General features: G+C 50.6%; 47 protein-coding genes, 3 tRNA genes and 1 riboswitch (1 of these 51 running past the window's edge). Of the genes, 27 read left to right on the top strand and 23 right to left on the bottom strand.

The genetic code is table 11. The features are described 5' to 3' along the window. From ACO0LH_RS11485 to ACO0LH_RS11475, 3 genes are all read right to left on the bottom strand, one after another. On the bottom strand, positions 1–1,453 hold the 5' portion of the coding sequence (locus ACO0LH_RS11485) for a pseudouridine synthase (RefSeq protein ID WP_422941596.1). 209 nt of this gene lie to the left of the window's left edge; the window shows 1,453 of its 1,662 coding nt (coding positions 1–1,453); its start codon is at positions 1,451–1,453; the stop codon falls past the left edge of the window. A gap of 109 nt (positions 1,454–1,562) precedes the next feature. Next, positions 1,563–2,615, bottom strand: coding sequence for an SMC-Scp complex subunit ScpB (gene scpB, locus ACO0LH_RS11480; protein ID WP_422941222.1), 1,053 nt, complete (start codon positions 2,613–2,615; stop codon positions 1,563–1,565). 548 nt (positions 2,616–3,163) lie between these two features. Further along, positions 3,164–4,171 carry a diguanylate cyclase gene (locus tag ACO0LH_RS11475; protein ID WP_422941221.1) on the bottom strand — a complete coding sequence of 336 codons (1,008 nt, stop codon included), beginning with the start codon at positions 4,169–4,171 and terminating at the stop codon, positions 3,164–3,166. A gap of 458 nt (positions 4,172–4,629) precedes the next feature. Between ACO0LH_RS11475 and ACO0LH_RS11470 the strand changes: the two genes are divergently transcribed. From ACO0LH_RS11470 to ACO0LH_RS11460, 3 genes are all read left to right on the top strand, one after another. Beyond that, positions 4,630–6,324 carry a thiamine pyrophosphate-binding protein gene (locus ACO0LH_RS11470; protein WP_422941220.1) on the top strand — a complete coding sequence of 565 codons (1,695 nt, stop codon included), beginning with the start codon at positions 4,630–4,632 and terminating at the stop codon, positions 6,322–6,324. Between the two features lie 10 nt (positions 6,325–6,334). Further along, entirely contained in the window at positions 6,335–7,414 is a 1,080-nt protein-coding gene (locus tag ACO0LH_RS11465) for an alpha/beta hydrolase family esterase (protein ID WP_422941219.1), read from the top strand. A gap of 340 nt (positions 7,415–7,754) precedes the next feature. Next, complete coding sequence (locus tag ACO0LH_RS11460) at positions 7,755–8,129, top strand: VOC family protein (protein WP_422941218.1); 375 nt, start codon at positions 7,755–7,757, stop codon at positions 8,127–8,129. Between the two features lie 285 nt (positions 8,130–8,414). Here the strand turns inward: ACO0LH_RS11460 and ACO0LH_RS11455 are convergent. Then, positions 8,415–8,491 (bottom strand) — tRNA-Met (locus ACO0LH_RS11455). Between the two features lie 127 nt (positions 8,492–8,618). On the opposite strand from ACO0LH_RS11455, the gene ACO0LH_RS11450 reads away from it, so the two are divergent. From ACO0LH_RS11450 to ACO0LH_RS11425, 6 genes are all read left to right on the top strand, one after another. Then, complete coding sequence (locus tag ACO0LH_RS11450) at positions 8,619–9,188, top strand: NUDIX hydrolase (RefSeq protein ID WP_422941217.1); 570 nt, start codon at positions 8,619–8,621, stop codon at positions 9,186–9,188. Between the two features lie 46 nt (positions 9,189–9,234). Then, entirely contained in the window at positions 9,235–9,951 is a 717-nt protein-coding gene (aat, locus tag ACO0LH_RS11445) for a leucyl/phenylalanyl-tRNA--protein transferase (RefSeq protein ID WP_422941216.1), read from the top strand. Continuing rightward, on the top strand, positions 9,948–10,682 hold the full coding sequence (locus tag ACO0LH_RS11440; protein ID WP_422941215.1) for an arginyltransferase: 735 nt from the start codon (positions 9,948–9,950) through the stop codon (positions 10,680–10,682). The genes aat and ACO0LH_RS11440 overlap by 4 nt, the downstream gene beginning before the upstream one ends. Before the next feature lie 101 nt (positions 10,683–10,783). Then, positions 10,784–11,827 (top strand): quinone-dependent dihydroorotate dehydrogenase, encoded by a 1,044-nt coding sequence (locus ACO0LH_RS11435; RefSeq protein WP_422941214.1) that lies wholly within the window; start codon positions 10,784–10,786, stop codon positions 11,825–11,827. 21 nt (positions 11,828–11,848) lie between these two features. After that, the gene (locus ACO0LH_RS11430; protein WP_422941213.1) at positions 11,849–12,892 is read left to right on the top strand and encodes an aldo/keto reductase; all 1,044 of its coding nucleotides are present in this window, start codon (positions 11,849–11,851) and stop codon (positions 12,890–12,892) included. Between the two features lie 139 nt (positions 12,893–13,031). Next, positions 13,032–13,436, top strand: a complete 405-nt coding sequence (locus tag ACO0LH_RS11425) for a hypothetical protein (protein ID WP_422941212.1) — start codon at positions 13,032–13,034, stop codon at positions 13,434–13,436. A gap of 68 nt (positions 13,437–13,504) precedes the next feature. On the opposite strand, the gene ACO0LH_RS11420 is transcribed toward ACO0LH_RS11425, so the two are convergent. Further along, positions 13,505–14,458 (bottom strand): peptidylprolyl isomerase, encoded by a 954-nt coding sequence (locus ACO0LH_RS11420; protein WP_422941211.1) that lies wholly within the window; start codon positions 14,456–14,458, stop codon positions 13,505–13,507. Between the two features lie 222 nt (positions 14,459–14,680). Here ACO0LH_RS11420 and yiaA point away from each other — a divergent pair, with 222 nt between their 5' ends. Next, positions 14,681–15,121, top strand: coding sequence for an inner membrane protein YiaA (gene yiaA, locus ACO0LH_RS11415; protein ID WP_422941210.1), 441 nt, complete (start codon positions 14,681–14,683; stop codon positions 15,119–15,121). A 32-nt stretch (positions 15,122–15,153) separates the two neighbouring features. Then, positions 15,154–15,654, top strand: a complete 501-nt coding sequence (locus ACO0LH_RS11410; protein ID WP_422941209.1) for a hypothetical protein — start codon at positions 15,154–15,156, stop codon at positions 15,652–15,654. Positions 15,655–15,717: 63 nt separating this feature from the next. Here ACO0LH_RS11410 and ACO0LH_RS11405 read toward each other — a convergent pair whose 3' ends face one another. Together ACO0LH_RS11405 and ribB are read right to left on the bottom strand one after the other, a co-directional pair. After that, on the bottom strand, positions 15,718–16,641 hold the full coding sequence (locus ACO0LH_RS11405) for a methyltransferase domain-containing protein (protein ID WP_422941208.1): 924 nt from the start codon (positions 16,639–16,641) through the stop codon (positions 15,718–15,720). A gap of 645 nt (positions 16,642–17,286) precedes the next feature. Beyond that, positions 17,287–17,976 carry a 3,4-dihydroxy-2-butanone-4-phosphate synthase gene (gene ribB / locus ACO0LH_RS11400; RefSeq protein ID WP_422941207.1) on the bottom strand — a complete coding sequence of 230 codons (690 nt, stop codon included), beginning with the start codon at positions 17,974–17,976 and terminating at the stop codon, positions 17,287–17,289. Positions 17,977–18,082: 106 nt separating this feature from the next. Further along, positions 18,083–18,273: riboswitch (FMN riboswitch) on the bottom strand. Positions 18,274–18,713: 440 nt separating this feature from the next. On the opposite strand from ribB, the gene ACO0LH_RS11395 reads away from it, so the two are divergent. The 7 genes from ACO0LH_RS11395 to cobA all read left to right on the top strand — a co-directional run bounded on the left by ACO0LH_RS11395 (position 18,714) and on the right by cobA (position 25,513). Further along, positions 18,714–19,487, top strand: coding sequence for a sulfite exporter TauE/SafE family protein (locus tag ACO0LH_RS11395; protein WP_422941206.1), 774 nt, complete (start codon positions 18,714–18,716; stop codon positions 19,485–19,487). A gap of 73 nt (positions 19,488–19,560) precedes the next feature. Continuing rightward, on the top strand, positions 19,561–21,267 hold the full coding sequence (locus ACO0LH_RS11390; RefSeq protein ID WP_422941205.1) for a nitrite/sulfite reductase: 1,707 nt from the start codon (positions 19,561–19,563) through the stop codon (positions 21,265–21,267). Between the two features lie 29 nt (positions 21,268–21,296). Beyond that, complete coding sequence (locus tag ACO0LH_RS11385) at positions 21,297–21,818, top strand: DUF934 domain-containing protein (RefSeq protein WP_422941204.1); 522 nt, start codon at positions 21,297–21,299, stop codon at positions 21,816–21,818. After that, a complete protein-coding gene (locus ACO0LH_RS11380; RefSeq protein WP_422941203.1) occupies positions 21,815–22,528 on the top strand; it encodes a phosphoadenylyl-sulfate reductase in 714 nt (237 codons plus the stop codon). The genes ACO0LH_RS11385 and ACO0LH_RS11380 overlap by 4 nt, the downstream gene beginning before the upstream one ends. A gap of 12 nt (positions 22,529–22,540) precedes the next feature. Further along, positions 22,541–23,476 (top strand): sulfate adenylyltransferase subunit CysD, encoded by a 936-nt coding sequence (cysD, locus tag ACO0LH_RS11375; protein WP_422941202.1) that lies wholly within the window; start codon positions 22,541–22,543, stop codon positions 23,474–23,476. Next, on the top strand, positions 23,476–24,792 hold the full coding sequence (locus ACO0LH_RS11370; protein ID WP_422941201.1) for a sulfate adenylyltransferase subunit 1: 1,317 nt from the start codon (positions 23,476–23,478) through the stop codon (positions 24,790–24,792). Before cysD ends, ACO0LH_RS11370 begins: the two co-directional genes overlap by 1 nt. Further along, on the top strand, positions 24,785–25,513 hold the full coding sequence (cobA, locus tag ACO0LH_RS11365; RefSeq protein WP_422941200.1) for a uroporphyrinogen-III C-methyltransferase: 729 nt from the start codon (positions 24,785–24,787) through the stop codon (positions 25,511–25,513). The genes ACO0LH_RS11370 and cobA overlap by 8 nt, the downstream gene beginning before the upstream one ends. A gap of 4 nt (positions 25,514–25,517) precedes the next feature. Here cobA and ACO0LH_RS11360 read toward each other — a convergent pair whose 3' ends face one another. From ACO0LH_RS11360 to lptF, 4 genes are all read right to left on the bottom strand, one after another. Then, positions 25,518–26,270 carry a substrate-binding periplasmic protein gene (locus tag ACO0LH_RS11360; RefSeq protein ID WP_422941199.1) on the bottom strand — a complete coding sequence of 251 codons (753 nt, stop codon included), beginning with the start codon at positions 26,268–26,270 and terminating at the stop codon, positions 25,518–25,520. Positions 26,271–26,346: 76 nt separating this feature from the next. Then, entirely contained in the window at positions 26,347–26,718 is a 372-nt protein-coding gene (locus ACO0LH_RS11355; protein WP_422941198.1) for a sirohydrochlorin chelatase, read from the bottom strand. After that, positions 26,718–27,851 carry an LPS export ABC transporter permease LptG gene (gene lptG, locus ACO0LH_RS11350; RefSeq protein ID WP_422941197.1) on the bottom strand — a complete coding sequence of 378 codons (1,134 nt, stop codon included), beginning with the start codon at positions 27,849–27,851 and terminating at the stop codon, positions 26,718–26,720. Before lptG ends, ACO0LH_RS11355 begins: the two co-directional genes overlap by 1 nt. Next, positions 27,848–28,981: an LPS export ABC transporter permease LptF gene (gene lptF, locus ACO0LH_RS11345; RefSeq protein WP_422941196.1), complete on the bottom strand. Its 1,134-nt coding sequence runs from the start codon at positions 28,979–28,981 to the stop codon at positions 27,848–27,850. The genes lptG and lptF overlap by 4 nt, the downstream gene beginning before the upstream one ends. Before the next feature lie 50 nt (positions 28,982–29,031). On the opposite strand from lptF, the gene ACO0LH_RS11340 reads away from it, so the two are divergent. After that, complete coding sequence (locus ACO0LH_RS11340; protein WP_422941195.1) at positions 29,032–30,540, top strand: leucyl aminopeptidase; 1,509 nt, start codon at positions 29,032–29,034, stop codon at positions 30,538–30,540. A gap of 93 nt (positions 30,541–30,633) precedes the next feature. On the opposite strand, the gene ACO0LH_RS11335 is transcribed toward ACO0LH_RS11340, so the two are convergent. Beyond that, the gene (locus ACO0LH_RS11335; RefSeq protein ID WP_422941194.1) at positions 30,634–31,494 is read right to left on the bottom strand and encodes a hypothetical protein; all 861 of its coding nucleotides are present in this window, start codon (positions 31,492–31,494) and stop codon (positions 30,634–30,636) included. A 347-nt stretch (positions 31,495–31,841) separates the two neighbouring features. Here ACO0LH_RS11335 and xth point away from each other — a divergent pair, with 347 nt between their 5' ends. Then, complete coding sequence (gene xth, locus ACO0LH_RS11330) at positions 31,842–32,606, top strand: exodeoxyribonuclease III (protein ID WP_422941193.1); 765 nt, start codon at positions 31,842–31,844, stop codon at positions 32,604–32,606. Positions 32,607–32,635: 29 nt separating this feature from the next. On the opposite strand, the gene ACO0LH_RS11325 is transcribed toward xth, so the two are convergent. Further along, positions 32,636–34,516, bottom strand: coding sequence for a methyl-accepting chemotaxis protein (locus ACO0LH_RS11325; RefSeq protein ID WP_422941192.1), 1,881 nt, complete (start codon positions 34,514–34,516; stop codon positions 32,636–32,638). Between the two features lie 310 nt (positions 34,517–34,826). Between ACO0LH_RS11325 and ACO0LH_RS11320 the strand changes: the two genes are divergently transcribed. After that, the gene (locus tag ACO0LH_RS11320; protein WP_422941191.1) at positions 34,827–35,339 is read left to right on the top strand and encodes a GNAT family N-acetyltransferase; all 513 of its coding nucleotides are present in this window, start codon (positions 34,827–34,829) and stop codon (positions 35,337–35,339) included. Positions 35,340–35,362: 23 nt separating this feature from the next. Here ACO0LH_RS11320 and ACO0LH_RS11315 read toward each other — a convergent pair whose 3' ends face one another. Further along, positions 35,363–35,833, bottom strand: coding sequence for a DUF1854 domain-containing protein (locus ACO0LH_RS11315; protein ID WP_422941190.1), 471 nt, complete (start codon positions 35,831–35,833; stop codon positions 35,363–35,365). Positions 35,834–35,837: 4 nt separating this feature from the next. Then, on the bottom strand, positions 35,838–38,102 hold the full coding sequence (locus ACO0LH_RS11310) for an ABC transporter ATP-binding protein (RefSeq protein WP_422941189.1): 2,265 nt from the start codon (positions 38,100–38,102) through the stop codon (positions 35,838–35,840). A gap of 371 nt (positions 38,103–38,473) precedes the next feature. Here ACO0LH_RS11310 and cphA (ACO0LH_RS11305) point away from each other — a divergent pair, with 371 nt between their 5' ends. Further along, entirely contained in the window at positions 38,474–40,651 is a 2,178-nt protein-coding gene (cphA, locus tag ACO0LH_RS11305) for a cyanophycin synthetase (RefSeq protein ID WP_422941188.1), read from the top strand. Positions 40,652–40,798: 147 nt separating this feature from the next. Further along, positions 40,799–43,369 (top strand): cyanophycin synthetase, encoded by a 2,571-nt coding sequence (cphA, locus tag ACO0LH_RS11300; RefSeq protein ID WP_422941187.1) that lies wholly within the window; start codon positions 40,799–40,801, stop codon positions 43,367–43,369. Between the two features lie 66 nt (positions 43,370–43,435). Here the strand turns inward: cphA (ACO0LH_RS11300) and ACO0LH_RS11295 are convergent, their stop codons facing one another. From ACO0LH_RS11295 to ACO0LH_RS11275, 5 genes are all read right to left on the bottom strand, one after another. Then, positions 43,436–44,212 (bottom strand): SDR family NAD(P)-dependent oxidoreductase, encoded by a 777-nt coding sequence (locus ACO0LH_RS11295; protein WP_422941186.1) that lies wholly within the window; start codon positions 44,210–44,212, stop codon positions 43,436–43,438. Positions 44,213–44,273: 61 nt separating this feature from the next. After that, complete coding sequence (locus ACO0LH_RS11290; RefSeq protein WP_422941185.1) at positions 44,274–44,858, bottom strand: TetR/AcrR family transcriptional regulator; 585 nt, start codon at positions 44,856–44,858, stop codon at positions 44,274–44,276. Further along, entirely contained in the window at positions 44,855–45,541 is a 687-nt protein-coding gene (locus ACO0LH_RS11285) for a cupin domain-containing protein (protein WP_422941184.1), read from the bottom strand. Before ACO0LH_RS11285 ends, ACO0LH_RS11290 begins: the two co-directional genes overlap by 4 nt. Before the next feature lie 159 nt (positions 45,542–45,700). Further along, on the bottom strand, positions 45,701–46,045 hold the full coding sequence (locus ACO0LH_RS11280; RefSeq protein ID WP_422941183.1) for a ribbon-helix-helix domain-containing protein: 345 nt from the start codon (positions 46,043–46,045) through the stop codon (positions 45,701–45,703). Between the two features lie 84 nt (positions 46,046–46,129). Continuing rightward, the gene (locus ACO0LH_RS11275; RefSeq protein WP_422941182.1) at positions 46,130–46,711 is read right to left on the bottom strand and encodes a DJ-1/PfpI family protein; all 582 of its coding nucleotides are present in this window, start codon (positions 46,709–46,711) and stop codon (positions 46,130–46,132) included. 324 nt (positions 46,712–47,035) lie between these two features. Here ACO0LH_RS11275 and ACO0LH_RS11270 point away from each other — a divergent pair, with 324 nt between their 5' ends. Then, the gene (locus tag ACO0LH_RS11270) at positions 47,036–48,349 is read left to right on the top strand and encodes a diguanylate cyclase (protein WP_422941181.1); all 1,314 of its coding nucleotides are present in this window, start codon (positions 47,036–47,038) and stop codon (positions 48,347–48,349) included. 172 nt (positions 48,350–48,521) lie between these two features. Here the strand turns inward: ACO0LH_RS11270 and uvrB are convergent, their stop codons facing one another. Then, entirely contained in the window at positions 48,522–50,618 is a 2,097-nt protein-coding gene (uvrB, locus tag ACO0LH_RS11265) for an excinuclease ABC subunit UvrB (protein WP_422941180.1), read from the bottom strand. Between the two features lie 98 nt (positions 50,619–50,716). Here uvrB and ACO0LH_RS11260 point away from each other — a divergent pair, with 98 nt between their 5' ends. The 3 genes from ACO0LH_RS11260 to ACO0LH_RS11250 all read left to right on the top strand — a co-directional run bounded on the left by ACO0LH_RS11260 (position 50,717) and on the right by ACO0LH_RS11250 (position 52,218). Further along, positions 50,717–51,931 (top strand): aromatic amino acid transaminase, encoded by a 1,215-nt coding sequence (locus ACO0LH_RS11260; protein WP_422941179.1) that lies wholly within the window; start codon positions 50,717–50,719, stop codon positions 51,929–51,931. Positions 51,932–51,990: 59 nt separating this feature from the next. Next, positions 51,991–52,066, top strand: a tRNA-Asn gene (locus ACO0LH_RS11255). Between the two features lie 76 nt (positions 52,067–52,142). Beyond that, positions 52,143–52,218 (top strand) — tRNA-Asn (locus ACO0LH_RS11250). A gap of 321 nt (positions 52,219–52,539) precedes the next feature. Here ACO0LH_RS11250 and ACO0LH_RS11245 read toward each other — a convergent pair. Next, positions 52,540–53,118, bottom strand: coding sequence for a hypothetical protein (locus tag ACO0LH_RS11245; RefSeq protein ID WP_422941178.1), 579 nt, complete (start codon positions 53,116–53,118; stop codon positions 52,540–52,542). 489 nt (positions 53,119–53,607) lie between these two features. After that, positions 53,608–57,671 (bottom strand): beta strand repeat-containing protein (locus ACO0LH_RS11240; protein WP_422941177.1); only part of this gene is annotated, 4,064 nt, incomplete at its 5' end.

Raw genomic sequence — 57,671 nt, 5'->3', positions numbered from 1 at the left:
TACCACCACGACCCGCACCGTATTCACCACGGCTATTCTCACCACGTCCGCTGGACATAGGGAAACCCACTTGCTTTTGGGTAAATGGGCCAGAACCAAAACCTGGCGCCTTGCCACCAAAAGGCTTACCACTTTTAGGTGCGGGCTTGTCGCCACCGGCTTTTTCCAGGCCACTGATTTTCAACAGACTGCGCACTGCATCTTCTTCCAACTCTTCCCAGCGACCGCGCTTGAGGTTCGCTGGCAAAGTCATGACGCCATAACGGGTACGGATCAGACGGGAAACGGTCAGACCAACAGCTTCAAACATGCGGCGCACTTCGCGGTTACGGCCTTCGCCAATCACCACGCGATACCACTTGTTAACGCCCTCACCACCACCATCAGTAATCTTGGAGAACTGCGCCAGACCATCATCCAGTTGCACACCCGCCAACAAACTTTGACGCATGCCCTCTTCCAGATCGCCCAGGGTACGCACTGCATATTCACGCTCAATGCCGTAACGCGGGTGCATCAGGCGGTTTGCCAGATCACCGGAAGTGGTAAACAGCAACAGGCCTTCTGTGTTGTAATCCAGGCGACCGACTGCCAGCCATTTGCCGACCTTCATCGCTGGCAAGCTGTCAAATACAGAGGTGCGGCCCTCTGGGTCATTGGTACTGACAATCTCGCCAGCCGGTTTATGATAGACCAGAACACGTGGCGGTTTTTTACTGACCTTGCGCATGATGGGCTTGCCATTGATACGCACTTGATCCGTTGGCAGAATTCTTTGACCGATGTGTGCAGGTTCGCCATTGACGGATACGCGACCGGCAACAATCAGGTCTTCCATGTCGCGGCGTGAACCGAGACCGGCCTCAGCCAATACCTTGTGTAATTTTGGCGCATCGTCGTCTGCAGTCAAATCACGGCGAACAGGCTTACCACGCCCCTTGCCAGCCTTGGCATCATCCAGGTCGGCAACATCAAAGGCATCAGAGGTCACAAAGGAAAATACATCATCAGCAGCATTTGCCGGGCGCGCACCACGTGTTTGCTGTGGTCGCTTGGATTTATTACCAGCGCCAGCCTGTCCAGTATTTTGACGCGGGCCACGGTCGTTACGGTCGCCGCGATCAGTTCTCGGAGGACGCTCACCACGATCAGCACGGGGTGGGCGCTCGCCACGCGGCGCCCGTTCAGGCCGCTCACCACGTTCTACATTTTCCACAGGAGCAAGGGCTTGCGCATGCTCAACTGCTTCAGGGACGAATACTTCTTGCTGTACGGCATCTATTTTGGCGACCTTGGGAGCCTTAGGCTCTTTCGGTACTCGCGGCGCTCTTGGTGCACGGGCTTTCTTTACCGGCGCATCGGCCACAACTTCGATACTTGCTGCGACATCCACATTGGCAGCATCGGCTGATGCCTCTGCATTTTCTGGCTTGACCCGGGGAGAGCGACGCATATTGCGCGGCCCACGCACACCGCGCTTGGCCGGTTTTGCTTCATCAGCACCAGTCGGGTCAGTATCATTCGCGCCCGCACCACCATCTGCTTGGTCAGCATTCACATCTTCAGGATTCATTGGATTCATTCTTTAGTTCTAATGGAGGCAACTGACTGTCTGCAGCACCCGGTAAACTATCTGGCGCCACTTGCTCAAGCACCTGATCACTCAATTGTGTGACGTTTTGAGATTCACCCCCAACATCACTAAACGCTACTTTTACTTCTTGCTCTGTTACTTCTGTCTGATTCAATGCCTGCGCCTGCAACACAACAGGCGTAACAAGCTGCGACTCTGCAATCTCGGGGGCAGACGGCACAAGGTCGATCACCTCTGACTCTGCATGCCCGGATTCCGATATAACTTCCGCAGTTTCCATAGATTCTGTAGCAACTATCTCTTCGGCAAGAGGCAGCTCTGGCGGGGCTGAGGCAACTTCAACAGGCACATCTTCAACGAGCGCCGCATTGATGGCCTCAGACCCTGTCTGGATATCCTGTCCCGCCGACGCAGCCTCAAGCAATTCAACAGCAAACATGCCGCCATCCATTGCTGCCAGCTCAGGTGCAATTTCATCGACCACATCTTTTTTAACTTGTTGCAAGGGCGGCAATTGATCCAGCGACGATAAACCCAGATCATCAAGAAACTGCCTGGTAGTGGCAAACAAAGATGGCCGTCCAGGCACATCGCGATGACCTATGGTTTCTATCCAGCCCCTGTCTTCGAGCGTTTTGATCATTTGCGAAGCTACGGTTACACCACGAATTTCTTCAATATCGCCACGTGTCACCGGCTGCCTGTAAGCAATGATAGCCAGGGTTTCGAGGGTAGCTCTTGAATATTTCGGTGGCTTTTCCGGGTTTAATCTGTCTATATAGGCCCGCATTTCAGGTTTGCTCTGAAAACGCCAGCCAGTGGACAAGGCCACCAGCTCTATACCCTTGTCGGACCAGTCAGTACGCAAACCTTCCAGCATCAGCTTGATGGTATCTGCGCCGACCACTTCACCTTGATCATCCGCTTCCTGGAACAGCTTTTTCATGGTATTGACTGTCAGCGGCTCAGGCGCGCATAACAAGGCTGTTTCGAGGACTCGCTTTGCCTCAGCAGTATTCATGCAAATCTTAAGTACACGGGTTTATTTAGTTGATGTCATGCAGCACAGCAACTGACAAGTCAGCGGCCATTCCCATACTCACACCAGTTTTGTATTAAATTATGTTGCCACCAATCTGGCAGCAACGCCCATCATGCGGGCGGCTAGGGATTGTATTGATCGCGCACAGAACCTGGTGGCGCACAATCCCTAAAATTAGTAGACACTGGATTGTAGTCCAGAATTTCAGCGACAATCAAAAAATCGTCATCGAACAATAAAAAAGCCACGCTAATACGTGGCTTTTTAACTTAATTCTGTCTGCGGAGGCACGCAAAGACCATCGTAGCCAGCTTGCGCTGCAACCAGACATACTGTCTGGCTTTTCTACTTAACCCCGGAAAGCTGACCACAAGCCTCCCAACTACATTTACATTTTACTGCAAGGGCGCGAGATTAGCATGCCTTAACAAAGTTTGCACGGGGAAAATAAAGAAAACCGGCAATATACAGTCGCCAACGCCTTGCCAAATAAACAAAAAGCATGCCTATTTGGCACGCAAGTCCGGTCACGCATCCAGATCAACTGCCACCACCCGATTACGCCCGCTGTTTTTTGCTTCATACAACGCGCTATCTGCTGCGCGCAAAAGTTCGGCCGGACTTACCTTCGTCAACGCTGCCGTAGTAGCCGCGCCTATACTGACCGTCAGCGGCGCGCCGTCGGCACTTCCTGTTGCAATATGCAACTGCTCGACAGAATGGCGAATACGCTGCCCCAGAGTGATGGCACCTTCCCAATCACCATCCGGTAATATTACGGCAAATTCCTCACCACCATAGCGGGCCACCAGATCGCTGGGCCGCAATGCCGATTTTGCCATGACGCCAGCAACACTTCTAAGACAATCATCGCCCGCCTGATGACCAAAGTGATCGTTATAGTGTTTGAAATGATCGACATCTACCATTAACAAGGCCATCGGCTTTACTTCACGGATAGCCCGGCGCCACTCATTTTGCAGGGTTTCATCAAAACAGCGGCGATTGGCAATTCCTGTCAAGCCATCCCTGCTAGCCAACTGCTCGAGTGCCATTTGCGCTTCCCTCTGTATGGTCATGTCGCGCAAAGTTTCCACTACGGCAATCAGCTCGCCAGTATCGTCATAAATAGGTCCTGCATCAATTGCCAGGTAACAACGATGACCTATGCGCGGCATCAGGCACCAGTTTTCTGCATACAGGCTTTTTTGCTTTTCTTCGACATTTTCATGCTGGGCATACAGCTCATGAATTTCACTGGCACGCCCCTGCGCAACCAAATCCGCCAGACAGGGCCGGGGAACATCATAGAAACCACGCCAATGCTCCGTGGTGCCGATCACCTCTGCTGCTGGCACGCCCGTCAGGCGCTCACAGGCAATATTCCAGATCAGGACCCGGCATTGCGGATCCAGCACAAAAGTAGGCACAACCAGGTGCTTCATCAAATTGATGGCAAAAGTAAGCTCGGTATTCTTTTTATATGGCTCACCCGAAGTCAGACGCTGCGATTGCTGCGATTCAAGCTTAGGCATATTGTCTCCGCTGATTTTCAAATCATGCTTAAAAGCAGATATAGACCTATTCTCAAATTTGGTCAAGATTACAAAAAATTTCCGAACGGTAATTTATTAAAATTAACCAGTATTAACATAAATAGCGCACTCGCTACCCTCATAAAAAATGGAATCCAGATTTTTGCAAATATTTTGCAAACACTGTGTAAATCAATAATTATTTCAACCAAGGGCTGGGATTTGCATTATTTACATTAATGACGCAATCGGCATGACCCAGACTCATCATGAATTGCGAGGGGGCGCGTGGCAAAACAAGCAGCACCATTCGCTTCTTGCGTGCGTTAGCGCATAGAAACACACGGCACACCTCAGTAGCATGAAGCCTTTATAGACATTTCGCTTCAATGGGCTGCACTCACAAAACATTCGGCACACTTGACCGCATCGCACCGCTTTCGAAAAGGAAAATCACCATGCAACAAACCGTCGCTGAGTTTCTGGTTGCCACTTTGCATGAAATTGGTGTCCGCCATATTTTTGGCGTCGTGGGTGACGCACTCAATCCCTTTACCGACGCTATACGCCGTCATAAAGGCATACAGTGGATAGGGGTAAGACATGAAGAAGGTGCGGCACTTGCAGCCGCCGGTCAGGCCAAGCTGACTGGTCAACTCGCCGTCTGCTGCGGCACTACCGGTCCCGGTGCCAATCACCTTATTGCGGGTTTGTATGAGGCATACAAAGACCATGCACCAGTACTGGCCATATCTGGGGGAGTGCCCGCTGCGCAACGTGGCAATGACTATCTGCAAGAAAACACACCGGACTTGTTGTTTCGCGACGTCGCGGTCTATACACAAACGCTAACCAATGCCAGCCAGGCTGCGCATGTTTTCCATCAGGCCATCGCGCATGCTTATGGCATGCATGGGGTTGCGCATTTGAATATTCCCCCAGACGTATTTGCCGCAAAAACAGAGGCCAATATAAGCAGTCTCGCGACATTACGGTCATCACCAGAAATGTCTGCCGCTTCCGCCGACATCAGCGAAGCTGCTCACCTGATCAGCCAGGCTACAAAAATTGCAATTTTTGCTGGTGCCGGTTGTCGCTCGGCGATACCACAGGTATTGCAACTCGCAGAGCGATTGCAGGCCCCTGTCATGCATACCTTTCGCGCCAAGGATATGGTGGCCTACACGCACCCACACTGGGTAGGAGGGGTAGGTTTGATAGGTGGAGCACCGGGTGTGGATGCACTACAAAATGCGGACGTGGTACTGATGCTGGGGTCTGATTATCCTTACACCGAATACCTTCCCAAAAATGGCAAGGTCATTCAAATCGACTTGCGTTCGGAAGTCCTTGGGCGGCGTACTGGTGTGCAATTGGGCATAGTCGGGGCAGTCAAACCAAGCATTCTGCAATTGCTGGAACAGCTGCCACAGAGGGAGAATCAGGATTTTTTGCTAAGTGTGAGCGAGGCACGAAAAAAATGGGACCACATGCTGGACAAAAAAGCCATGCTGAAGGAAAGCCTGGAGCACATTAACCCCCAGGCCCTGGCTCGCGGCATCAGCCTGCATGCACAAAGTGACGCCGCCATCATCGTCGACACAGGCGTCGTGACACTGTGGTGTGGCAATTGGCTACAGCAATCCGGCCAGCAAAGAATTATTGCTTCTTTCAATAATGCCGCGGTAGGGACCAGTCTGGGGCAGGCAAATGGCATACAGGCACTAAATCGCGAAAGACAAGTTATCGTGGCCATAGGTGACGGCGGCTTTACCATGCTGCCAGGCGAATTCATGACCAGTGTCGAGCACCAACTACCAGTGAAAGTGATCGTCTTCAATAACCAGCAATGGGGCCTGGTTCATCTTGAAATGGAAGAAGCCGGACTTCCTGCACATAAAGGCAGTACATTTCCCAATATGGATTTTGCCGCTTTTGCTCAGGCCTGCGGCGCATCAGGTTTTACAGTGCGCAAATCAAGCGAGCTCGAACATGGCTTGCAGCAGTTATTCGCCACAACCGGGCCGGCGATCTTGAATGTTTTTATTGATCCTGCTGAATTACCTTCCATGCCGCATATTCATATTGATCAAATATGGCGCTTTGGACTGGCGCGCATTAAGGAGACTCTACTTTCGCTACGCGGCGGGTGAACGAAAGCTCATGACAAAACGTATGGCGAAAACGCTATGGAATACCCCATTCAAACGCATCTTAAGCAAGATTACCAAGACAGCGACAAGTAAAGGGGCAAAAGCCATTACAAAGTTACTGAAGGGCACGCCAAAGAAAGGCAAGCCTGCGCCAGTCAAACCGCGACCAACTCTGAAAGCAAACTGGGAGCCAGGAATCACTTTCGGCATGACGGGCGCACGACGCTATCGCCTTTACCGGCCAGCAAGTCTCAGACGCAACGAACGCCTTCCATTGATGGTGATGCTTCATGGCTGCGGACAGGATGCCGAGGCACTGGCAGCGAGTAGCAAAATGAATCAGATAGCGACACGCGAGCGCTTTCTGGTTGTTTACCCGGAACAAGAACGTCTCGCGAATGCCCAGGCTTGCTGGAATTGGTACGACACCCGGTCAGGCCGGGCACAACGCGAAGCAAGTTCCATAGAAGCAGTGATCGATCAAGTCTGCCAGTTACAGCCTGTCGACTCTGATCGTATAGTGCTGTGCGGCTTGTCGGCTGGGGCGAGCATGGCGGCCCTTATCGCAACAAGCCGACCCGAACGCTTTCGCGTGATTGCCATGCATTCTGGCATTACCACAGGAGTAGCGCATTCAACGGCGACTGCCTTGATGGCCATGCGTGGGCGCAAGCTTGCTGCCAAACCTCTGTCTACTGACATGCAATTACCAGCTCTACTGGTCATCCAGGGCGACAAAGACCGCGTCGTCGCACCCACCAATGGTGCCCAGGCAGCGCAGCAATGGGCTACCCAGTGCGGCGCAAAACCCGGCAAGTCACGCATTGTCCAGCGCGGCGCACGTTATGCGACAAGCATTACCGATTATCGAATCCGGGGCAAACTTGTCGTCACATTTTGCGAAGTGCAGGGACTTGATCATGCCTGGAGTGGCGGCGCAGCGGGCCATGCGTACAGTGACCCCAAAGGGCCAGATGCATCAGGCATGATCTGGGCTTTTGCAAAGAAGCAATTTGCGTCAGGCGTGCGCAGTGATTTAACGCCAGCAAAGGCAGAAATCTCAACAAAAACCTTAACGAAAAAAATTTAAAACGATGCCTACGCAATTCACGGTCCTTTAAGAATTTCAAAGCCCTGATTGCTTGGTTGCCCGGGCGGGATTTGAACCTACTACATACAGATTAAACGCACAAACCTGTCGGGAAAATATATCCTATGAAATCAAAGCGCTTTCCAGGTTGAGATGTTGCAGATGACGACGGACTTAGGGCCTCCAAATACAGCAAATTGAGAAACGGAAAATGCCACCTCAATTTTTCTCCAAGAGAGGCTCAAAAAATTGCTTCGTTTGAATTTTTTTGATAACTTACCGGCTAGCATTTATAAACTGGTTTACGCTCATGCAAGCACATACGCTTAAAGGATAATCGATGTTTGATCACGTCAAATTTGGAGTCAGCGACTTTGAAGCCAGCAAAACCTTCTTTGGCAAAGCGCTGGAACCGCTAGGCGTCGCTATTATCGCTGAGGGAGTGCCAAGCTATGGTGTCGAGCTTAGCGCAGATGAAGAGGTTTCACTATGCCTGTACCAAACCGGGGAAAAGCCAGCGCATCTTCACCTGGCCTTCCGGGCCAGGAGCCGGCAGCAAGTCGACGATTTCTACCGTGCCGCACTTGCAGCGGGCGCCAAAGACAATGGTGCGCCTGGTTTTCGACCGCAATACCAGGGACGATACTATGCAGCTTTTGTAATTGGTCCGGATGGTCACAATATCGAAGCGGTTTTCCACGAACCTGAAGCCTGAACCGGCGATAAAAGCCAGGCGCTTCAGCTGCATTACGCTATTGGGATTAAGCTTGCCTGACAAACGTTAAAATGAAATTGATGCAAAGCGCCGCCTCATTCCATTCAAAAGATGGCAGCAAAACAGCTGGGGGAGTGAGTTTGATCAATGTGTCAAAGCACATTTTATGTGCAGGCCTGCCACTTATTCGCGCCTGTTCCGGGAAACACTGGCAGTATTAATGCTGAATAAAATAACGCCACCGAGCAACTATTACTAGCTTTTCGATGGCGTTATTTTTGAATCTGGTTGCGGGGGCAGGATTTGAACCTACGACCTTCGGGTTATGAGCCCGACGAGCTGCCAGACTGCTCCACCCCGCGTCTGAAGAATGAAACTATACATGATTTTGCTGCTCTGCGCAATCCTTTTCCGGAACCGCTACTATTACTGCACTTCAGCAGACAGGTGTTACACTCTGAGAATCCGCTAATTTTTTGTCTTTTGCCCATGAAATTCTGCTCTGAATGTGCGTCCCCAGTAGCCTTGCAAATTCCTGCCGACGATACGCGTGAACGTTTTGTCTGCACAGCTTGCGGCACTATTCATTATCAAAACCCAAAAATGGTGGTGGGCTCCATCCCCGTCTGGGAAGCGGATGGTGAGACAAAGATATTGTTATGCAAGCGTGCAATAGAACCGCGTCTGGGGTTCTGGACCTTGCCAGCGGGATTTATGGAAAACAAAGAAACCACAGCACAGGCGGCGCAAAGAGAAACTGAAGAAGAAGCCGGAGCCAATATTGCGTTGCATGAACTGTTTTCCATACTTAATGTGCCCCATGTACATCAGGTGCATTTGTTTTACCGGGCAACATTGCTTGATCTGAACTATGCAGCAGGTGTAGAAAGCCTGGAAGTGGGCTTGTTTTCAGAAGCGGAAATTCCATGGGATGAAATTGCTTTCCCTACCATCACACACACCTTGAAATTTTTCTTTGAAGACCTGGCGCGGGTAAGGCAAGGCGGGCATTTTGAAATGCATGAACACGATATCTTCAAACCTATGCGGCACGGTTAAAACGCATTTCATACTTTATTCCCGTCACTAATTTCATGGTCTTGAAATGATCCCCTGGCTGGAGCCCGATAGCCCCTTCCCTCACCCCAGTGCCGCCCTGACAGAAAAAGACGGGGCGGCCGGCCTGCTGGCAGCAGGGGCGGATCTGTCGGCAGAACGTTTGCTGTATGCGTATAAGAACGGAATATTCCCTTGGTTTTCTGAGGGGCAACCTATTTTGTGGTGGTCTACTGACCCGCGCATGGTATTGCAAGTGCAAGACTTCAAACTGGCAGACAGCCTGAAAAAGCGCTTGAAGCAAATCAGCAGGGACCAGCGTTGGGTCATTAAATTCGATACTGCCTTCGAGCAGGTAATGCGCGCCTGCGCGGCACCACGCAAAGGGCAGGCAGGGACCTGGATATCAGACGAGATTGTGGCTGGTTACTGTGATTTGCACACTCAAGGCTATGCGCATTCGTCAGAGGTGTGGCTGGATGGCGAACTGGTGGGCGGCGCCTATGGTGTGTGTATAGGGCGCATGTTTTATGGAGAATCGATGTTTGCCCGCGTCACGGATGCGTCCAAGATCGCTTTGTCGCACCTGGTATTTTTCTTGCGTGAACATGATGTGAAAATGATAGACTGCCAGCAAGAGACCGCACATCTGGCATCATTGGGAGCAAAACCCATCGCTCGCAGTGATTTTTTATCATGGGTAGAATATGCCAGTGCCTTGCCAGCAATTACTGATTGGACCTTTACCAAGAAGATCAATTTGTGACTCAGCTTAACGAATTACCATTTGCCAGCATACAGTTTTATGCGACGGCGCCCTACCCTTGCAGTTATCTGGAAGGCTTGCAGGCGCGTTCGCAGGTGGCAACACCTGCGCATCTGATTAATGCCGATGCCTATTCCGAGCTGGTAAAGAGCGGTTTTCGCCGTAGCGGCATTTTTATTTACCGGCCACATTGCGATGCTTGCCAGGCATGCACTCCAGTACGGGTACGCGTGAATGAATTCCAGCCCAATCGCAGCCAGCGCCGCGCCTGGAAGAAACATAGCAATTTGCAAGCCAGGGTGACCAGTCTGAGCTATGCACAGGAACATTACGAGCTGTATCAACGATACCAAGGGCAAAGACATGCAGGTGGCGGCATGGATCATGACAGCCGTGATCAATATGCACAATTTTTATTGCAAAGTCGCGTCAATACCCGCCTAGTTGAATTCAGGGATGAGCAAAATGTCTTGCGCATGGTCAGCATTATCGATGTACTGACGGACGGTTTATCGTCGGTATATACCTTTTACGACACCGACGATGAAACAGCATCCTACGGCACCTATAACGTGCTGTGGCAAATCGAACAGACGCGTGTGCTGGAACTGCCTTATGTCTATCTGGGCTACTGGATCGCTGCCAGCCCTAAAATGGCTTACAAAACCAACTTCAAACCGCTGGATGCCCTGATGCAGGGCCGCTGGCAAACATTGCAAGATGTGGACTGAGGGTGCGCTGTATCTAGTGTTAAACGCTACGCCCTCTTTATTATTCAAAAATTCAGACCCACCTCCCTGCGCTCATACAACGTTATTACAAAGCTTATTTCATGTCTGCAAAACTTCTTTATTCCCTTGCCCGCCCCCTGCTTTTTTCCATGGACCCGGAAAGTGCCCATCACCTGACCCTTCCAGCATTACAACAAGCATCCCGATTTGGCCTGACCGGCATGCTGGACAAACCGGCTGACGACATTCGCACCGTTATGGGTGTGCGCTTCCCCAATCCGGTGGGTCTGGCAGCAGGGCTTGACAAAGATGGTGCGTATATCGATGGACTGGCCGCACTTGGTTTTGGCTCCATAGAAATTGGCACAGTCACGCCACGCGCCCAGGCAGGCAATCCCAAGCCACGCATGTTTCGCTTGCCGCAGGCAGAGGCCATCATTAACCGCATGGGTTTTAATAATGGAGGTGTCGATGCCTTCGTCAAAAATGTCCAGGCGTCGCGTTTTTATCAGAACAAACAAGGTGTGTTGGGCCTGAACATAGGCAAGAATGCCGATACACCCATCGAAAGAGCGGCGGAAGACTACCTGCATTGCCTGGCGAAAGTGTACCCCTATGCCAGCTATGTAACGGTGAATATTTCCTCTCCCAATACCAAAAACCTGCGTCAGTTGCAGGGTGCCAGCGAGCTTGATGCCCTGCTTTCACAGCTCAAAGAAACGCAAAAAAGACTGGCAGATGAACACAAGCGTTATGTACCCGTCGCGCTGAAGATAGCGCCGGACATTGATGCCGAACAGATCAAGACCATCGCCGAAGCCCTGCTGCGCCATAAAATCGATGGCGTCATCGCCACTAATACGACCATCACCCGTGATGCCGTCCAGGGCTTGCCGCACGCAGAAGAAACCGGCGGCTTGTCTGGCAAGCCAGTGTTTGAAGCATCCAATCGTGTCATACGTGCATTGAAGGCTGAATTGGGCGACGAGCTGCCGATTATCGGTGTCGGCGGCATATTCTCTGGTGCAGATGCGGTGGCAAAAATGCAGGCAGGCGCATCTTTGGTACAGGTGTATTCCGGCTTGATCTATCAAGGCCCTGCCCTGGTCAGGGAGTGTGCAGATGCTTTGCGTTCGGTCAGATAAAAATCTTAATTATTCAAAATCATGAAAAAAACATTGCTAGGCAACAGCGGATTAAGCGTCACAAAAATCTGCCTGGGGACCATGACCTTTGGTGAACAAAATACGGAAGCGCAGGCCCATGAACAGCTTAATTATGCGCTGGAACGCGGCATCAATTTTATCGATACGGCAGAAATGTATCCCGTCATGCCACGCGCAGAAACCCAGGGCAGGACGGAACAATTTATCGGTAGCTGGTTGAAAAAATCCGGCAAGCGTAGTGATATCGTATTAGCGACCAAAGTAGCTGGCCCATCGCGTGGCATGGGCTGGATACGCAATGGCGAAAATGATTTGAATGAAAAGAATATCCGCGCGGCTGTAGAAACCAGTTTGCAACGCCTGCAATCCGATTATATTGACCTGTATCAGTTGCACTGGCCCAGCCGCAACGCCCCTATCTTTGGACAAAAGCAATTTGATCCTGCACTGGAAAGGCCGTGCACCGCCATTGCTGACACGGTTGCTGTGCTCAATGCACTGGTAACGGAAGGCAAGATACGCGCCTTTGGCGTATCCAATGAAAGCGCCTGGGGTGTGAGTGAATTTGTCAAGCAGGCAGAACTGCAAGGGGCCGCACGTATCTCTTCAATACAAAATGCCTACAACTTGGTTAACCGCGCTTTTGAGCAAGGGCTGGATGAAACCTGTTTCCGAGAAAATATAGGTTTGCTCGCATATAGTCCGCTAGCCTTTGGGCAGCTTAGCGCCAAATATATAGACGATGCCAAAGCCCCTGGCCGCCTGACTATTTTCCCACCGACCTGGAGCCCGCGTTATATGCGTGCCAGCGTATTTGCCGCCAGCAGACGCTATGCAGAACTGGCACGCGCGAATGGAATGACACCTGCGCAATTGGCGCTGGCATGGTGCTATTCGCGCTGGTTTATCGCCAGCACCATCATCGGCGCAACCAATTTGACACAGTTAAAAGAGAACATCGATGCGTTTGAAGTTCAACTATCGGATGAAGTGGTAAAGCAGGTCAATGCCATTCATGAAGAGTTAAATAATCCCGGGCAATAGGCTCGTCAACTGCGCCATCTTCAGACAATCACAAAAGGGACATCTCAAAATCTACAGCCCGGCAAAAAATTTTAATCTGGCATAAAATCAGCCTGCAATTGCAGCAAATGCCTATTGATCCTTTCACCGGAGAACCGAGATGTCCCAATTGCGAATCAACATCATCAAATCCCTCATCTGTTTCTTTGTCATATCCGCGCTACTCATCGTTTTTCTGCACAGTTTGGTCCCCCACATATCTCCCTTGCATGTTTTTCCTTATATTGCATTGGGAATGTTCGTCTTTGCCTGCGCCCTGTATTTGACGATCATCCTGCGTGGCGGTTTCAATCAATGGAGTATCAATAGAGGTGCCATAGACCCAGCCTGGCTGTGGTTTAACGCCAATCCACCAGGCCTGGAAGCAATCAAAAATGATGTCAATAGCGCGGCGACACCATTCACACCCGACAATACCTGTGTTAACGTCGATATGAGCATGGATTGCAACGTAACCCCAGCAAACTCATGCCCGGCGCCATGCGCCGACATCAACGACAATTAAGCATCAAAAAGTGATGAAGCCCTGCATTTGATATCAGGACATCATTCGTTTGAGTCTAGTCTAGGCGCTTATTTTTGCGCCCTGACAGGCAGCGGCACATTGCACAAATCAATATGCCCTGCTGGTACCTTGTACCAGTCGCCCCCACGGTTTCGCTGCGCTTCAACGATGGATTTAAAGGTGGCCGTGTCCGTACGTATTATTTCGAGCCTGCTGCGCTCAGCTTCCGGCACATCCGCTGCTACCTTCATTGCCTTGATCGGTGTGCGTTCTTCCGCTTTTTCATAGAAGCCCAAAGGACCGGTGCCACGTGGCAAAGTGGTCAGCAATTCCATACCCTGCATGACACGTCCCACCACGGTAATGTTTCTGTCAAGCTGGCGTGGCGCATGGCCACTAACAACGTATAACGATGTACCGTCGCCGCTATTGGATTCATTACCACGTGCTACACCAACACTGGCATAGCAGTGGGCCAGCCAGGCAGTACCCGTTTTAGGATCACGCCCGGCGGGGAAACCATTTGCATGCCCTACTTGCGGTGCATAACCATCGACATCAGGCAAGCGTGTAAATGGCAGACTGGCAGCATATTTGACAGTGAATTCGCCATTAAGCTGGTGTTTGGCAGTCTTTACTTCACGCTTTTCATCAGGATCAGCCCACTGAGCGACATAATTTTCTTGTGAACGCACTATTGCCAGGCCATCGAAATAACCTTCACGCACCAGTTTCTTGATGTTGACTGCATGATTGGGGGCAAAATCCGGTGCGAGCTCGATGACGACGCGCCCCTTTTCCAGTTCCAGGTATAGCGTATTTTCAGGATTCAGTGGACGCCAGTCTGCTGCGCTGGATGCCTTGATCAGATCAGCCAGGGCCAGTTTTGACTTTACCGGCGCATCTTTGGCAGTAGCGGGTACAGTCAGGGCGGTCATGGTAAGGCCTGACAATATCAGGCCACTGATCAGGCGGGTCATCAAGGATTTTCCTATATGCGGGACAGCTGAACGTAAAAACATAAAGACTCCGGATAAAGTACGCAAAAGTAAAATTGCCGCAGCGGCAAGGACTTGAGACCTTACGCGAATGACAAAGTTTTGTCCATATACCAAAAATATATTTACCATAAAAAGGGCAAACTAAAACTAAATGCGCGCTCCATCAACTTGTTATATTGCAAAATAGGAGGGAATCCGGTAAAAGCTTTTTAAACATTTGTCTGATCACAAAGGAGCCTTTTCTTGAAACCTCAACTTCAAGCACCTACTGGTGCATTTGTCGGCGCATCGTGGGCCGCCTTGTTCATCGGCGCGGCTACCTACCTGACCGGCGTCTGGAACGCGCAAATGCAACTGAATGAAAAAGGGTATTACTTCACCATACTGATGTATGGTTTATTTTCCGCTGTATCGCTGCAAAAGTCAGTACGCGACAAGCTCGAAGGCATTCCTGTCACCGGTCTTTATTTTGGTCTTTGCTGGCTATCACTGGGGCTGTCCATCTTATTGCTTGCCATCGGTTTATTTAATGCAAGCCTGGGCTGGAGTGAAAAAGGCTTTTTTGCGATGGCATTTTTGCTGAGCCTGTTTGCAGCAGTCGCGGTACAAAAAAATGTGCGCGATATCAATCTGCTCAAGCCAGGCGTAGATACATTGCCCATGCATGATGCTCATGAAAACTGAGCTCCTGTTTAAACCAAGAAATAGTTCTGAAGATGAATAATGATGCCCCAGACAACGGAGACTTTGCCGCTTATCTGAAAAACTTAGATAAGTCGAACAAGTCCAATCCCTCGTCAAATCCTGTGGTGTACACTACCCTGCCCGCCTTTCAAAATGCAGGCGTTGAAGACGTCACAAATGAGGAAAGGCTGCGCATACAGGAGCTTGCCGAACTACCGCCAATTTCTGAAGATGACTTGTTGCTGCAAGCCCTGGCAACTAAGGGCGACAGCAATGACCATGCGTTGGCTGAACGTATTGACGACAACGCGAATGACAGAAATGGGGGAGCGGGGTCGACGCAGCAAAATGAGCCAGCAAGTGAGCCACTAAGTGAGCAGACTCCGCTGGGTTTCCTTGGTGAGCATGCCCTAGAACTGGCAGACCAGCCCACACCTGAAGAACTCGGCGAAATGCCGCCGATTACTGACGAAGAATTGCTGCAACAGGCACTGACACATCCGGATGCCGATGAAGATATTTCTTCAGAATAGACCAATATCCCAATGAAAGAAACCTGCATTTGTTTAATCAATTGCAGGTTTTTTAATATTTACTTAACCATATGCCAGTGACAAATGTCCGGCACGAACTGCTGCTGTTGATTTCACCTCGACGCGCATGGCGTTTTGCAGCGATGCGATAGAACCGCCGGCCCGGTACTGGAAGCTGACTTGCAGGATATCGCCTTCTTTTACCGCCACTGGCACGGCAACCGGCAATGCCATATAGTGGTTAAGCCAGTCTATGGTGGATGAAGTTTCCATCAGCACTGCCAGGATATTCTTGGTGACAAAACGTAAGGCGCTGACTGTGCCTGCACGCTCTACCGTGAAGTTGCCTTCCCAGGCAATTTGCAAATCATTGCTTTGGTTAAAATCAATAATGCTGTACAGCGCAGGCTGCGCGAGTTCTACCGTGTCGGCAGAAAAGACACCTGCCTGCTGGAATTGTATGATCGGTGCCTGATAACCAGAAAAATCATAGGTCTGCTGCAAAGGCTGCACTGCCATGACCACTGCTTCCGGTATGAAGATGGGCAAAGGGCCACCAAATTTGGCCATGTAACGCTGTTTGAAGTTTTCTATTACTTCGACCTGTTTTTCACGCAACATGGCGACATGAATCATTTCACAAATGACGATATCAACAGGTTCTGGTGGCAGATATTCAAAGGCGTCAGCATGAATGACTTCAACTTTTTCGCCATAACGGTTCATCGCCAGCAGGCGGCGTGCTTCATCCACCATGTCAGGATTAAATTCCACGCAATATACTTTGGAAGCAGCCTGTGCCGCGAACCATGACAGCACCCCCGTGCCGCCACCCAGTTCCAGCACTTTTGCACCTTCAAATACCTGACGGCGTATCGCCGCTTTGAAATTGTCCATGCGATTAAGGTCCATCAACATATTGTGATGGTATTGCAGTGGGATAAACTGGCCTAGATAGCAGCTTTCTGCCTCACGTTCGTTCAACATGGTCACTCCTTGATTTTCTGGTTTCATCATGTGGCCGCCATCTGAAGAATTTAACAGGATAGTCGGCTATCTTGGCACATTCCAGACTTACCAGTCTGACGCTTGGCCTGAGAAATTGATTATCCTAGGGTTGTAAAGAAACAATGCGCTGATGTGAACGAGGAAACACTGGCAATTCTTGCTTATGGCAAATACTGCGGCCACATACCAAATCATGCATGTTAACTTTATGCAAATTCGTCAGCATGTGCAAGTCAGGTTTCAATGTAGTAACGCGATTCAGAGAGTGCGACGAAAATGTGATGGATGTGATGAAGGTGAGGAAGGCGGTAAACGTGCAATCTGATTCAACCTGACTTGACGATCTTTTTTATTTTTTCACAACGTGCGTCACGGTAAGGTCCCGCAGATTGCTCCCAGCCTTCTCCCGGTGATGTTTGTGAGCAGGTTTCGCGTTGATCAATTTTACTGCGCCATTTGTACCAAGCTGCCGGTTCAGCCCCACTGCAAAGGGAGAACAACATCAGAGCGCAAGCCAGACCTGATTTCACTCTCACCATGTTGAACCTCCATAAGATACAGGCACAGGCGACATTGCAGCAGTGTTGCATGCCGCCTGTGCAAACTACGGTATGACAATATAATTTATTGAATCGCGCCACGCGCCAGGTGACCGGCCAATTCATCTATCGACAAAATCACCAGGTCATGGGTAATAGCATACTCCAGAATCTGGTTCCCTTTGGCCATGCTGCCATCGGTATTCATTAATTCGCAGATGACCGCTGCCGGCGACAAACCAGCCATGATGGCCAGGTCAACCGAACCCTCTGTATGACCACGGCGATTTAATACGCCACCCTGCACTGCTCGCAGCGGAAAGATATGCCCGGGGCGGGCTAGGTGCTCTGGCTTGGCATCAGGTGCGATGGCCGTCAATATGGTGGTGACTCTGTCAGCCGCAGAAACGCCGGTAGTGACGCCCTGTTTGGCTTCGATGGAAACCGTAAAAGCCGTGCCATAACGGCTTTCGTTATGGCTGACCATAGGTGGCAGTTCAAGCTGTTGCAGCTTTTCATCTGTCATGCACAGGCAGACGATGCCGCAACAATCGCGTATCAGTCTGGCCATAGATTCAACAGTGATTTTTTCTGCGGCGACTACAAGGTCCGCTTCGTTTTCTCGGTCAAAATCGTCCATCAGCAAGACCGGTCGTCCGCTGCGGATATCGTCAAGGGCTAGCGCCAGACGTTGGGAAAATGGGGCCAGGGATAAGGTTTCTGGCTGGGCAGGAACCGTGGAACTGCTACTGGAAATAGTAGAAATATTTAACATGATGAAACGCTCCGGCAAAATTAAATGTGCAAAAGACGTTTCAGGGGGTAAAAAACGAATAGCCAAACGCCAGCGGCCATGTTGATCAACATGGTTCTGGTGTGAGGCGCATCTTCTCTCATCCGGACTATACCGTCGGCCCTGGAATTACACCAGATCTGCTGACCTTGCAAACAACCACGAAATTTTGTAGCTGTCATTCATTGCAAGCGCTCGCGGGCTTATTGACATACATGCACAAAGCATGTCTGCCAATTTACCGCCGGTGGGGAATTACACCCCGCCCTGAAGACGTACAACCTACCGAAATATTCGGCCCACTGATTATACAAAAGAATCAAATTTTTATCTTGACGCTACTTCAAGAGATGGCAGTACCATAATTGCAAGTGTTTTATCCTGGTTCAACACAATCAAGAGGCTGCATAGAAGAAATTCAAATAATAAACAAAAAATTCTTCAATTTTATGTCGCATTTCCACAAGGCAACATCTATGCTGGATATTGCTGGTGGCAGGACGAAAAAAGCAGGAGAACATACTTTTATTATCTAAAAGCTCAAATACTTTTAATAAATTACTTATCAAACAACATTATTAGTTCTGGCGAATTACACTTAAAACAATATCAGGCTATCGTCTTTATATATGTCAAATACGTATATAAGCAAATAAATACTAAGTAGTTTGGAATATAGCTTGAATTCATTACGATGCACTTACTTTGCGTGAGGCGATATGACTTTAACCTATGTTTTTTCGGGATTTGCAGTTGGCACCCTGGTCGGCCTGACCGGCGTGGGTGGCGGCTCGCTGATGACTCCCTTGCTTACCTTGCTGTTTGGCGTATCGCCAACAGTGGCGGTGGGCACCGACCTCGCCTTTGCCTCTATCACCAAAGCGGCAGGTACTTTCACCCACAGATTACGCGGTACAGTTGAATGGCATGTGGTGCGTCTGTTGTGCTATGGCGCCTTGCCAGCAGCAATTGTTGCCACGCTTTTCCTGAAACACTTTGGTGCGCTGGATAAAGAGATAGGCCAGTTGATCCGCTACTCCATTGCTGCGTCAGTCTTACTGACCGTAGTGGCCTTGCTGTTCAAGGGCAAGATGCTCAATTGGTTGAACAATCACCCGGAAAAACAATTACAAGGCACCAGGCTCGCGGTAGCGACGATAATTTCAGGTGCAGTACTTGGCACCCTGGTCACGGTTTCTTCCATCGGTGCCGGGGCGATTGGTGCGACCTTGCTGGTAATGCTGTACCCACGCATGTCTGCCGCCCACATTGCAGGTACGGATATCGCCTATGCCGTGCCTTTGACAGCCATTGCAGCATTTGGCCACTGGTGGCTGGGTTCGATCGACTGGCAATTGCTGGGGAGTTTGCTGATAGGCTCATTGCCAGGCATCACACTGGGCTCAATGGCTGCCCGCGCTGTACCTGAAAAATTTTTACGCGGTTTGCTGGCAACAACGCTGACCCTGGTGGCAGCTAAACTGGTTTTTTAAAGTTAAGCGTTTTTCATTTATTTGTTATTTGTTCGTTATAGCGTATTCATACGCATTTTATGGGTAATTAAAGATGTATCGTTACGACCAGCACGATCACCAAATCATTAAAGAACGTATTGCACAATACCGCAATCAGGTAGCACGCAGGCTGTCAAATGAATTGACAGAGGAAGAATTTTTGCCTCTACGTTTGCAAAACGGCTTATACAATCAGCGACATGCATACATGCTGCGCGTTGCCGTACCTTATGGCATGCTGTCTTCAGACCAGATGCGCAAATTTGCCTATATCGCACGTGAATATGACCGTGGTTATGGGCATTTCACCACGCGTCAAAATATCCAGTACAACTGGATCAACCTGGAAGATTCCCCAAAGATTCTGGAAGATCTGGCCACCGTGGAGATGCATGCTATCCAGACCTCAGGCAACTGCATGCGCAATATCACGTCAGACGAGTTTGCCGGCGTTGCAGCAGATGAAGTGATAGACCCACGCCCTTATGCTGAAATCTTGCGTCAATGGACTACTTTTCATCCTGAATTTGCCTATTTGCCGCGTAAATTCAAGATCGCCATCAATGGCGCACTGGAAGACCGTGCCGCGATTGCCGTGCATGACATCGGCCTGACCGTCGTCCATAACGATGCTGGCGAAGTTGGCTTCAAGGTCATGGTCGGTGGTGGCATGGGTCGTACACCTATTCTGGGCAGCGTGATCCGTGAATTCCTGCCGTGGCAGCATGTGATGACTTACCTGGAAGCCATCCTGCGTATCTATAACCAGCACGGGCGACGTGACAACAAGTACAAGGCGCGTATCAAAATACTCGTCAAAGCCATTGGCGCAGATGTATTTGCCAAGCAGGTGGAAGATGAATGGGCCGATATCAAGGATGGCCCGGGCACATTGACGCAGGAAGAATTGCAGAGGGTTGCTTCGTATTTCAGCACACCGGCATATCTTGATTTACCGGCTGGTGATGCCGCTTATGAACAGCATAAAACAGACAATAAGGCATTTGCCAACTGGGTCAAACGCAATGTCAAACCACACAAGGTCGCCGGTTATTCAAGCGTGGTTTTGTCATTGAAAAAACCGGGCGTTCCGCCTGGTGATGCGACAGCAGGCCAAATGGATTTTATGGCTGACCTGGCTGACCGCTATAGTTTTTCTGAACTACGCGTAACGCATGAGCAAAATATCGTGCTGTCAGACGTACAGCAATCTGCGCTATTCGCCTTATGGCAGGAAGCCAAGGCACACGGGCTCGCCACACCAAATGTGGGTCTGCTGACAGATATGATTTGCTGCCCCGGTGGTGATTTTTGCTCGCTCGCCAATGCCAAATCGATACCGATTGCACTGGATATCACTGACCGTTTTGCCGATCTGGATTATTTGCATGATATCGGTGACCTGGAACTGAATATGTCAGGCTGCATCAATGCCTGTGGCCACCACCATATCGGCAATATAGGTATCCTCGGCGTGGACAAAGATGGCAGCGAGTTTTATCAGGTATCCATAGGTGGGGCACAAGGCAATAACGCCGCCATTGGCAAAATCATTGGCCCCTCTTTTTCTGCGGGCCAAATGCCGGAAGTGATAGAGCGCCTGATTCAAGTCTACCTGCGTGATCGTTACGAAAATGAACGATTTATTGACACGGCGCAGCGCCTGGGCATTACGCCGTTCAAGGAATTTGTCTATGCAACGCCGATCAAAACGACAGAACATCACGGCGAAGATGCCGGTTCTGTTGTCAGTTACTGAATTACCAGGGCGAATTGAGAAAGTGCATCATGCGAGAAATCATTAAAGACAAAACCATAGTAAGCGACGACTGGACGGTACTGCGCCTTACCGAAGAAGAAACACCCGATGCAGTCAGCGTACCTGGTGGCAAAGTCATCGTGCCGCTAAAGGTATGGTTATTACAGCGCGAAAGCCTGTTGCAACGCACAGACCTGGCTGTCTGGTTCAGCAGTGATGAACAGGCCAAAGAGTTGCAAGAAGACATTGGCCGCTTCCCTCTGCTGGCTGTGGATTTCCCCAAGTTTTCAGATGGACGTGGTTATTCCATCGCTTACAACCTGCGTTCACGTCTGGGCTTTACAGGCGAATTGCGCGCCATCGGCGATGTCTTGCGCGACCAGTTGTTTTACATGCAGCGCGTGGGCTTCAATGCTTTTGCCACACGGGAAGACAAAAATATCCATGACGCGATCAAGGGCCTGACTGATTTTTCTGAAAAATACCAGACATCCTGGGATGAAAAAAATCCCCTGTTCCGCCGTACGGAGCGCACAGGAGCAGAAGCATGAGTGATTTTGATGAGCGTCTTGCTGCAACACAGGCTATATTGGAAAGAATCGCTGACGACTTTGAGCCAGCCGTATTTGCTTCCAGCCTGGCGGCAGAAGACATGGTATTGACTGACCTGATCTTGCGCAAGAAACTGAATATCTCGATTTTTTCTCTGGAAACCGGACGCTTGCATGCGGAAACCCTGGGCATGCTCGATAAAGTCAAGGAAACCTATGGCACAGAAATCAAGCTGTTCAAGCCCAATGTCGCGGCGGTAGAAAATTATGTCAGCCAACATGGCAAGAATGCGTTTTACGACAGCGTGGAAATGCGCAAGGAATGCTGTCGCATACGCAAAGTAGAGCCGCTGAAACGTGCCCTGGCGGGCAACAAAGCCTGGGTTACTGGCCAACGCCGCGCGCAGTCTGCAACCCGTACTGAACTGGCGATACAGGAAGATGATGCAACACATGGCCTGCAAAAGTTCAATCCGCTGGCAGATTGGTCAGAGGAGGATGTCTGGCACTATATCAGAAGCAATAATGTGCCTTACAATCCCTTGCATGACAAAGGCTATCCGTCGATAGGCTGCGAGCCCTGCACCCGTGCCATACAGCCAGGTGAAGATGTACGTGCGGGACGATGGTGGTGGGAAAACCCGGATTCCAAGGAATGCGGCTTGCACGTCGTAGACGGCAAACTGATCCGAATTAAACAAGCTGTCTGAAGAAGAAAAATCATGAATACTGTCGTGGAAAACCATTTTATTGATGCCGCGAGCAATCGCCATCTGGACTGGCTGGAATCCGAAGCCATCCATATCATGCGTGAAGTTGCTGCTGAATGCAGCAACCCTGCCCTGCTGTTTTCAGGCGGCAAGGACTCCATCGTCTTGCTGCGCCTGGCAGAAAAGGCTTTCCGCCCGGGTAAATTCCCTTTCCCGCTGGTGCATATTGACACCGGGCATAACTTCCCTGAAGTCATCGCTTTTCGTGACAAGCGCGTGGCCGAACTGGGTGAACGCCTGATCGTTGGTTCAGTCGAAGAATCGATACGCCGTGGCACAGTGCGCCTGCGCAACCCCGCAACAGATTCACGCAATGCTGCCCAGGCAGTAACTTTGCTGGAAACCATTTCTGAGCACAAGTTTGATGCCTGCATAGGCGGCGCACGCCGCGACGAAGAAAAAGCCCGTGCGAAAGAAAGAATTTTTTCCTTCCGTGATGAATTCGGTCAATGGAATCCTAAAGCGCAACGTCCTGAATTGTGGGACTTGTATAACACCCGCGTGCACGCTGGCGAAAACATGCGCGTCTTCCCGATTTCGAACTGGACAGAACTGGATGTTTGGCAATACATTGCGCGTGAAAAACTGGAACTGCCGCAGATTTATTTTGCCCATGAGCGCCAGGTCATACCGCGTAATGGTCTGCTGGTTCCTCTGACTGACCTGACGCCACCACGTGCAGGTGAAACAGTGGAAACGCAAATCGTACGTTTCCGTACAGTGGGTGACATATCGTGCACCTGCCCGGTATCATCGGATGCTGCAACAGTAGAAGCAATCATCGCTGAAACAGCGATTACACAAATTACAGAGCGCGGTGCAACGCGCATGGATGACCAGACATCTGAAGCATCGATGGAAAAACGCAAGAAAGAAGGATATTTCTAATGAACGCGACAGACAAAATTATTGCCAGCGTCGGTAGAGAACGTGGCCTGTTGCGATTCATTACAGCAGGTTCAGTTGATGATGGTAAAAGCACGCTGATAGGCCGCCTGCTGTTTGACAGCAAGGGTATTTTTGCTGACCAGCTTGATGCCATATCCCGTGCCAAGCACAAGCGCACTGTGGGTGACACGATAGATTTATCCCTGCTGACTGATGGGCTGGAAGCCGAACGCGAGCAAGGTATCACCATCGACGTGGCGTATCGTTACTTCGCCACACCAAAACGCAAGTTCATCATTGCCGATACACCCGGCCATGAACAATACACGCGTAATATGGTGACAGGCGCATCAACGGCAGATGCGGTCATCATTCTGATCGACGTCTCCAAGGTCAAACTGAATGATGACGGCAGTGTGGATTTGCTGACGCAGACCAAACGCCACTCCACCATTGCGCACCTGTTACAGATTGAACACGTGGTGGTGGCAGTCAACAAGATGGATCTGATCAATTATGACCAGGCTGTTTATGAACGCATCATCAAGGCTTATCGGGAGTTTGCGCAACAGCTTGGCTTGCGTGACATACACGCCATTCCCCTGTCTGCACTGGCTGGTGATAATGTCGTGACCGCCAGTGAAAAACTGGATTGGTATACAGGGCCAACATTGATCGACTTGCTGGAATCTTTAAGCGTCTATGATGCCGGGCATGACGAGCCTTTCCGCTTCCCGGTACAACTGGTGGCGCGCCATAATGGCCACGAAGCGAATGATTTCCGTGGCTACATGGGGCGCATAGAAGGTGGCAAAGTCAGCAAGGGCGATAAATTACTGGTGCAGCCAGGTGGCCAGACCGCAACAGTAAAAGACATACTGACGCTCGATACGTCACTGGAAACAGCCGTGGTCGGCCAGTCCGTGACGATTTTGCTCGACGAATATGTCGATATTTCGCGTGGTGACATGCTGGTTGGTGCTGATCGTCCTGCGACGCTCTTAAAAACTGTCAAGGCCGACTTATGCTGGCTGTCTGAAGATGCGCTGGATGTGCGCCGTAAATACTGGTTAAAACACACCACCAGGCAGATCGCAGCGCGCGTTACCAGCATAGAAAGCCTGCTCGATATCAACACGCAAGAACGCCGCCCCGCTGACAGCTTAAAACTCAACGACATTGCCACGGTTACGGTGAATGTGGCACAGGCATTGGCCGTTGATGACTATCAGGACCTGCGTTCTACAGGGGCCTTCATCCTCATTGATGAAGTCACACACCAGACCGTTGCCGCAGGCATGATACGTCTTGGATAAACAACCTGAAAAACCTGCCGGCAAGGTTTACCTGATCGGCGCAGGGCCAGGCGCTGCGGACTTGATTACTGTACGCGGCGCACGTCTGCTGGCCCAGGCAGACGTGGTTCTCTACGATGCACTTGTAACAGCGGACATGCTGGAGCTTTGTCCCCAGGCTGTCAAAATACCTGTGGGCAAACGCAGCGGTCAACGCTCTGCGGCACAAGAACATATCAATCAACAAATGCTGGAATACGCAGCCAAATACCGATTGGTGGTACGCCTGAAAGGTGGCGACCCCATGCTGTTTGGCCGCGCAGATGAAGAATTGCATGCGCTGGAATCAGCCGGCATTTTTTATGAAATCGTGCCCGGTATCACTACGGCCCTGGCAGCCGCAGCCAGCGTACGCCAGCCTCTGACCAAGCGCGGTATTGCCCGCAGCGTTGCGCTGTTCACATCCAGTACGGCGCCTGGAGAAAGTGCCGACACCCGCATCCCCGAATGCGATACCTTGGTGCAGTATATGGGCGGCAAAGAAGCCATGCTGACGGCACAACGCATGTTGGCCGCCAATTTCCCAGGCAATTTGCCGGTTATCGTCATAGAAAATTGTAGTCGCCCTGATGAATGCAGTCAGGCGCTTAGTCTGGATGATCTGGCAAAAGGTTTGCCGGTCAGCACCGGCCCGGTGCTTGTGATGATGGGCGAAGCCATGCGGGCGCGTACAAAGCACTGAGGCCCTAAGGCAAGCGTACATTCACTCTGCGTGCCATCAATTGCAAGCTGCCACTATCCCTTAGTTGTTCAAACAATTCGTCATAGCGCACACGTAATTGCTCGCATGCGGCATTTTTGCAATAGGCCAGATAACCATCCTGAATATCCATAAATGGCTCCAGAACCTGCAAGTCATTATTGTTACCCATAGCCTTCAATATGGCTTCTGTATTGCGCATGTTGGAGGCCAGTAAATCCAATCTTTTTGTCAACAGCATGTTGACGCCATTGGTAAGGCTATTGGCAAGCACGGGCTTAAGTACGGCACGCACGCTTTCAAATTGTGGGCCATAAACCCAGCCGTTAATCACACCTAAACGATTACCCGGCAGATTGGCGTAGTTGCCATCCCAGTTCAATGCAGCGCCCTTACGCGCGTATAACACCATCAGGTCGCGATAAAAAGCCCGCCTGGCAAAGACAAATTTGGCTTCTCTTTCTGCTGACTTGTAAGGGCCTATCAATATTTGCGCCTGCTCGTTTTCCACCATCCATTGTGCTCTGGCCCACGGATAGATTTCAAACCGCACCTCATCTCCATTTTGCCTGGCAATGGCACGAATGATGTCTGCGCCCAGTCCAATAAATTCGCCGCTGGCAGTGCGTTCAAAAACACTGGCAAATTCTGCACCGACAGCCAATACCTGGCCAGCGCAAGCCATTTGCGTACAGAAAAGTAAGGCGATCAGTGATAACACCGTTTTCAGCAATGTCATGCCGCACCTGAGAATCTTTAAAAGATGACCGGGAACTGCAAGGGCGTATCCAGAACAAGGTTCGGGACAGGTAGATTCAGATCAATTTCAAACAGTAGTCGCGTATGGCCAGCAATACGCTTTCATCTTCACCAACTGCATTTTCAATGTTGAGTTGCAGTGATGGATAGTTTGCTCTTAATTGCTCCGCAATTACAGGTAAATCGCGCAAAACATGGCCACCCTGTCCCAAAAACACAGGCGTGACAACAATTTTCTCACACCCGCCTGCAACCAGTTGCGCCACCAGTTCAGGCAAGGAAGGCGTCATGAATTCCAGAAATGCCAATGCTACTGTCGCATCCGGCAAGCTTTCCTGCGTCATTTTTTGCAAGCGCTGGAAAGGACTGGCCCAGCGCGGATCCCTGGCACCATGAGCAAATAAAACCATCGCAGTCTTGTTTGGCATCAATTTCTTTCCACGTAACGCAAACCGACAGATGCAATCACCAGGAACAAGATACTTGGCACCAGCGCCGTCACCAGTGCAGGCCAGGTATTGAGCAGGCCCAGATGCGAGAACAAGGCATTGATGAGATAGAACACCATGCCTATCATGATCCCACTAAAGATTTTCAGGCTGACACCGCCACTCCTGACATGCAAATAGGCAAATGGCAACGCCAGTGCCATCATGACCAAGACGGCAAAAGGATAAGTCACCTTCTTCCAGAAAGCAATTTCATAGCGCTCACCATCTTGCTTGTTGTCCGCCAGATGTTTGGTAAATGCGGCCAGATCGGTTGCCGACATACGGTCAGGGTCGGCAAACAAAACGGACAAAATATCCGGTGTGACTTCTGAAACCACATCACGGCTATCAAGCTTCTGGCTCTTGACGGCGGCGATATCTTCACTGGTCAGCGTCTTGGGAAACGAAGTTTCAGCCACATCGAACAAGCGCCAGGTGTTTTTACCCAGGTATTCTGCTTTTGCTGCGGTCACTTCACGCGAGAGGTGGAAGTTCTTGTCGAACTCAAATACTTTAACGCTTTTCAACTGACGGTTTGGCAAAATTTCTTTGACGTTCAAAAAGCGTGAACCAATGATCTCGCCTGTCAGGCCATTTTCACGTATCAGGTCTTTGGTCCATAAGCCTGTACGAAATTCCTGTGCGAGCGACTCACCGATCGCATTCAGTTTTATTTTCTCTGCCAGCTTGCTTGATACGGGAGAAATGATTTCACCGAAAAGAAAAGTCAGTGCAACAAACAGCATGCCAATCTTGAAGAGCATGCTGCCTGCCATCATGGTCGACATGCTGGAGGCACGCATGATGGTAAATTCTGAATTGGAAGCAAATTGCGCCAGTACATAAATCGTCCCTATCAGAACGGCGATCGGCATGAATTCGTAAATGTAGCCGGGCCACCCTAACAGTACATAGAGCAAGGCATGCTTGAGCTGATAACCGCCCTTGTTCACTGAAGACTGCAACTCATTGACGAGATCAAAGAAAGAAAACAGAGCCAGCAAAGCAAGCATGACGAACAGCACTGCACGCAGGATTTCAACGCCAAAATATCTTTGTAAAATTTTCATGCTGCACACTTTTCTTTGCCGCGGAAACTGGATTTGCAACGTGACCATAGCACCAGCGGATGCCAGCGGCTATTCACTTTCAGGCGCCATGTAAACAAAATGAGCACGAGAGAGAAAACAGCAAGGTGATGCGGCCACCAGGACATGGAAAAACTGCTGCGTTCCTGCACCACCAGGGCTTGCAGGATATTGGTAATCGCCAGGTAAATCACTACCAGCAGCAAGGCAACGATCAGGTTGGCGGATCGCCCTACACGCGGATTGACGTAACCCAAGGGAATCGCCAGCAATAACAGCACCGCACACATCACCGGCAGGGAGATACGCCAAAGCAGTTCTCCCATTTTGGTGCTGTCGAGGTTATCCAGCAAAGCTGCCAGCGGCATGGATTTGGCTGATTTGTCGCCGGCGATGCTGGCATTCTGGCTTGACACCAGCACGCCATATTTTTCGAACTGCATCATCTGAAAATCAGGTGCCGTCGGCGCACCGTCATAACGGCGTCCCTGACTCATGACCAGGAACTTATCACCAAGCTTATCAATTTCTATCATGCCTTCCTTGGCAACGACAATGCTGGAGCGGCCATCTTTATAGGTATTGATGAAAATATTCTGCACCTTGCTCAAGTCACCGGCCACTTCTTCGACAAAGAAAATACGGTCAGAAGATGCGGATTCCTGAAACTTGCCAGGAGCCACTTTCGCGATATCAGAACGTTTTTCAAAACGCTCGCGAAATTCCACACTTTGCTGGTTAGCCCAGGGAGTGACAATAAAACTCAGCAAACCGGTCAGGATGATCAAAGGGGCGCCAAACCGTACTACCGGCGCTATCCATTGCGTCAGGCTGAGGCCGGACGCGAACCAGACCACCATTTCCGAATCCTGATAACTACGGGTAACTACCAGCAACACCGATATAAAACCCGTCAATATCAATAAAATATGCATATTCATCAAGGCCGTGAAACCGATGAGGGAGACCACATCGGCAGACGCAACCTTGCCTCCTGCCGCCTGGCCAAGGATCTTGATGAGCATCACGGAAATCGTGATTGTAAATAAAGTTGTGAAGACCGCGCCTGCGGCACTGTTTAATTCACGACGAAGCGCGCGCTGAAAAATCATGAGTAGGATTATAATGTCTGTTTTACGAGACTTACAAAGAGGAGTAATACGTGGACTTTAGCATAAAAACAATCGACGCAAAAAGTGCCTCAACTGCCCATAAGGCCATAAAGACTGGTTGCATCGTCGTAGGAGTGTTCGAAAACAAGAAACTTTCCTCCGTTGCCGCTGGCCTGGACAAGTCTGGCGAAATCGCTGCGGCTCTGAAATCTGGCGATATTTCCGGCAAACCAGGCGCATCTTTATTGTTGCGCAAACTGGCTGATGTTGCTGCTGAGCGTATATTACTGGTCGGTCTGGGTGAAGAAACCGATGCTGTTGCTGACAAATCCTTTAATCTGGCAGTGCAGGCTGCCGCCCGCACTTTGGCGACTTTGGGCGCCAATGATGCCGTGCTGGCGCTGCCAGCAGTCAAGGATCGTGACTTGGCATGGTCTATCCGCGCTGCCGTTTTGGCCTTCCGTGAAAGTATTTTCCGTGCTGATGGCCTGAAAAGCAAAAAAGACACTACAACTGCTGGTGTTAAGAAAGTGGCAATTGCAGTTGCTGCCGCTGACGCAACAGCCGCAAAAAATGCGCTGGCACAAAGCGAAGCCCTCGCCAACGGCATGGATCTGACCAAAGAACTGGGCAACCTGCCACCAAACATCTGCACGCCAACCCACCTGGCAAACACTGCAAAACAAATCGCTGCCGACTATAAAATGTCAGTAGAAGTACTGGACCGCAAACAAATCCAGGCCTTGAAGATGGGCAGTTTCCTGTCCGTTACAAACGGCACTGTTGAACCGCCAAAATTCATCGTTCTCAAGCATAACGGCGGCAAAGCCAAGGATGCACCGGTAGTTCTGGTCGGCAAAGGGATCACTTTTGATTCCGGTGGTATTTCCCTCAAGGCCGGGGCCGGCATGGATGAAATGAAATACGACATGGGCGGTGCTGCCTCTGTTATCGGCACCATGCGTGCTATCGGCGAAATGAAGCTGAAACTGAATGTGGTTGCGGTCGTACCAACCTGCGAAAACATGCCTTCAGGCAGCGCTACACGCCCTGGCGACATTGTTACCTCCATGTCCGGCCAGACGATTGAAATCCTCAATACCGATGCCGAAGGCCGCCTGATACTGTGTGATGCACTGACTTATGTAGAACGCCTGAAACCAGCCGCCGTGGTTGATGTGGCAACGCTGACAGGTGCTTGCGTTACTTCACTTGGCCATCACAATTCCGGCCTGTTCACACGTCATGACGAAGCCCATGACAAGCTGGCAGCAGAATTGCTGGCGGCAGGTAAACAAACTGGTGATACTGCATGGCGCATGCCGATAGAAGAAGCGTATAACGAGCAACTTAAATCGAATTTTGCCGACATGGCAAACATCGGTGGCCCTGCTGGTGGCAGTATTACCGCAGCATGCTTTCTTGAGCGCTTTACCAAAAAATATACCTGGGCACATCTGGATATCGCTGGTACAGCCTGGAAATCTGGTGCAGCAAAAGGCTCTACTGGCCGCCCGGTACCTTTGCTGACAACATTCCTGATCAATCGCGCGGGCTAAGCTGACAATCTGCTGCCTGCAGTAAAAAGCCGCATCCTGATTGATCAGGATGCGGCTTTTTTATAACTGATCAATAAATAATCAGTCACTACCTCAGGGCTTCAACCATAATTCTGCCCTGTGCAAAGGCATATTGGCAGGATTCAAATAGGGGTTTTGCAATTCCAGTACAGTTCTGTGCTTGAGCCTTGCTTTGGTGATGGAAGCCTGATGATACTTGAGGAAAATCTTCTCAAATTGTCCATTCTGTATCAGCATCTCCAGTCCATTGTTCAAGTCCTCGGCAAATTGACGTTTGCTCGGCGTCACAAAAAAATAGTAAGCGGTGGGGTAATGCAGAGCAATTTCTTCATTGATGAATAAGTCGCGGTTGGCATGAACGTCATATTCTTTCCAGATTTCGAGTATTGACCTGGGAAAGTAGTCAAACCTGCCGCCTTCCAGCATACCAAACAATGCTTCATAAGAATTCGCCGTCGCGACAGGCAAGCCATTGCTTTCCAGGATTTTGACATCAGGCCAGTCTTGTTCTTGTCCGGCTGAAATGTGCTCCATATCATGCAACGCCTTGACCGACTTGAACAAATGTTTATTACCGGTGGTGACCAGCGGAATGCGCCAGCAGAGCAAACCCTTGTCCAGCGGGATTTTAATCGCGATCAGGTTTTTCTCTCTTTCATCTGTGGACATGGTCCACAAGAGATCGACCTCACCAGTGCCGTTCTTCATTTCATGCACGGCACGGCCTTGCTGCATTTGTGCCTGACTAGGCATTAAACGGTATCTATTGGGGAAGAAAACCAGCGCTTCATGCAAGAGTTCATGCATGTAGTCGACATGACTATCCGCCTTGGCCGAAGCACGCGGATAATGAATGACCATCACCTCAGCCCATGCAGACTGGAGGCCAGCGACAACCAGAAGGATAAGCAGGATAAATGAATTAACTGACATACGCGCCTCATGAAACACGCTAATTTCATGCCCTAGAGTAACAGTAAAGTGTAAGAAAACACTGTCAAAGACTGTCAATAACGATATGCAAAAACTAATTTCCCCAGTATTTTCGGGCATGCATGTTGCATCTGTGTCGCAGAATGGATAATGAATTTACGGCTTGTTTCAATGTTATTTTTTGAACCACTGAATAATTTCGTACTTGTCGCAACGTCGTATAATGCCAACAAACTCAGTAAAGCAAACTGCTCAGGCAATTGGCATGACGGGGCTGAGTAGCCAAAAATAAAATAGCAAGAATTGTCATCTTAAAATCCACGTTCAATATACATATAGACCACAACATGAAACTAGTTACCTGGAACGTCAACTCCCTGAAAGTCAGATTGCCGCAAGTCTTGCAATGGCTGGAAACCAATCCGGTTGATGTCTTGTGCATACAGGAGACAAAACTGACCGACGACAAATTTCCTCAGGCAGAGATAGAAGCTGCCGGTTACCACGTCGCATTTACCGGTCAGAAAACCTATAACGGTGTGGCGATTTTGTCGAAACACCCCATGACGGACATACAAAAAAACAATCCGCAATTTGAAGATGAGCAGCAACGCATCATCGCTGCCACGATAGAAGGCATGCGCATCATTTGTGCTTATGTGCCCAATGGCCAGGCACCGGATTCAGACAAATTCCAGTACAAGCTGAAATGGTTTTCGTCACTGGAAAAGTGGGTAAAAGAAGAAATGTTGCGCCATCCCAAACTGGCAGTATTGGGAGATTACAATATCGCCCCGGAAGACCGTGACGTCCATGACCCAGCCGCCTGGGTGGGCATGAATCTGGTGTCACCAGAAGAACGCGCTGCGCTGAACAGCTTGCTGGCTTTGGGCCTGACTGACAGTTTCCGTCTGTTTGAACAGGCAGAAAAGTCTTTTAGCTGGTGGGATTACCGTGCGCTGGGCTTTCGCCTCAACAAGGGTCTGCGCATAGACCATATTCTGTTGTCGCCAGAACTGGCGAAACAATGCACGTCATGCGTCATCGACAGGGTACCGCGCAAGTGGGAGCAACCATCCGATCATGCACCGGTGATTGCTACCCTTGCTTAAAGCCTATTGTTAAAACGATCGCACCAGGCCTATTTATCGTAACCAAGGCTAGGTGCAGAAGCCTTGTTTTTAGCCCAGCTGGACTTGGCTGGGGCGACACGTGGGCCAGTTGTCGAATCTTCCATGCGGAAAGCCGACATGGCAGTTTTCAACAAGTTAGCCTGCTCTTCGAGTGAGCCGGCTGCGGCGGCAGCCTCTTCTACCAGCGCAGCATTTTGCTGGGTTGCCTCATCCATATGAGCGAGGGCAACATTTACCTGCTGGATGCCATCGCTTTGTTCTACTGATGCTGTCGTAATTTCATTGATGATGGCCGCTACCTGATCGACGGCAGAAACAATGCGGTTCATTGCAGCACCGGCTTTATCCACCAGCTCTGAACCCTCGCTGACCTTGTGCACCGAGTCTTCGATCAGGCTCTTGATCTCTTGTGCTGCCGCTGCACTACGTTGTGCCAGGGTACGCACTTCGCTGGCAACGACGGCAAATCCACGACCTTGCTCCCCTGCCCTGGCTGCTTCCACAGCAGCATTCAAGGCCAGGATATTGGTCTGGAAGGCAATACCTTCGATCACGCTGATGATATCGACAATCTTGCGTGAGCTTTCAGATATGCCCTGCATGGTGGCGACCACCTTGCCCACCACTTCACCACCCTGCGTTGCCACATCGGATGCATTGACTGCCATCTTGTTGGCTTCTCGGGCATTGTCGGCATTATTACGCACGGCCTCTGTCAATTCTTCCATGCTGGCGGCGGTTTCTTCCAGGGATGAAGCCTGCTGTTCTGTACGGCCAGACAAATCCATATTACCTGTAGCAATCTCGGTTGCGCCTACGGTAATGGAATCTGTCGCCCTTCTGACATCCACCACCATGACCCGTAATTGTTCGAGAAAGCGATTAAAAGCGCCCGCCGTCTGAGCTACCTCATCATCACCTTCGACTTCGATGGTGCGGCTGAGATCGCCGCCACCGGCTGCAATATCAGACATGGCGTCACGCACTCTTTGCAGGCCAGACAGCATATGGCCAACCAGCCAGGTTGTTACGGGCAAAATCACACCCAGCAAGACCAGCAGGACGATTGCTGAAATCAGCAATAACTGATCGAGTGCTTCCAGTGCTTTCTTCTTGTCGATGACCAGGGCAAGATAAATATCCGAACCGCTAATCTGCTGTAAAAACAGGAAGTGGGATTTACCGCCGATGTCGGTAACGACGGGGTCTTTTTGCTGTGATAGTTTAGCCAGGTTGTCCAACGACAGATCAGCCGAAATTTCCTTGGCTGGCTTCATGACTTTGCTTTGATCAGCATGTGCGAGTACCTGCCCGCTCTTGTCGAGCAGGAAAGCATAGCCTCCACCAGCAAGCTTGATGGTCAGGATTTGCTCAACAATCTTGGTCAAAAAAACGTCAGCACCAACCACACCACCTTCACCTCCCTTTACGGGCGCAGCAAAAGTGATCATGAGGCCGGGCGGTGCAACCCCCATATAAGGAGAAGTCACGATAGGTTTTTTGGCATCCATTGCCGCCTTGTACCAGGGGCGCACGGTAGGATCAAAGCCGGCTGGTGGTGGATCAGGCGGGATATTGGTAAATTGTTTATCTGGTTGTCCCTGATACACGCTGAGGAAGCTGCCGCCAGCGCGCATCATGGTCAGGCTGGCCTGCAGGTCAGCGCCATTGCCCAGGCCTTGTGCCAGGCTGTCCACCATGGCCAGATTGGTTTGTATCCAGTTACTTAAGACTGCGTTATAGCCTGCCGCCACACCACGTATTTCATTATTGAGGTCAGTTTCTATTTGCGACTTCATGCGCATATAGCTGCCTATGGTCAGAACTATCGTGCAAACCGCTACTAATAATCCAATAACAACGATGAGTCTGGCTTTGAGAGATTTCATAGCTTCCCCTATTTGCAACTATGGATAAGTGACAAGATTTTGCTTGATGTATGTTTGCAGAATTGTATTTGATAAATTATTTAGCTAACAATACATTGCTCAGCGTCTTATAACAATACTACGTTCGTCAATGTTTGAAAGTGAAAAAGTTTATTTCAGGCTACTTTGTAAAACAAGTTAACAAGTCTGTCGGTTTGTTGCATCACTGCCATTTGCTTGCACGCCAGCCCCAGAACGCGATCGCTGGCAAAATTGCTGGTGTTTTTTATAAGCAAGATTTAGACTGCCTTTTTCGCCGGAGACAACAGCAATGCAGATCATTACGACAGAAAGACTGAATTTACGCCTAATCACCACCGACGATGCACCTTTTTACCTGGAATTGATTAACGACCCCAGCTTCATCAAGAATATCCGCGATAAAGGCATACGCACGCTGGAAGCTGCACGAGAAGACATACTGAATGGTCCGCTGGCCAGCCAGGCGAAAAATGGGTTCAGTTTATATCTGGTAGAACGCAAGGCAGATGGCGCGTCACTTGGCCTCTGTGGTCTGGTGAAACGCGATACACTGGAGCATGTGGATATCGGTTATGCCCTCATGCCACAATTTTGCGGTGCGGGTTATGCCTGGGAAGCGGCAGTTGCCACCGTACGATATGCACGCGACAATCTGCATTTATCCAAGCTGGCGGGCATCACTTCGCCTGATAACGCCAGTTCCAACAAGTTATTGCTGAAACTGGGTTTTATGCTGGAAGCAGTGGTCGTGCTGGCAGGTGAAAGCAGGAACACCAATCTCTATGGTAAAGAATTTACTTGAGCCTGTGTCGGCCCAAAATCAACTTATAAAAAGCGGTCAAGTATCCTGCGGCTGTGTTTGTCTATTTCAAACATATCACGTATCAGAAACTGTATGCCATGATTGTCGGTAATGAGCAATGAAGCACGTCCTATGCGCCGAATATCTTCATCGCCTTTCAACACAAATTCGGTTTCGCCGCGGTCTGTCGCCACCTTCCAGGTACAGGGCAAAGCAAAGCTAGTGACACTTTCTATGCGACTAATTTCTGGCATGAATTCGCGCCCTTCCAATTCTTCCAGCACCAATGCGCGCGCGTTTTCAGATAAATCAGACAACTGATCTATCCAGGCCACTTCACGGCCATCGTGCAAGACCAGTGAAATACCGATCAGTGGCGACTGGATAGGAAATGCCCGTACCGGGCTGACGCCTTCAAAAATATCCCCGGCTTCGTTGGTGAGTATCAGTTTGCCAAAAGCATTGCGGCTGAGTTCAAATTTTGTTGTGCTCATGATCTTATTCCTCCGCCAGCACGTTTTCGGCAGCATTACGGGCTTGCGCCTGGTACAGATTGTAGTAAGCCCCCTCTTTTGCCATCAGTTCATCATGGCTGCCTATTTCCACCACCTGGCCACGATCCAGCACGACCAGGCGGTCTGCCTTGTGCAAGGTAGACAGGCGATGGGCAATCGCAATTGTCGTGCGGCCTTTCACCAGGTTGTCCAGCGCTTTCTGGATTTCTTTTTCTGTTTGTGAATCGACCGATGATGTAGCCTCATCCATGATCAGGATGCGCGGGTCTATCAGCAACGCGCGGGCGATGGAAATGCGTTGACGCTCACCGCCAGACAGCCCTTGTCCACGTTCACCTACCATGGAATCATAGCCCTGCGGCAAGCGCAAAATGAATTCATGTGCATGCGCTGCACGGGCAGCTGCAATGATCTCATCCCTCGTGGCATCCGGCTTGCCATAGGCAATATTTTCGGCAATGGTGCCGAAGAACAGGAAAGGTTCTTGCAAGACCAGGCCGATATTGCGGCGATAATCAGATACCGCAAACGAGCGTATATCCACTCCATCAAGCAAAATCGCACCTTCTGATACATCATAGAAGCGGCAAATCAGATTCACCAGCGTACTTTTGCCAGAGCCGCTATGCCCGACCAGGCCTATCATTTCACCCGGCTTAATGTTCAGGTTGATGCCGCGATTGACAGCGCGGTTACCGTAACGGAAACCCACTTCGCGCAATTCAATCTGGCCTTTGACTTCATTGACTTTCACTGGTTGCTGCGGATCAGGCACGCTCGATACATGATCAAGGATATCAAAAATACGCTTGGCAGCAGAAGCCGACTTCTGCGTCACAGACACGATGCGGCTCATGGAATCAATGCGGCCATAGAAATTGCTGATGAAAGCCACGGCAGCGACGAGTGAACCAACGGTAATATCGCCTTTGGATATCTGCCAGATACCAAAACCCCAGACCACCAGAATACCGAGATCCGTCAGGAATGACACAGTAGGTGAAAACAACGACCAGACCTTGTTAAGCTTGTCATTGACGGCCAGATTATGCTTGTTCGCTTCGCGGAAGCGCCCTGCTTCGCGCTGTTCCTGCGCAAAAGCTTTGACTACGCGTATGCCAGGAATAGTGTCAGCCAAAACATTGGTCACCTCGCCCCAAACCCTGTCTATCTTTTCAAAACCGGTACGCAATTTGTCACGCACCAGGTGAATCATCCAGGCAATGAATGGCAGAGGCAGCAAGGTCACCAAAGCCAGCTTGGTATTAATCTGCAACAGAAAACCGGCAGTCATGATGAACATCAGCACGTCAGTCGCAAAGTCCAGCAGATGCAGGGACAGATAAACGCATATACGGTCACTTTCACTACCTATGCGTGACATCAGGTCGCCAGTGCGTTTGCCACCAAAATACTCGAGCGACAGTTTCAGCAAGTGTTCATAAGTCGCCGTACGCAAGTCTGCGCCGATACGCTCTGACACCAGTGCCAGGATATAAGTCTTGCCCCAGCTCAGCAACCACGCAACCACTGCAGAGCCGAGCAAACCACCGATATAGAACACTACCAGTTTGGGATCGACATGCGCACCGTTTTGATACGGAATCAACACCTCATCCGTCAGTGGCTTGGTGAGGTAACGCGGAATCATATGCGCGGCGGTACCCAGCAGCATCAGCGTAAAGCCAATAAATAGTTGAAAGCGGTAAGGATAGGCAAAACGCCACAGACGAAACAGGGTCCAGGTGGACGGCGGCGTGTAAATCACTTTGGTGCAAACCGGGCATTCTTCCTGGTCTGGTTCAAGCACCGCCTTGCAACTGGGACAGATGTTTTGCTCAGCTCTAACCACTGGCATGCCACTGATATAGCTTTGCAATTGTTCCTTGAACTGGTCAAGCAGTCTTATTGCATGCAGATTCTGGCCCAGGGTAAAGCGCCAGCTACCCAGCAAACCCTGGGCATCAGTCAGCTCCAGATGGCCTACACCGGCATGATCATGATGGCTTAATTGTAAATCATTGCGAAATGACCATGTTTTCCAATCATTATCTTCAGGCGCTTTGACCAACAGGCGCTGGTCTGTTACAACCAGCAAGCCTTTGCGGAAGCGAAGTTTGTTATCCAGGTCAACCTCCAGGGCTGCCAAAACGTTCTCGCCTTGAGCAATCTGCATGGTCAGGTCAGATTGCCAGTTTGCTGGAAGAGATAAAACAGGTTGTTCAAGACTGAATGGTGGTGTGGTCATCGTAAAACGAACTCCGGCTCAAGAGCTGATCCTGACCTAAATCAGGACATAAATTTTAGCAAAAGGGATAACTTGGCTGCCGTTTCAAGCATAAGCCATGTCACGGAAGCAGCAATTTACGGTATTCTATCGAAAGAAAAATAATCAGATAAACCTGATCAAGAGGATGAACTGCTTTTGCGCTGGCGCGCAAGTATATCAGCAAGCGTGCCTTTCCCATTCGCTTTCAATTCGATTTATATGGTGCGTCGTTGCATCGAATACAAGGTTTCTGACGAACCTGAAACAGTCCATTCAGGGAAAACGAAGAAAAGCTCTAAAAATGACAAGACCTGGTGAAGCATAAACCTGGCTTATAAAAGTTTATATACATGACAACAAACAAGAAAGACATCCGCATTCTCAGCGCAACGCATTTGCGTGGCCCGAATATCTGGACTTATCGCCCTGTGATAGAAACGGTGCTGGATATTGGTGCCCTGGAAGAATTTCCCTCGAATAAAATCCCTGGTTTGTATGAGCGTCTGACCACTTTGTTGCCCGGGATTATTGAACACCGTTGCGGCGTCGGTGAACGTGGTGGCTTTCTTGAGCGTCTGCGCGAAGGCACCTGGTCTGGTCATATACTTGAACACGTCGTGCTGGAGTTGCAAAACCTGGCAGGCATGCGTACCGGCTTTGGTCAGACCCGTTCCACCAATGTTACTGGTGTGTACAAAATGGCGTTTCGCACACGCGAAGAAAGAGTCGGCCGAGCTGCGTTGCAAACTGGCCGTGATTTGCTCATGGCTGCGATAGAGGACCAGCCTTTTGACCTGCCAGCACGTCTCACAGAATTGCGCGATCTGGTCGACGATCATTGTCTTGGCCCCAGCACAGCCAATATTGTTGATGCCGCCACCGCAAGGCGCATCCCTTTCATTCGACTGACGGATGGCAATCTGGTGCAACTCGGCCACGGTGCAGCGCAAAGACGTATCTGGACAGCAGAAACCGACCGCACAGGGGCGATTGCAGAAAGCATTGCCAGCGACAAAGACCTGACCAAGACCATGCTGCAAGCCTGCGGCGTACCTGTGCCGGAAGGCAGCCTGGTGCGCAGCGCAGAAGAAGCCTGGGAAGAAGCGCAGGACATAGGCTTGCCTGTAGTCATCAAACCTTATGACGGCAACCACGGGCGCGGCGTATCGCTGAACCTGATGTCAGAGGCAGATGTGATTGCCGCCTATGAACTGGCGGCGCGCAAGGGCGACAGCAAAAGCGTTATCGTAGAACGCTTTATTACTGGTGATGAACACCGCATTCTCGTGGTGGGTAACAAAGTGGTCGCTGTTGGCAAAGGTGAATCCTTGTGGGTCACGGGCGATGGCAAATCAAATGTGACCGAGTTGGTTGACGCCCAGATCAACACAGATCCACGTCGCGGCACGACAGAAGACTGTCCGCTGAACGCCCTTGATCCAGGTGCAGGGGCAGAAATCATACTGGAACTGAAACGTCAGAACATGGACGCCAATTCCATTCCGCTGGCTGGCCAAAAAGTATTGATACAACCTAACGGGAATGTGGCGCTGGATGTCACTGACCAGATTCACCCTGAAGTTGCCGCCGCAGCGACCCTGGCAGCACGCATAGTTGGCCTTGATATTGCCGGTGTTGATCTGGTTGCAGAAGACATTTCCAAACCATTGGTGCCGCAAGGTGGCGCCATCATCGAAGTCAATGCCAGCCCTGGCTTGCTGGCCCATATCAAGCCAGCAAATGGCGAGGGCCGTCCGGTTGGCCAGGCAATTATTGACCACCTGTTTGCAGAACAAGAGACTGGCCGCATCAGCATCGTTGGCGTGGCGGGAACAAAAGGCTGCAGCCTGATTGCCCGTCTGATCGGCGCGCTGATTCATATCGGCGGCAAGGAAACCGGCGTCGCCTGTGCACAGGGTCTGTATCTGAATAAACGTCTGGTGACCGACGGTGATTGCGCAAACTGGGAAGCTGGTCAGCGATTGCTGATTAACCGTTCCGTACAGGCTGCCGTCTTCGAAACCAATGCCAAGGCCATACTCAGCGATGGTCTCGCTTACGACAAATGCGCTGTCGGTGTCGTCACCGACATGGAAGGCCATGCTGACCTGGCATCATATTACATCGACAGCCCGGATCAGATGCGCAAGATCATTCGTACCCAGATCGATGTCATCCTGCCTGATGGTGTGGCGGTGCTCAATGCAGCAGATCCTGCCGTGGTTGACCTGGCCGAGCTGTGCGATGGCAAAGTGATTTATTATGGCCTGGATTCAACACTGGAAGCCATTGTGGAACACCGTGCTCTTGGCGAACGCGTGGTCTTTTTGCGTGATGCGCATATCGTGCTGGCCGCCGGCGCCAACGAAACAGCCTTGCTGCCACTGAGTGCACTAAAACCAGCCAAGGCAGCACAGGCTGAAAGTGTGATGGCAGCGGTCGCAGCAGCATGGGCTCTGGATATCAGCCCTGAATTGATCGGTGCGGGACTCAGGGCGTTTGACTCCAGCAAGAAAGCGGCTTACTGAACCGCAGCACGAACTGATTAAGAATTATGCTTACGATTTGCTAATTATTTTCTATTTATCTGGCAGTGCAGCACATGGTATTTGAGTATCTCAAAGCCACATAGGGTGCACCGCCGTTTGACGCCCTTTTCAACAGGACTAAGTTTTATGGAAGTATCACGCATCCGTGCCCTGCGCGGTCCCAATCTCTGGAGCCACCATACGGCAGTAGAAGCGATTGTTGCCTGCACCAATGAAGAGCTGTCAATTGCAGGTCTCAGCGGTTTCGAAGACCGCTTGCGCGCCCTGTTCCCGCAATTAAGCATATTGCAACCGACCGGGCATGACGATGCCATTCCCATCGCCCACGTATTTGAACTGACTACGCTGGGCTTGCAGGCAGAAGCGGGTTGCCCGGTCACATTCAGCCGTACCACGCAAACGCTGGAAGAAGGCATATTCCAGGTGGTTGTTGAATATTCGGAAGAAGCCGTTGGTCGTCTCGCAGTGGACCTGGCAGAAAAACTGATACATGCAGCCTTGAAAGATGAAGCCTTTGACCTGGCGGCCGCACTTGATCAATTGCGTGAACTTGATGAAGATGTGCGCCTTGGCCCCTCAACCGGTTCCATCGTCAATGCGGCGGTCGCCCGCAACATACCGTATCGCCGCCTGACCAATGGCAGCCTCGTTGCATTTGGCTGGGGCAGCCGCCAGCGCAAGATACAGGCCGCGGAAATGGATGGTACCAGTGCCATTGCCGAAGCGATTGCACAAGACAAGGAACTGACCAAGAAACTCTTGCATGCTGCTGGTGTGCCCGTGCCTTTGGGTCGCTCGGTTGTTGATACCGATGATGCCTGGGCTGCCGCGATGGAAATCGGCTTGCCGGTGGTGATCAAACCCAAAGATGGTAACCAGGGCAAAGGCGTCACGGTCAATGTGACGACACGTGAACAACTTGATGCCGGTTTTCATACTGCCAGTGAATTTCGCGACGACATCCTGGTAGAGCGGTTTTTGCCCGGCAACGATTTCCGCCTGCTGGTAGTTGGCAATAAACTGGTTGCAGCAGCGCGCCGCGACCCGCCGCAAGTAGTAGGCGACGGCAAACAAACAGTGCGCGAACTGGTTGAGCAAGTCAATAAAGACCCGCGCCGTGGCAGTGGGCATTCCACCTCGCTGACAAAAATACGCTTTGACGACATTGCCCTTGCCAGTCTGGCAAAGCAGGGTTTTGATGCTGACTCTATCCCTCCGCGCGGCCAACGCGTGGTCTTGCGCAACAATGCCAATCTGTCTACCGGTGGCGCAGCCACTGACGTGACCGATGACGTACACCCTGAAGTTGCCGCCCGTGCAGTTGCTGCGGCGCAGATGGTGGGTCTGGATATCTGTGGTGTCGATCTGGTCTGCGACAGCGTCCTGAAGCCAATAGAGCAGCAAAATGGTGGCATCGTTGAAGTCAATGCAGCACCTGGTTTGCGCATGCATTTATCACCCTCTTTTGGCAAAGGCCGCCCGGTGGGTGAGGCTATCATCTCTGCCATGTTTGATGAGCACGATGATGGGCGCATACCCATCATTGCCGTCACCGGCACCAATGGCAAGACCACCACAGTACGCCTGATCGCACATCTGCTGACAGCCAGCGGCTTGCGCACCGGCATGACCAATACCGATGGTGTCTATGTTGCCGGTACACAGATAGACAGTGGTGATTGCAGCGGTCCGCGCAGCGCGCGTAATGTGCTATCTCACCCGGATGTCGACGCTGCCGTATTTGAAACCGCCCGTGGCGGTGTGTTGCGAGAAGGTCTGGCTTACGACCGTTGCCAGGTTGCCGTTGTGACCAATATCGGCTCGGGTGATCACTTGGGGCTGAATTACATCACTACGGTGGAAGACCTGGCGGTACTGAAGCGCGTGATCGTGCAAAACGTTGCCGACAATGGTTATGCCGTATTGAATGCCGCCGACCCCATCGTTGCCAACATGGCAGGCAACTGCCCTTCTGCCGTCATCTTTTTTGCCGCCGATCACCAGCACCCCATCATGGCCGCCCACCGTGCCCAAGGCAAGCGTGCAGTGTATATTGAAGATGGACACCTGATCGCTGCCGAAGGCAAAATCCGCCATCGCATCGCCTTGGCAGACATACCCATCACGCGCAATGGCAGCATCGGCTTCCAAGTTGAAAATGTCATGGCATCAGTGGCAGCCGCCTGGGCTATCAACATCCATTGGGATAGCATCCGTGCAGGTCTGAAAACCTTCGCCAATGAAGCCGATAATGCGCCAGGACGTTTCAACGTATTCAACTTCCGTGGCGCGACCCTGATTGCTGATTATGGTCACAACCCTGACGCCATACTGGCACTGGTACAGGCGGTTGAAACCATGCCAGCCAAACGCCGTTCTGTTGTCATCAGTGGTGCAGGTGACAGGCGGGACCAGGACATCCGTCAGCAGACCGAGATACTGGGTGAAGCATTTGAAGACGTCGTGTTGTATCAGGACCAATGCCAGCGTGGCCGCGCCGATGGTGAAGTCGTTGCTCTATTGCGTGAAGGCTTGAGCAAGGCGACCAAAACCAGGCGCATAGACGAAATCAATGGTGAATTCATCGCCATTGACCTTGCCATGGACAGGCTGGAAGCAGGCGATCTTTGCCTGATCCTGATTGATCAGGTCGAAGAAGCGCTGGCACATATCGCCCAGCGTGTAGCGGCCGGTTAAACTCACTGCAAGCTTAAAAAAAATGCCGGGGCTGCTCAGCCCCGGCATTTTTTTACATCTGCTTTTTCAAGTATTGCGACCCGCCATCACCCCACCGTCAACATCCCAGATTGCGCCAGTTACCCAGGATGCCTTATCGGAGAGCAGGAAGCTAATCGCTTCCGCCATATCTTGTGGTGTGCCTATACGACCAATAGGATGAAATTGATTGAATCCCTGCAAAGCTGCAGGGATGTCCGCCTTGGGTATAAAGCCCTCATAAACGGGGGTTTCCACCACGGCTGGTGACACTGCGTTCACCCTGATATTGCTCGGGGCAAGTTCCATCGCCAGATGCTGGGTCAGAGAATGCAGGCCTGCTTTTGCCATGGAATAGGCAGAAGACGGCGTTGCCGCAATGGCCTGCTTTGCCCACATCGAACCTATATTGACAATAGCCCCGGGACGTCCACTGGCAATCATATTGGCCGCAAGCTTTTGAGTAATAAAGAATATTGCCTTGTTCAGAGCCTGATACTGATCGTAATCACTTTCACTATGATCCAGAAATGCCTTGGGGATAAACATGCCTGCAGCGTTCAGCAAAAGATTGATATCCTTGTGCGCTTCATCGATTTCTATCAAGAGCCGTTTGACATCCTCTGCCCTGGATAAATCCGCAGTCAATGCAGTGACCTGTCCCAATACAGATAATTGCCTTTGGGCGGATTCTGCCTTGTCCTTGCGTTTTCCGACAAGTACCACTTCACCACCTCGCGATAAAACCATGCGTGCAGTCTCCAGACCCATGCCGCTAGTACCGCCGACAACCAGCAGTTTCTGACCTTCAAAATCATTACTCATTACATACCCCTCATTAAACTACCAACCAATTGGTAGGCATCGGTTTTAAAAAAAGCCAGCCTCAGGCTGACACTGTGGAAAGAAAAGTGTGCGCTATGCCTGCCGGCCCATGGACATTACGCATCCCGCGCCCCAGTACCATGGCGCCTTCCAGCGCGCTCAAATAAGCTTGTGCCAATGATTCTGCTGCACAGTTTTTTTTGATCAAGCCGGCGTTCTGGGCATCATCAATAATCTGCGTCAGCCAATCGAGATTGACCTTGAAAAAGCGTGCGACTTCATCAGCAGCAGATTCGGGGAGTGAATCAGACTCTGCCCCAAGCATGCCACATACACACAGACGCCTGTCCCGGTTAAAGGTTTGTTCAAACACCGCGGCATAGGCCGACAGTCGTTCCATAGGGCTGGCATGCTGACCTTCTATGTCTAGCAATTCACCGCGAAATCCATGTGTGTAACGTTGTACCAGCACAGCCACTAATTCTTCCTTTTTAGGGAAATGATGGTGGATACTCGGCTTTTTTATGCCCACCAGCTTGGCCACATCATCATAAGAAAAACCGTTGTAACCTTGTTGCTGTATCAAACCTTGTGCAGCGTCGAGAATGCGCTCTGCCATGGGTGATATTTCTGAAAAATGTTTCATGCAATGCCCGGTGACCTGTCAGTATCAAGGAAAGGCAAATGGCCCGTCTTGACCAGGATGGTACAGCCTTCTGTACTGAAAGGACAATGTTTGCTCAAATGCGGGCTACGTATCCATGTTCCTTCAGGGTAGCGTCCAAACTCATCTTCAAAAACACCATCCAGCACATAAATTTCCTCGCCGCCAAAATGATGGTGCGGATTGAAGTAAGTGCCTGCCGCCCATCTGACCATAGCCGTATGCTCAGTGGCAAATTCTGATAGAGGTAATACCGATAAACCCGCAACCATACCTGGAAACCAGTCTGACTTCTGTGTATCAATCACAACCCGCTCGCTGTCAGCCAACTGGAGATGACGCAATTTCACGAAAAGCACACAACCGGTTTCTGAACCTGGCGCATGCGCTGAGCCTGGCGGGTTTTTGATATAGGTACCAGGTCCGTAATCACCCGTTTCATCACAGAAGATACCTTCAAGTACGAGTATTTCTTCACCCAGCGTATGGGTATGGTGAGCAAATCTGCTTCCCGGTGCATAGCGTACCAGGGAGGTCGCACGCGCCTGTTCTTCACCATCGCGCTCGAGCAGCTGTCGGCGGATACCACTGGCCGGGGAATCTGTCCATGGCAGCTTATGGCTATCGATGACGACACGTTGAGAAAAGTCTGAATGAAGCTTCATGTTTGCGCCTTATTTACCTACTAGTTGGTAGACATAATAAGAATGAAACCAAGAAGTGTCAAGCAATTGCTCATCTTTTATTCAGGCTTGCCAGTGAAACCAAGCCTTACTGCTGCGGGTGCGTTGCAAAAAATAAGCTGTTGAATCAGGTATAAAGAATCAAATCAGAAAACCGGCAGTTTCAGGTTTGGCAGTACGCGAACCAGCCAGTGGCAGATGCCTGTCATTCGCAATCTCGCCATCCAGCATCAGAGAGGTATAGCGCAGGCAACAAACCCGGAGGAAAGACGAAAAATTGTCGATATGCCCGCGATACGCGGTCAACTCATCGTATAGTTTGGTGATGAGCTGGTTGATGTTCATGCCATCGCGCTCGGCAATTTCTTGCAACACCTGCCAGAACAATTTTTCCAGCCGGATGGAGGTGACGACGCCATGCAAGCGTATCGACCTTGCCTTGGATTCATATAAACCGGGGTCGGCTTTCACAAAAATTTCACACATCATTTCCTCCCGCATATCGTCAAGAAAAATGCTTCCTGACGATTATACGGTGATCAGGCAAGCGCCGCTAAGCTGCGCAAGGGTTTATAAGTGAATCTCTGTGCCCAATAACTTCAGGTATTGCGCCAGCCAGGCCGGATGGGCAGGCCAGGCGGGTGCCGTCACAAAGTTTTTATCGGTGACCGCTTCTGTCACGGCAATATGGGCATAATGCCCGCCCGCGGCCTCCACTTCTGGCTGGCAAGCGGGGTAAGCCGAACAACGCACGCCTTCCAGTACCTTGGCTGCTGCCAGTATCTGCGCACCGTGGCACACAGCAGCAATCGGCTTATTTGTCTTGGCAAAATGTTGAACCGCTGCAATCACTTGTGGATTGAGGCGTAAATATTCTGGTGCCCGGCCACCAGGAATCAGCAGACTGTCGTAATCCTGTGGATTTGTTTTGGCAAAATCATGCGTAATGGTGAAACGGTGGCCAGGTTTTTCTGTATAAGTCTGCTGACCTTCAAAATCATGAATCGCAGTAGCGACGAAATCTCCGGCCTTTTTGTCTGGGCAAACGACATGCACGTCATGCCCCACTGCCAGCAAAGCCTGGAAAGGCACCATGGCCTCGTAATCTTCAACAAAATCACCGACCAGCATAAGAATTTTTTTAGCTGCCATGATGTCTCCTGAATAATGTTTGTGGAGACTGATTGTTGAGCAAATTTGAACACGAATGGTAATGACGGGTTACTACATGCGCATAAAAATCCAACAATCATGGCATTGTATTTCGGCTTTTATCCGCCTGTGCTGATGCTTGCTTGCCCGCAGGCAAGCAAAAACACGCTTAATTGATGTCTATTATGCTTGCAATACATCACATATCGACACGATCCCGAATAATTCGCTTGTCATTACTTAAATGACAGCAAGAACTCGTATAAAATTCACTATGCATATTCGATTATGCTTGCAGGGGTAAGAAAATCATACGGAGATAAAATGGCAGGAGCAGGATTATTGTACAAGAATCAGGTAATGCTGCTGACACAGACCTTTTTCATTAAAGATAATAAAGACGAGCTATTGCTTGGCGCACACAAATACGATTTCGACATTCTGTTTTTTGATCAGATGCGTGATTTCGTCGTGGCCGTAGAAAGCTCGGAAGGTAATAATCTGTTTGTCATCGACCTTGATGTGCTTTACAACATGCAAGACGATATGCAGCACAATCGCAGGCAAACCATGTTCCTGAGTGATTTGCTGCAACGTCTGCCGTTGGATCAAAACTATATTTACCTGCAAACCGTGCGCCAGGGCGAGCGTTTTTTGCTGCAACAAAAACTGGTCGACAGCAACTGCCTGGCCTATGCAGAAAAACCGATCACCAATGATGTACTGGTCGATAAATTATTCAATATCTTCGCCCAGCACAGTCGCGGCGAATCCAATACCGTGGTCTATCTTGGCGACCAGGCGTCACTGGATACGCAATTACTGGCAGATAACCAGGTTGAATTACTGCAATACCAGGATGCCCGGACCTTGCATGTGCGCGTCAAAGAAGCGCAGCCAGATATCGTCGTCATCGAAGAAGCTCAGTACCTGCAAACCGAAGCACTGGTACGCGTACTGAAAAAAAATATAGAATTTGATCCTGGCCGTGAAATCATTTTACTGCAAAGCCGTCTTGATCCTGCGCTGGCACGGCGAGCGCTAGACAGTGGCTTCGACGAAATACTGCCAGCCAACGATATCGACGTGTTGACACGTCAGTTGCTTAACCGCATCAATAAAATTCGCGCCAGTAAAGACCTGATCAGCCGCGACCGCGCTACCGGTCTGTTGAACAAGGTCGGCCTGCAAAAGAAAGCACAGGAATGGATACGCCGCGCCAGCCGCGAAAACAAGCCCCTTGCCTACGGCATCATTGACATCGACAAATTCAAAAACATCAACGACACCTGGGGTCACTATTTCGGCGATATCGTCATCAAACGCCTGTCGCTGGTACTGTCTGCCCAGCTGGGTGAACGCGACCTGCTGAGCCGCTTTGGTGGTGAAGAATTCGTGGTTGTCTTCTGGGATAGCACACTGGAGCAAGGCAAGCAAAAACTGGATGCCATGCGCGAAGCTTTTGGCAGGGTCGTGTTTGAAGTCAAGCCTGGTGAAAATAAAAATTTCAGTTTCAGCGGCGGTGTTGCTGACTACCCCAACTGCAAGACTGAAAACGAAATGTTCCTGCAAGCCGATGCGATGTTATATCAGGCCAAACAGGGTGGACGGAATCAGATTTGTATCAGCGGTAAATAATCTGGTTCGAAGCCTATGCCGTAGTTCGGGCCAGGCCCTAGCTACGGCATAGGCATCAACCACCCAACACTGAGCCTCTACAAACTTATACCTTATTTAACGCTGAGTGTTGGGCTGATAAAGCGCAGCCCAACCTACGAAGCCGACGTTGCTTCAACATTGACAGGCTGTGTCAAAGTGCGGCGATAGAATCGTGTCCACCAGCACCAAACAACTGCTGCTTGACATGCGCCAACTGATCCCTGACTTGTGCAGCTTTTTCAAATTCAAGATTCTTCGCATGATCCAGCATCAGTTTTTCCAGTCGTTTGATTTCGCGGCTGATCTGCTTCTCACTCATCATTTCATAACGCGCCTGCTCTTGTGCTACGGCGAGTTCTTGTTTCGCTTCTTGCGGGCTATACACGCCATCAATGATGTCCTTGATCTGTTTGCGTATACCAACCGGGGTAATATTATTTGCCAGATTGAAGGCTAACTGCTTGTTGCGACGGCGCTCGGTTTCACCCATGGCACGCTTCATGGAATCAGTAATTTTATCTGCATACAGAATCGCCTTGCCATGCAGGTTACGTGCAGCACGGCCTATGGTCTGGATGAGGCTGCGTTCAGAACGCAAAAAACCTTCCTTATCAGCATCCAGTATCGCTACCAAAGAGACTTCCGGTATATCCAGGCCTTCACGCAGCAAGTTGATGCCAACCAGTACATCAAACGTGCCCAGGCGCAGGTCACGGATAATTTCTACCCGTTCAACCGTGTCGATATCGCTATGCAGATAACGTACCTTGATACCGTTATCGCTGAGGAATTCAGTCAACTGTTCTGACATGCGCTTGGTCAGCGTGGTGACCAGTACGCGTTCGTTTTTCTTGACGCGGTCAGTGATCTCGGTCATCAGGTCATCCACCTGCGTCAATGCCGGGCGCACTTCAATTTCAGGATCAACCAAACCAGTCGGACGTACTAACTGCTCTACCACCTGATCAGCATGTTTGTCTTCGTAATCACCAGGTGTTGCCGAGACAAATACAGTTTGCCGCAATTTGCTTTCAAATTCAGCAAATTTCAAAGGCCGGTTATCAAGTGCCGAGGGAAGGCGGAAGCCATAATCGACCAGATTGGTCTTGCGCGCCCTGTCGCCGTTATACATGCCGTTTAACTGGCCAGTCAGCACATGCGATTCATCGAGAAACATCAGGGAATCTGGCGGCAGGTAATCAACCAGTGTCGGCGGCGGGTCACCCGGTTTGGCACCACTTAAATGACGGGAATAATTTTCAATACCCTTGGTGAAACCGATCTCGGCCATCATTTCCAGATCGAAGCGGGTGCGCTGTTCTATGCGCTGTTCTTCGATGAGTTTGTTCTCACGGCGGAAAAAATCCAGGCGTTCGCGCAATTCTTCCTTGATGGTTTCCACCGCACGCAACACGGTTTCACGCGGCGTCACGTAATGCGAGCCCGGATAGACGGTGAAGCGTGAGATTTTTTGCTTGATACGGCCAGTCAACGGATCAAACAATTGCAGGTTTTCGATTTCATCATCAAACATTTCCACGCGCACAGCCAGTTCTGCATGTTCTGCCGGGAAGATGTCAATGGTATCGCCCCGCACACGGAAAGTACCGCGACCAAAGTCAATTTCATTGCGCGTATATTGCATCTGTATCAGCCTGGCGATCACATCGCGCTGGCTGACCTTGTCCTTGGCGCGCAAGGTCAAAATCATCTTGTGATATTCGTTGGGATTACCGATACCATAGATAGCCGACACGGTTGCCACGATGATGACATCGCGCCTTTCCATCAGCGATTTGGTGCACGACAGGCGCATTTGTTCTATGTGTTCATTGATGGCAGAATCTTTCTCAATGAACAAGTCGCGCTGCGGCACATACGCTTCTGGTTGATAGTAATCGTAATAACTGACAAAATACTCCACCGCATTGCGTGGAAAGAATTCCCTGAACTCACTGTACAACTGTGCTGCCAGGGTTTTATTCGGTGCAAATATGATCGCTGGCCTACCGGTTCTGGCAATCACATTGGCCATCGTATAGGTCTTACCTGACCCCGTTACCCCCAGCAGTGTCTGAAAAAACAAACCATCATTGATCCCCTCTACCAATTGCGCTATCGCCGCAGGCTGATCGCCGGCAGGCTGAAACATTTGATATAACTGGTAGGGTGAATCCGGAAAACTGATAAATTTCGCTTCGTCCAGCTGTTCGGACAAAGCCATTGAATTGACTGGTGCTACCGCCATGATGCTCTTACCTTTGCTAAAATAGGTGGCTGTATCTTGCAATCTGCCCATTCCAACCTTGACTGTCGGCAACGACAAATAATTTCCATATTATCACGATGACTGCTCCTGCTTCTTCTCCCCTGTTTTCTGCCATAGAAATGGCCCCACGCGACCCTATATTGGGTATCACAGAAGCCTTTAACGCCGACCCGAATCCTGCCAAGGTTAACCTGGGTGTAGGCGTGTATTACGACGACAATGGCAAGGTGCCATTGCTGGAATGCGTCAAAAAAGCCGAAGCGATTTTGATGGAAAAATTCTCTCCACGTACGTATTTGCCTATCGAAGGCCTGGCTGCCTATGATAAAGCAGTACAGGAGCTGGTGTTTGGGGCCGACAGCGCCGTCGTTAAAGAGAAGCGTGCCATTACTGCTCAAGCCATTGGTGGCACAGGCGCATTGAAACTGGGCGCTGATTTCCTGCAACGTTTTTCACCCACATCCGAAGTCTGGATCAGCGACCCAAGCTGGGAAAACCACCGCGCCCTGTTTGAATCAGCCGGTTTCACCGTCAAATCCTATCCTTATTATGATGCGACGACACGTGGTGTCAATTTCAGCGGCATGCTCGATGCATTAAAAACCATGCCAGCCAGTTCCATCGTCTTATTGCATGCATGCTGCCACAACCCCACTGGTGCTGACCTGACCGAGGATGAGTGGACGCAAGTCATAGAAGTGGTCACCCAGCGCGGCCTGATCCCCTTCCTGGACATGGCTTATCAGGGTTTTGGTGAAGGTATTGACGCTGATGGTAAAGTGGTACGCCGTTTTGCTGAAGCCGGTGGCGCATTGTTTGTGTCCAATTCATTCTCCAAATCCTTCTCTTTATATGGCGAACGTGTCGGTGCCCTCAGCATCGCGGCATCCAGTGCAGAAGAAGCTGCGCGCATCATGTCGCAATTGAAACGCGTCATCCGCACCAACTACTCCAACCCGCCGACACACGGCGGCCAGGTTGTTGCCACCGTATTAGCAACACCTGAATTGCGCCAGTTATGGGATGAAGAACTGGCAGGCATGCGCGTACGTATACGTGAAATGCGTACTGATTTTGTCAATAAACTCAAGGCCAAAGCACCCGGCCATGAATTTGATTTTGTCATCAAACAATGCGGTATGTTCTCGTATTCCGGCCTGAGCAAAGAGCAAGTTGGCAAATTGCGTGACGACAATTCCATCTATGCAGTAGACACCGGCCGTATTTGTGTCGCTGCACTCAACAGCAAAAATATCGATAACGTTATCGATGCGATTGCCAAAGTCTTGTAATTCGGTTCGGCACTGGTGTTGACAAACACGGTGCCGAAGCATATAATCTTTGTCTCTGTTCCCTGATAGCTCAGTTGGTAGAGCGACGGACTGTTAATCCGCAGGTCCCTGGTTCGAGTCCAGGTCGGGGAGCCACAGAATTTGAAGTAAGTAGTGAACTTAATAAAAAATCACTACAAAAAAGTTTATTGAAGATCACCATATCTTCTATTCCCTGATAGCTCAGTTGGTAGAGCGACGGACTGTTAATCCGCAGGTCCCTGGTTCGAGTCCAGGTCGGGGAGCCAAATTTAGAGAAGAGTTACTTGCCAAGGCCAGTAACTCTTTTTTTTCCGCCCTTTTCCGCCATGACCCATGGCAAGCAAGTCGGACAGAGTTTCAGCAGCTTGGTATTTTATGTACGCGGCGTAAAAATCAGCTTAGAAATTCAGATGACGATATACCGGTTGACGTACTATCCCGGCTAAAGAAAATCGTACAAATATCCCTCCTTTCATCGCAATACTTCACGATTACAATTCAAAGAAACATAGCTGTACCTTTTGCCTCCTCCTCTTTTACTGATGATCTGAGCAGATTTCATTCGTGTTCATCAACAATTGTCTTCATCACACCTTGACCCGAAGCCAGTTCATGATCCAATTTTCTTCCCAGGTTTTACCGCCGTCACGCGATACCGCCTGATACCATCGGCACGATACAGGCGTAATCTGATCCCACACACCACGCACGATGACAGGCTTGCCACCATCGACCTCATCCGATTCCCATGTCCCTATACCGTTCGTAAAACTCCCCCAGCAAGGCGATGGATTCAGAACACCAATTTTACCGTTGACCCAGTAATCAGCCCATAACTTGCGTTCAACATCAAGCAGCCTCAAACCCATACCGTTGAATTTACGGTCCGGAATCCGCAACTCTTCAACGCTTGCAATGCCCCCAAGAGTTCCAACGACGCTTGCTTCGCCCTCGAATAAATCCCACTTATTGTCTATCAACTGGCGATGCTTGATTTTCCAGTTCCCGGATAGAAAGTCGAAATCACCAGCAGCACCTGTGAATGCTGGCATTGATGGCCTTACTGTCGCTGCGTTCGCTGTGTTCAGCCCAAACTGGCCTACCGCAGCCATGCTTGCTGCCACTTGAAGCACAGCCCTGTGTTGCAAATCAGATGGATTATTCATCTTAAGACCTTCCAAAAATATTTACGCGTTCGCTAATCAATACCGTTATTAGTGGCATGGCCACGCAGCAGACAAGTTCCATGAAGTGCTTGGCGGTGATGCCTTAATCCTCAATGAACTTGAACAACTTCACTGTTGCGCTTAAATATAGCTTAAGATGAAATTAGGACGAATTTCGCCCTATTAATCTGAAAGAAGGCCGGTTGGACGCGTCGTTAACGCCAGGTATTGAGAACTTGACTGGCATTGCCGACGCTGACGCGCCTGCCTTTCTGGAATGATGACTCGCGTACGCTGGATAACTATCACAGCCACGGATTACAAATCTCGCTAACGGATTTGAATGCGAACGACAGCATCATTTAACACATCAATCCTACCAAGCTGAATAACATGCGCCAAACGCTACCAAGCAAGCGCCGGAAGCGCTCGCTTGTACAAAACTGGCAGGGCAGAAATTAGATTGATGCCTGCCCCGCGAATGCAGTTTTATGCAATCAGATTGCCAGTCGAAATGGTACCTATCGTACCCGTCAACTGCACAAAGAAGTCGGTGTTGTCGAACTGACTGGTATCGGAACCGGTGTTCTGGAACAGATAAGTACCAGCTGCTGTGCCTGTTTGTATTGTGATCAGGTAAGCCTGGTTTGTATTGTTCAGAACGATGGCAAGGCCTGCAGTAATGGTAGCCAGGTAGTTGCCGGTATCGGCATTGCCGATGATGTAGGAGCCCACACTCGCCGCATTGACACCAGTCTTGAAGTAGTCAGTGCCTGTCGAGTTGAAGTTACCCACGATGTCTACCTGCGTCTTGTTGGACATATTGGCACCACTTTCTATCAGCGTTTCAGAACCAGAACCTGAGAACTGCAGGTTGATGGTGTCGACCGCTGCACCACCTGTGATGGTAGTGGAAGATGAGCTGGAACCCAACAGGTTCAGAGTCTGGCCGCCAGTACCCATGATAATGGTGTTGTCGCCTGTGCTCTTCGTGTAGTTCAAGGTCACGCCTGCGCCATTCTGATTGGTAATGCTGGTAGTCCCTGTGCTGCCCGCCACGTTGATGATTTCGACGTTAGCGATCTTGGTGCTGAAATCCAGGTTCTGCGTGCTGGTGGTGCCGACATTAAGAATGTCCGTACCATTGCCGCCATCAATCGTGGTCAGGAAGTTGATAACCTGGTTGGCCGTGAAATTGAACACATCCGTACCGGTACCACCAATCACGCTGACAGCCACGTTGGCTGAAGTGAAGTTGTTGGTGCCATTGGCGAGGTTGTACTTTTCTATCGTGCTGATGGCATTGAAAGTACCAGACGTTGTCAGGTTCAGTGTTTCTGTTCCTGATGCATTGACGGTGCCGGTAAATTGCGACATCTGGGCGATTGTTGCCGTGATGTTGGCATTATTGACCACGGTCAGGTTTTCAAAACCTGTGATCGTGGCATTGCTGATATCTGGTATGGACGAGAAGAAGGCCAGACTGTCTGTACCAGTATTGCCAGCGGTATAAGTGCCGAGGATGGTCACGCCATTCAGGGCCAGGCTGTTATTGCCGTTGCCTAACGCCGCCGTGCTGGAAACAGTGGCGTTGATCGTGACGTTGTCGTTACCTGTACCACCAGTGTAGTTAACACCCGCGGTGGCGGAGTTCATGTTGACCGTATTGGTACCGGTGGCACTGCCTTTGACAGTCGCTGTGCCTGTCAGGGCATTGGCCGTCCAGGTAAAGCCACCCAGGGTAATGCCGCTGGCATCAACGTTAATCAGCGAGGTGCTGGTGGCTGGCATGGTCAGGCCTGCATTGCCGCTGACATAGATGTTCTTGACCGAGCTACCGAGTATGGTCAGCGTGTCATTGAAAAGACCTGTCGGTGTGGCCTGGCCGTCAACGGTGGTGATATTGAAAGTCTCGACGCCGGATGCCGTAATACCCGTGGTGGCAAAGGCAACGGCAGTAGTACTGGCATCTGTCAGTGTCAGGTTGACGATATCGTTGACACCACCGGTAAATGCAGGATTGGAAAAGGTCATGGCGGTGCCGGTGCCTGTCAGTGTCACGGTGCTATTGCTGGCCAGGTTACTCAAGGTCAACCCGTTGGCGCCTGCGCCCAGGGTGATGTCGGTATAGTTACCCAGGGTTTGTACATCGACGGTCTGGGAGGTGACGCTGGTCAGACGCAATTTTTCGAAACCTGTCACATTGCTGGCAAACGTACCCGAGCCGGAGGCGACAGCTGCATAGGCGGCTGACAGCACGATGGTGTCAGTACCCAGGCCGCCATTCACAACAATAGGCAGCAAGGCAGTGTTGGGAATGAAGGTATCATCGCCCGAGCCGCCATTGATGGTGGTGAAGCCCGCAGACGTGTTATAGGTAATGGTATTGGTACCATTAGCCAGGTTCAATACCTTGAGGTTGCTGAGCGTGCCGCCAGTGCTGCCATTGTTGATACTGACTGTGCCTGCTGTGGTCAGGGTCAGTATATCGGTGTCCGCCGCATTACCAGCGATGGTCGTACCATTGAGGCCAGGGATGGTGGACATGAAGATGTCATTGGCGCCAGGTGTACCATTGAAGGTGCCACCCGTAGTCACTGAAACTGCATTGGCAATACCAAAATCACTGGCAAAGATAGTACCTGTTGTGCCACCCAGCTTAACGATGAAATCGCTGGCATCAACTGCCCCTACACTGCCGCCAGTATTTTGGAAGGCATAAATACCCGCCGCTGTACCGCTATTCACGGTAATGGTATACGCCTGGCCTGTATTTGCCAGGCTGGCGCCCGCTGCCGTTGCTGCTGTAGCGATGGCTGCCGCCAGACTACTGCTGTCGGCATTGGCAATGTTCAGGTTAAACAGCGAAGTAGGCAAAACACCAGTAGCAAAAATGTCTGCACCTGCCGCCTTGAAGTTATTGATGGTATCAATGGCATTGATGTTCGAGCCCACCGCGATGACATCCGCACCAGTTGCTGTCGTGGACAAATTGATGACATCCGCACCAGAACCGCCAGTGATGGTCGTGCGGCCTGTGCCCGTGCCCAGAATATTGAGGGTCTGGCCACCTGAGCCGAGGGTGATGTTGTTGATATCAGTAGCAGCAGACTTGGTGAAGTTCAGGGTGACGCCTGGGCCATTTTCATTCGTCACGGTCCAGGTTGGCGTCGTACCGCCGGTGACGTTGATGACTTCTACATTGCTGACTTTGGCAGACAGGTCAATAGCTGCAGTCACAGCACCGACATTGAGGGTATCCGTACCCGCACCGCCATTGATGGTCGCAGCAGCAGCGATAACGGCTGAGCTGGCATTGATGGTGTCATTACCCGAGCCACCCGTTACAGAAACCAGACCGCTTGCCGCTGTGAAAGTGTTACCCCCATTTGCCAGTACATAATTTTCTACATTGCTATTGCCAGTAATACTGCCGGCAGTCGTGATGTTGACTGTCTCAGCACCTGCGGCGACAACCGTAGTGAAAGCGCTGTATTGTGCAGCTGTCATGGTAACTGACGCGTTATTGTTGATATTGACGGTTTCAAAACCACTGACATTGGCCGCGCTGATATTGCTGCCATTGAACAGGTACAAGGTATCGGATGTGCCCGAACCAGCCACAAAGGTACCGGTATAGGTTTTGCCTTCCATGATCAGGGTATTGCTGCCTGCCCCCAGATTGATATTACCAGCCAGCATGGAGTTGCCACTATTTGCCAGATCAACATAGTCACTGCCTGAGCCACCATTGACGGTGGTAATGCCAGAATTCGCCACAGTGAAGAAGACAACATTGGCAGCGCTACTGTCCATCGTCAGCGTCTTGATATTGGTAATGGTATTACCACTACCAATATTCACCGTACCACCTCCAGAGATGGTGATAGTGTCAGAGTCAGCATTGTTACCATTGACGGTAGTACCGATCAGGGCAGCGGCGTTGCCTGTGAAATTTTCATTGAGACCAGCTGTGCCATTGAATGTCCCGCCGGCAGTCAGCGCAGTACCATTGGCCGCTTGGCCACCGCCATTCGATGGGCTGGTGCCTATAGTGCCGGCAATGGCAGCACCACTACCTGATACCGAGATCGCATTGGTCGTCGTCATGTTATTGACACCACCACCAGTCGTATTCGAAGCCGAAGTCACGTCATACACCAGCGTACCACCAGTGATGGAGATAAAGGACAGATCGATATTATTGGCCCCTGCCACATCATCAACGATAGTCAGTTGATGCGGGCCTGCACCAGAGAATGTCAGCACCGGACCAGACAGATTCAAGGCCGCGCGCGCAGCGATTAATGCGGCATACTGGCTGGCAGTAATGACGACTGCTGAATTGCTGACGATATTTTCAATCCCAGACAAAGTCGCACCAGCCAGATTGATCGCACCGTAAGTGACCAGTGTATCGTTACCCGCACCCAGATTGATCGTGTCTGTCACAACGCGAGCAACAGCAGTTGCTGTGGATTGTGTATTGAGGTTCACACCGTTTTCAACAACGTTGTACGTACCGGCAACATAGTTACCCAGCAGGACAACGC

Source organism: Undibacterium sp. TJN19 (assembly GCF_049339485.1).
Classification (GTDB): Bacteria; Pseudomonadota; Gammaproteobacteria; order Burkholderiales; family Burkholderiaceae_D; genus Undibacterium.
Note: the sequence above shows the minus strand (reverse complement) of the source record. Positions and strands in the feature narration are given on the sequence as shown.

What these genes read in the sequence shown, in the direction of transcription:
- scpB (WP_422941222.1), bottom strand. Translation starts at nt 2,615, where the DNA reads ATGAATACTGCTGAGGCAAAGCGAGTCCTCGAAACAGCCTTGTTATGC.
- ACO0LH_RS11475 (WP_422941221.1), bottom strand. Translation starts at nt 4,171, where the DNA reads ATGCCTAAGCTTGAATCGCAGCAATCGCAGCGTCTGACTTCGGGTGAG.
- ACO0LH_RS11470 (WP_422941220.1), top strand. Translation starts at nt 4,630, where the DNA reads ATGCAACAAACCGTCGCTGAGTTTCTGGTTGCCACTTTGCATGAAATT.
- ACO0LH_RS11465 (WP_422941219.1), top strand. Translation starts at nt 6,335, where the DNA reads ATGACAAAACGTATGGCGAAAACGCTATGGAATACCCCATTCAAACGC.
- ACO0LH_RS11460 (WP_422941218.1), top strand. Translation starts at nt 7,755, where the DNA reads ATGTTTGATCACGTCAAATTTGGAGTCAGCGACTTTGAAGCCAGCAAA.
- ACO0LH_RS11450 (WP_422941217.1), top strand. Translation starts at nt 8,619, where the DNA reads ATGAAATTCTGCTCTGAATGTGCGTCCCCAGTAGCCTTGCAAATTCCT.
- aat (WP_422941216.1), top strand. Translation starts at nt 9,235, where the DNA reads ATGATCCCCTGGCTGGAGCCCGATAGCCCCTTCCCTCACCCCAGTGCC.
- ACO0LH_RS11435 (WP_422941214.1), top strand. Translation starts at nt 10,784, where the DNA reads ATGTCTGCAAAACTTCTTTATTCCCTTGCCCGCCCCCTGCTTTTTTCC.
- ACO0LH_RS11430 (WP_422941213.1), top strand. Translation starts at nt 11,849, where the DNA reads ATGAAAAAAACATTGCTAGGCAACAGCGGATTAAGCGTCACAAAAATC.
- ACO0LH_RS11425 (WP_422941212.1), top strand. Translation starts at nt 13,032, where the DNA reads ATGTCCCAATTGCGAATCAACATCATCAAATCCCTCATCTGTTTCTTT.
- ACO0LH_RS11420 (WP_422941211.1), bottom strand. Translation starts at nt 14,458, where the DNA reads ATGTTTTTACGTTCAGCTGTCCCGCATATAGGAAAATCCTTGATGACC.
- ACO0LH_RS11410 (WP_422941209.1), top strand. Translation starts at nt 15,154, where the DNA reads ATGAATAATGATGCCCCAGACAACGGAGACTTTGCCGCTTATCTGAAA.
- ACO0LH_RS11405 (WP_422941208.1), bottom strand. Translation starts at nt 16,641, where the DNA reads ATGTTGAACGAACGTGAGGCAGAAAGCTGCTATCTAGGCCAGTTTATC.
- ribB (WP_422941207.1), bottom strand. Translation starts at nt 17,976, where the DNA reads ATGTTAAATATTTCTACTATTTCCAGTAGCAGTTCCACGGTTCCTGCC.
- ACO0LH_RS11395 (WP_422941206.1), top strand. Translation starts at nt 18,714, where the DNA reads ATGACTTTAACCTATGTTTTTTCGGGATTTGCAGTTGGCACCCTGGTC.
- ACO0LH_RS11390 (WP_422941205.1), top strand. Translation starts at nt 19,561, where the DNA reads ATGTATCGTTACGACCAGCACGATCACCAAATCATTAAAGAACGTATT.
- ACO0LH_RS11385 (WP_422941204.1), top strand. Translation starts at nt 21,297, where the DNA reads ATGCGAGAAATCATTAAAGACAAAACCATAGTAAGCGACGACTGGACG.
- ACO0LH_RS11380 (WP_422941203.1), top strand. Translation starts at nt 21,815, where the DNA reads ATGAGTGATTTTGATGAGCGTCTTGCTGCAACACAGGCTATATTGGAA.
- cysD (WP_422941202.1), top strand. Translation starts at nt 22,541, where the DNA reads ATGAATACTGTCGTGGAAAACCATTTTATTGATGCCGCGAGCAATCGC.
- ACO0LH_RS11370 (WP_422941201.1), top strand. Translation starts at nt 23,476, where the DNA reads ATGAACGCGACAGACAAAATTATTGCCAGCGTCGGTAGAGAACGTGGC.
- ACO0LH_RS11360 (WP_422941199.1), bottom strand. Translation starts at nt 26,270, where the DNA reads ATGACATTGCTGAAAACGGTGTTATCACTGATCGCCTTACTTTTCTGT.
- ACO0LH_RS11355 (WP_422941198.1), bottom strand. Translation starts at nt 26,718, where the DNA reads ATGCCAAACAAGACTGCGATGGTTTTATTTGCTCATGGTGCCAGGGAT.
- lptG (WP_422941197.1), bottom strand. Translation starts at nt 27,851, where the DNA reads ATGAAAATTTTACAAAGATATTTTGGCGTTGAAATCCTGCGTGCAGTG.
- lptF (WP_422941196.1), bottom strand. Translation starts at nt 28,981, where the DNA reads ATGATTTTTCAGCGCGCGCTTCGTCGTGAATTAAACAGTGCCGCAGGC.
- ACO0LH_RS11335 (WP_422941194.1), bottom strand. Translation starts at nt 31,494, where the DNA reads ATGTCAGTTAATTCATTTATCCTGCTTATCCTTCTGGTTGTCGCTGGC.
- xth (WP_422941193.1), top strand. Translation starts at nt 31,842, where the DNA reads ATGAAACTAGTTACCTGGAACGTCAACTCCCTGAAAGTCAGATTGCCG.
- ACO0LH_RS11325 (WP_422941192.1), bottom strand. Translation starts at nt 34,516, where the DNA reads ATGAAATCTCTCAAAGCCAGACTCATCGTTGTTATTGGATTATTAGTA.
- ACO0LH_RS11320 (WP_422941191.1), top strand. Translation starts at nt 34,827, where the DNA reads ATGCAGATCATTACGACAGAAAGACTGAATTTACGCCTAATCACCACC.
- ACO0LH_RS11315 (WP_422941190.1), bottom strand. Translation starts at nt 35,833, where the DNA reads ATGAGCACAACAAAATTTGAACTCAGCCGCAATGCTTTTGGCAAACTG.
- ACO0LH_RS11310 (WP_422941189.1), bottom strand. Translation starts at nt 38,102, where the DNA reads ATGACCACACCACCATTCAGTCTTGAACAACCTGTTTTATCTCTTCCA.
- cphA (WP_422941188.1), top strand. Translation starts at nt 38,474, where the DNA reads ATGACAACAAACAAGAAAGACATCCGCATTCTCAGCGCAACGCATTTG.
- cphA (WP_422941187.1), top strand. Translation starts at nt 40,799, where the DNA reads ATGGAAGTATCACGCATCCGTGCCCTGCGCGGTCCCAATCTCTGGAGC.
- ACO0LH_RS11295 (WP_422941186.1), bottom strand. Translation starts at nt 44,212, where the DNA reads ATGAGTAATGATTTTGAAGGTCAGAAACTGCTGGTTGTCGGCGGTACT.
- ACO0LH_RS11290 (WP_422941185.1), bottom strand. Translation starts at nt 44,858, where the DNA reads ATGAAACATTTTTCAGAAATATCACCCATGGCAGAGCGCATTCTCGAC.
- ACO0LH_RS11285 (WP_422941184.1), bottom strand. Translation starts at nt 45,541, where the DNA reads ATGAAGCTTCATTCAGACTTTTCTCAACGTGTCGTCATCGATAGCCAT.
- ACO0LH_RS11280 (WP_422941183.1), bottom strand. Translation starts at nt 46,045, where the DNA reads ATGTGTGAAATTTTTGTGAAAGCCGACCCCGGTTTATATGAATCCAAG.
- ACO0LH_RS11275 (WP_422941182.1), bottom strand. Translation starts at nt 46,711, where the DNA reads ATGGCAGCTAAAAAAATTCTTATGCTGGTCGGTGATTTTGTTGAAGAT.
- ACO0LH_RS11270 (WP_422941181.1), top strand. Translation starts at nt 47,036, where the DNA reads ATGGCAGGAGCAGGATTATTGTACAAGAATCAGGTAATGCTGCTGACA.
- uvrB (WP_422941180.1), bottom strand. Translation starts at nt 50,618, where the DNA reads ATGGCGGTAGCACCAGTCAATTCAATGGCTTTGTCCGAACAGCTGGAC.
- ACO0LH_RS11260 (WP_422941179.1), top strand. Translation starts at nt 50,717, where the DNA reads ATGACTGCTCCTGCTTCTTCTCCCCTGTTTTCTGCCATAGAAATGGCC.
- ACO0LH_RS11245 (WP_422941178.1), bottom strand. Translation starts at nt 53,118, where the DNA reads ATGAATAATCCATCTGATTTGCAACACAGGGCTGTGCTTCAAGTGGCA.